Annotated in this window: 57 protein-coding genes and 1 tRNA gene (2 of these 58 cut by a window edge); 31 read left to right on the top strand and 27 right to left on the bottom strand. The window is 58.2% G+C overall.

Annotated features, from left to right (window positions below; translation table 11 throughout):
- The 3 genes from xylR to E7738_RS14380 all read left to right on the top strand — a co-directional run.
- Window positions 1-1,116: the 3' portion of a D-xylose utilization transcriptional activator XylR gene (xylR, locus tag E7738_RS14390; RefSeq protein WP_021506871.1), read on the top strand. The gene continues 63 nt to the left of window position 1, outside the view; only the last 1,116 of its 1,179 coding nucleotides appear in the window; its start codon lies beyond the left edge, outside the window; it ends in the stop codon at window positions 1,114-1,116.
- A gap of 60 nt (window positions 1,117-1,176) precedes the next feature.
- Window positions 1,177-1,271 (top strand) — tRNA-Sec (locus E7738_RS14385).
- A 20-nt stretch (window positions 1,272-1,291) separates the two neighbouring features.
- Window positions 1,292-2,140, top strand: a complete 849-nt coding sequence (locus E7738_RS14380) for an AraC family transcriptional regulator (RefSeq protein ID WP_394515736.1) — start codon at window positions 1,292-1,294, stop codon at window positions 2,138-2,140.
- Here E7738_RS14380 and E7738_RS14375 read toward each other — a convergent pair.
- Entirely contained in the window at window positions 2,097-2,495 is a 399-nt protein-coding gene (locus E7738_RS14375) for a helix-turn-helix domain-containing protein (RefSeq protein ID WP_021506873.1), read from the bottom strand. The genes E7738_RS14380 and E7738_RS14375 overlap by 44 nt on opposite strands.
- 233 nt (window positions 2,496-2,728) lie before the next feature.
- Here E7738_RS14375 and E7738_RS14370 point away from each other — a divergent pair, with 233 nt between their 5' ends.
- A complete protein-coding gene (locus tag E7738_RS14370) occupies window positions 2,729-3,106 on the top strand; it encodes a hypothetical protein (protein ID WP_021506874.1) in 378 nt (125 codons plus the stop codon).
- A gap of 12 nt (window positions 3,107-3,118) precedes the next feature.
- Here the strand turns inward: E7738_RS14370 and E7738_RS14365 are convergent, their stop codons facing one another.
- Window positions 3,119-3,583, bottom strand: a complete 465-nt coding sequence (locus E7738_RS14365) for an RrF2 family transcriptional regulator (RefSeq protein WP_021506875.1) — start codon at window positions 3,581-3,583, stop codon at window positions 3,119-3,121.
- A 399-nt stretch (window positions 3,584-3,982) separates the two neighbouring features.
- On the opposite strand from E7738_RS14365, the gene E7738_RS14360 reads away from it, so the two are divergent.
- Entirely contained in the window at window positions 3,983-4,615 is a 633-nt protein-coding gene (locus tag E7738_RS14360; protein WP_021506876.1) for a response regulator, read from the top strand.
- Window positions 4,616-4,830: 215 nt separating this feature from the next.
- Here the strand turns inward: E7738_RS14360 and E7738_RS14355 are convergent, their stop codons facing one another.
- Window positions 4,831-5,574, bottom strand: coding sequence for an alpha/beta hydrolase (locus E7738_RS14355; protein WP_309785754.1), 744 nt, complete (start codon window positions 5,572-5,574; stop codon window positions 4,831-4,833).
- Window positions 5,575-6,064: 490 nt separating this feature from the next.
- Between E7738_RS14355 and E7738_RS14350 the strand changes: the two genes are divergently transcribed.
- Window positions 6,065-7,141 carry an EpsG family protein gene (locus E7738_RS14350; RefSeq protein WP_394515735.1) on the top strand — a complete coding sequence of 359 codons (1,077 nt, stop codon included), beginning with the start codon at window positions 6,065-6,067 and terminating at the stop codon, window positions 7,139-7,141.
- A gap of 26 nt (window positions 7,142-7,167) precedes the next feature.
- On the opposite strand, the gene E7738_RS14345 is transcribed toward E7738_RS14350, so the two are convergent.
- Window positions 7,168-7,497, bottom strand: coding sequence for a hypothetical protein (locus E7738_RS14345; RefSeq protein WP_166712405.1), 330 nt, complete (start codon window positions 7,495-7,497; stop codon window positions 7,168-7,170).
- Here E7738_RS14345 and E7738_RS14340 point away from each other — a divergent pair.
- Window positions 7,387-8,424 carry an acyltransferase family protein gene (locus E7738_RS14340; RefSeq protein WP_021506880.1) on the top strand — a complete coding sequence of 346 codons (1,038 nt, stop codon included), beginning with the start codon at window positions 7,387-7,389 and terminating at the stop codon, window positions 8,422-8,424. The genes E7738_RS14345 and E7738_RS14340 overlap by 111 nt on opposite strands.
- Window positions 8,425-8,472: 48 nt before the next feature.
- On the opposite strand, the gene E7738_RS14335 is transcribed toward E7738_RS14340, so the two are convergent.
- From E7738_RS14335 to E7738_RS14310, 6 genes are all read right to left on the bottom strand, one after another.
- Complete coding sequence (locus tag E7738_RS14335) at window positions 8,473-9,465, bottom strand: LacI family DNA-binding transcriptional regulator (protein WP_058775602.1); 993 nt, start codon at window positions 9,463-9,465, stop codon at window positions 8,473-8,475.
- A gap of 79 nt (window positions 9,466-9,544) precedes the next feature.
- The gene (locus E7738_RS14330) at window positions 9,545-10,675 is read right to left on the bottom strand and encodes an ROK family protein (protein WP_021506882.1); all 1,131 of its coding nucleotides are present in this window, start codon (window positions 10,673-10,675) and stop codon (window positions 9,545-9,547) included.
- 99 nt (window positions 10,676-10,774) lie between these two features.
- A complete protein-coding gene (dnaC, locus tag E7738_RS14325; protein ID WP_021506883.1) occupies window positions 10,775-11,515 on the bottom strand; it encodes a DNA replication protein DnaC in 741 nt (246 codons plus the stop codon).
- Window positions 11,515-12,051, bottom strand: a complete 537-nt coding sequence (gene dnaT, locus E7738_RS14320) for a primosomal protein DnaT (protein WP_021506884.1) — start codon at window positions 12,049-12,051, stop codon at window positions 11,515-11,517. The genes dnaC and dnaT overlap by 1 nt, the downstream gene beginning before the upstream one ends.
- 101 nt (window positions 12,052-12,152) lie before the next feature.
- Window positions 12,153-12,830: a hypothetical protein gene (locus tag E7738_RS14315; RefSeq protein ID WP_336701236.1), complete on the bottom strand. Its 678-nt coding sequence runs from the start codon at window positions 12,828-12,830 to the stop codon at window positions 12,153-12,155.
- A gap of 78 nt (window positions 12,831-12,908) precedes the next feature.
- Window positions 12,909-13,598, bottom strand: coding sequence for an autotransporter (locus E7738_RS14310; protein WP_336701235.1), 690 nt, complete (start codon window positions 13,596-13,598; stop codon window positions 12,909-12,911).
- Window positions 13,599-13,785: 187 nt separating this feature from the next.
- Between E7738_RS14310 and E7738_RS14305 the strand changes: the two genes are divergently transcribed.
- From E7738_RS14305 to E7738_RS14265, 9 genes are all read left to right on the top strand, one after another.
- Complete coding sequence (locus tag E7738_RS14305; RefSeq protein WP_058781878.1) at window positions 13,786-14,346, top strand: DNA-3-methyladenine glycosylase I; 561 nt, start codon at window positions 13,786-13,788, stop codon at window positions 14,344-14,346.
- Window positions 14,347-14,455: 109 nt separating this feature from the next.
- Complete coding sequence (locus tag E7738_RS14300; RefSeq protein ID WP_021506888.1) at window positions 14,456-15,118, top strand: OmpA family lipoprotein; 663 nt, start codon at window positions 14,456-14,458, stop codon at window positions 15,116-15,118.
- A gap of 157 nt (window positions 15,119-15,275) precedes the next feature.
- The gene (locus E7738_RS14295; protein ID WP_104189516.1) at window positions 15,276-16,280 is read left to right on the top strand and encodes a LacI family DNA-binding transcriptional regulator; all 1,005 of its coding nucleotides are present in this window, start codon (window positions 15,276-15,278) and stop codon (window positions 16,278-16,280) included.
- 58 nt (window positions 16,281-16,338) lie between these two features.
- Complete coding sequence (locus E7738_RS14290) at window positions 16,339-17,364, top strand: LacI family DNA-binding transcriptional regulator (protein ID WP_058758181.1); 1,026 nt, start codon at window positions 16,339-16,341, stop codon at window positions 17,362-17,364.
- A 158-nt stretch (window positions 17,365-17,522) separates the two neighbouring features.
- Window positions 17,523-18,272: a sugar phosphate isomerase/epimerase family protein gene (locus E7738_RS14285; RefSeq protein ID WP_394515734.1), complete on the top strand. Its 750-nt coding sequence runs from the start codon at window positions 17,523-17,525 to the stop codon at window positions 18,270-18,272.
- A 10-nt stretch (window positions 18,273-18,282) separates the two neighbouring features.
- Window positions 18,283-19,230, top strand: a complete 948-nt coding sequence (locus E7738_RS14280) for a sugar kinase (RefSeq protein WP_394515733.1) — start codon at window positions 18,283-18,285, stop codon at window positions 19,228-19,230.
- 128 nt (window positions 19,231-19,358) lie between these two features.
- Window positions 19,359-20,642, top strand: a complete 1,284-nt coding sequence (locus E7738_RS14275; RefSeq protein WP_021506893.1) for an MFS transporter — start codon at window positions 19,359-19,361, stop codon at window positions 20,640-20,642.
- A gap of 66 nt (window positions 20,643-20,708) precedes the next feature.
- Window positions 20,709-21,683, top strand: a complete 975-nt coding sequence (ghrB, locus tag E7738_RS14270; RefSeq protein WP_058758185.1) for a glyoxylate/hydroxypyruvate reductase GhrB — start codon at window positions 20,709-20,711, stop codon at window positions 21,681-21,683.
- An 80-nt stretch (window positions 21,684-21,763) separates the two neighbouring features.
- Entirely contained in the window at window positions 21,764-23,011 is a 1,248-nt protein-coding gene (locus E7738_RS14265; RefSeq protein ID WP_058758186.1) for a valine--pyruvate transaminase, read from the top strand.
- Here E7738_RS14265 and E7738_RS14260 read toward each other — a convergent pair.
- Window positions 23,008-24,453: an aminotransferase-like domain-containing protein gene (locus E7738_RS14260; RefSeq protein WP_394515732.1), complete on the bottom strand. Its 1,446-nt coding sequence runs from the start codon at window positions 24,451-24,453 to the stop codon at window positions 23,008-23,010. The genes E7738_RS14265 and E7738_RS14260 overlap by 4 nt on opposite strands.
- Window positions 24,454-24,624: 171 nt before the next feature.
- Here E7738_RS14260 and E7738_RS14255 point away from each other — a divergent pair, with 171 nt between their 5' ends.
- Genes E7738_RS14255 through E7738_RS14230 form a run of 6 tightly spaced genes read left to right on the top strand, consistent with a single transcriptional unit; the run spans window position 24,625 to window position 30,343 of the window.
- Entirely contained in the window at window positions 24,625-26,091 is a 1,467-nt protein-coding gene (locus tag E7738_RS14255; protein WP_059010250.1) for a hypothetical protein, read from the top strand.
- A 17-nt stretch (window positions 26,092-26,108) separates the two neighbouring features.
- Window positions 26,109-27,386 (top strand): ATP-grasp domain-containing protein, encoded by a 1,278-nt coding sequence (locus tag E7738_RS14250; protein ID WP_394515731.1) that lies wholly within the window; start codon window positions 26,109-26,111, stop codon window positions 27,384-27,386.
- Complete coding sequence (locus E7738_RS14245) at window positions 27,374-28,084, top strand: class II glutamine amidotransferase (protein WP_058758189.1); 711 nt, start codon at window positions 27,374-27,376, stop codon at window positions 28,082-28,084. The genes E7738_RS14250 and E7738_RS14245 overlap by 13 nt, the downstream gene beginning before the upstream one ends.
- A 4-nt stretch (window positions 28,085-28,088) precedes the next feature.
- Window positions 28,089-28,889 carry a 2OG-Fe(II)-dependent halogenase WelO5 family protein gene (locus E7738_RS14240; protein ID WP_104094314.1) on the top strand — a complete coding sequence of 267 codons (801 nt, stop codon included), beginning with the start codon at window positions 28,089-28,091 and terminating at the stop codon, window positions 28,887-28,889.
- A 26-nt stretch (window positions 28,890-28,915) separates the two neighbouring features.
- Window positions 28,916-29,416: a YbaK/EbsC family protein gene (locus E7738_RS14235; RefSeq protein ID WP_394515730.1), complete on the top strand. Its 501-nt coding sequence runs from the start codon at window positions 28,916-28,918 to the stop codon at window positions 29,414-29,416.
- 21 nt (window positions 29,417-29,437) lie between these two features.
- Window positions 29,438-30,343, top strand: coding sequence for an EamA family transporter (locus tag E7738_RS14230; protein WP_021506902.1), 906 nt, complete (start codon window positions 29,438-29,440; stop codon window positions 30,341-30,343).
- A 58-nt stretch (window positions 30,344-30,401) separates the two neighbouring features.
- On the opposite strand, the gene ibpA is transcribed toward E7738_RS14230, so the two are convergent.
- Window positions 30,402-30,818 (bottom strand): small heat shock chaperone IbpA, encoded by a 417-nt coding sequence (gene ibpA / locus E7738_RS14225; protein WP_010617843.1) that lies wholly within the window; start codon window positions 30,816-30,818, stop codon window positions 30,402-30,404.
- Window positions 30,819-31,103: 285 nt separating this feature from the next.
- Here ibpA and E7738_RS14220 point away from each other — a divergent pair, with 285 nt between their 5' ends.
- Entirely contained in the window at window positions 31,104-31,463 is a 360-nt protein-coding gene (locus tag E7738_RS14220; RefSeq protein WP_040679624.1) for a YceK/YidQ family lipoprotein, read from the top strand.
- Here the strand turns inward: E7738_RS14220 and E7738_RS14215 are convergent.
- The 11 genes from E7738_RS14215 to dnaA form a co-directional block, all read right to left on the bottom strand.
- Entirely contained in the window at window positions 31,441-32,703 is a 1,263-nt protein-coding gene (locus tag E7738_RS14215; RefSeq protein WP_394515729.1) for a DUF3748 domain-containing protein, read from the bottom strand. The genes E7738_RS14220 and E7738_RS14215 overlap by 23 nt on opposite strands.
- Before the next feature lie 106 nt (window positions 32,704-32,809).
- Entirely contained in the window at window positions 32,810-34,102 is a 1,293-nt protein-coding gene (locus tag E7738_RS14210; protein ID WP_394515728.1) for an MFS transporter, read from the bottom strand.
- A gap of 244 nt (window positions 34,103-34,346) precedes the next feature.
- The gene (gene dgoD / locus E7738_RS14205; protein WP_141496834.1) at window positions 34,347-35,495 is read right to left on the bottom strand and encodes a galactonate dehydratase; all 1,149 of its coding nucleotides are present in this window, start codon (window positions 35,493-35,495) and stop codon (window positions 34,347-34,349) included.
- The gene (locus tag E7738_RS14200; protein ID WP_215786887.1) at window positions 35,492-36,109 is read right to left on the bottom strand and encodes a 2-dehydro-3-deoxy-6-phosphogalactonate aldolase; all 618 of its coding nucleotides are present in this window, start codon (window positions 36,107-36,109) and stop codon (window positions 35,492-35,494) included. Before E7738_RS14200 ends, dgoD begins: the two co-directional genes overlap by 4 nt.
- Window positions 36,093-36,971, bottom strand: a complete 879-nt coding sequence (locus E7738_RS14195) for a 2-dehydro-3-deoxygalactonokinase (protein ID WP_394515727.1) — start codon at window positions 36,969-36,971, stop codon at window positions 36,093-36,095. Before E7738_RS14195 ends, E7738_RS14200 begins: the two co-directional genes overlap by 17 nt.
- A complete protein-coding gene (locus tag E7738_RS14190) occupies window positions 36,968-37,666 on the bottom strand; it encodes a FadR/GntR family transcriptional regulator (RefSeq protein WP_058770730.1) in 699 nt (232 codons plus the stop codon). Before E7738_RS14190 ends, E7738_RS14195 begins: the two co-directional genes overlap by 4 nt.
- Window positions 37,667-37,882: 216 nt before the next feature.
- Complete coding sequence (gene yidA, locus E7738_RS14185) at window positions 37,883-38,692, bottom strand: sugar-phosphatase (protein WP_132466918.1); 810 nt, start codon at window positions 38,690-38,692, stop codon at window positions 37,883-37,885.
- Window positions 38,693-38,866: 174 nt separating this feature from the next.
- A complete protein-coding gene (gene gyrB / locus E7738_RS14180; RefSeq protein ID WP_058758200.1) occupies window positions 38,867-41,275 on the bottom strand; it encodes a DNA topoisomerase (ATP-hydrolyzing) subunit B in 2,409 nt (802 codons plus the stop codon).
- A gap of 17 nt (window positions 41,276-41,292) precedes the next feature.
- Window positions 41,293-42,378 (bottom strand): DNA replication/repair protein RecF, encoded by a 1,086-nt coding sequence (gene recF / locus E7738_RS14175; RefSeq protein WP_058758201.1) that lies wholly within the window; start codon window positions 42,376-42,378, stop codon window positions 41,293-41,295.
- A gap of 179 nt (window positions 42,379-42,557) precedes the next feature.
- Window positions 42,558-43,658 carry a DNA polymerase III subunit beta gene (gene dnaN, locus E7738_RS14170; RefSeq protein WP_010617831.1) on the bottom strand — a complete coding sequence of 367 codons (1,101 nt, stop codon included), beginning with the start codon at window positions 43,656-43,658 and terminating at the stop codon, window positions 42,558-42,560.
- Window positions 43,659-43,663: 5 nt separating this feature from the next.
- Window positions 43,664-45,067 (bottom strand): chromosomal replication initiator protein DnaA, encoded by a 1,404-nt coding sequence (dnaA, locus tag E7738_RS14165; RefSeq protein WP_031279599.1) that lies wholly within the window; start codon window positions 45,065-45,067, stop codon window positions 43,664-43,666.
- Between the two features lie 601 nt (window positions 45,068-45,668).
- Here dnaA and rpmH point away from each other — a divergent pair.
- The 6 genes from rpmH (at window position 45,669) to E7738_RS14135 (ending at window position 50,316) form a co-directional block, all read left to right on the top strand.
- Complete coding sequence (gene rpmH / locus E7738_RS14160; RefSeq protein ID WP_000831330.1) at window positions 45,669-45,809, top strand: 50S ribosomal protein L34; 141 nt, start codon at window positions 45,669-45,671, stop codon at window positions 45,807-45,809.
- Window positions 45,810-45,824: 15 nt separating this feature from the next.
- A complete protein-coding gene (gene rnpA / locus E7738_RS14155; protein WP_040679622.1) occupies window positions 45,825-46,184 on the top strand; it encodes a ribonuclease P protein component in 360 nt (119 codons plus the stop codon).
- Window positions 46,148-46,405, top strand: a complete 258-nt coding sequence (yidD, locus tag E7738_RS14150; protein WP_071813586.1) for a membrane protein insertion efficiency factor YidD — start codon at window positions 46,148-46,150, stop codon at window positions 46,403-46,405. The genes rnpA and yidD overlap by 37 nt, the downstream gene beginning before the upstream one ends.
- 2 nt (window positions 46,406-46,407) lie before the next feature.
- Window positions 46,408-48,054: a membrane protein insertase YidC gene (gene yidC, locus E7738_RS14145; protein ID WP_021506916.1), complete on the top strand. Its 1,647-nt coding sequence runs from the start codon at window positions 46,408-46,410 to the stop codon at window positions 48,052-48,054.
- An 80-nt stretch (window positions 48,055-48,134) separates the two neighbouring features.
- The gene (gene mnmE, locus E7738_RS14140) at window positions 48,135-49,499 is read left to right on the top strand and encodes a tRNA uridine-5-carboxymethylaminomethyl(34) synthesis GTPase MnmE (protein WP_262256723.1); all 1,365 of its coding nucleotides are present in this window, start codon (window positions 48,135-48,137) and stop codon (window positions 49,497-49,499) included.
- A 226-nt stretch (window positions 49,500-49,725) separates the two neighbouring features.
- A complete protein-coding gene (locus E7738_RS14135; RefSeq protein ID WP_021506918.1) occupies window positions 49,726-50,316 on the top strand; it encodes a malonic semialdehyde reductase in 591 nt (196 codons plus the stop codon).
- Window positions 50,317-50,357: 41 nt separating this feature from the next.
- On the opposite strand, the gene E7738_RS14130 is transcribed toward E7738_RS14135, so the two are convergent.
- Window positions 50,358-50,867: a flavin reductase family protein gene (locus tag E7738_RS14130; RefSeq protein ID WP_031279601.1), complete on the bottom strand. Its 510-nt coding sequence runs from the start codon at window positions 50,865-50,867 to the stop codon at window positions 50,358-50,360.
- Between the two features lie 293 nt (window positions 50,868-51,160).
- Between E7738_RS14130 and E7738_RS14125 the strand changes: the two genes are divergently transcribed.
- Window positions 51,161-51,925: a 4'-phosphopantetheinyl transferase family protein gene (locus E7738_RS14125; RefSeq protein ID WP_058758203.1), complete on the top strand. Its 765-nt coding sequence runs from the start codon at window positions 51,161-51,163 to the stop codon at window positions 51,923-51,925.
- Between the two features lie 27 nt (window positions 51,926-51,952).
- Here E7738_RS14125 and E7738_RS14120 read toward each other — a convergent pair whose 3' ends face one another.
- Window positions 51,953-53,266 (bottom strand): NCS2 family permease, encoded by a 1,314-nt coding sequence (locus E7738_RS14120; RefSeq protein WP_058770726.1) that lies wholly within the window; start codon window positions 53,264-53,266, stop codon window positions 51,953-51,955.
- A 151-nt stretch (window positions 53,267-53,417) separates the two neighbouring features.
- Here E7738_RS14120 and yieH point away from each other — a divergent pair, with 151 nt between their 5' ends.
- Window positions 53,418-54,080, top strand: a complete 663-nt coding sequence (gene yieH, locus E7738_RS14115) for a 6-phosphogluconate phosphatase (protein WP_021506922.1) — start codon at window positions 53,418-53,420, stop codon at window positions 54,078-54,080.
- 149 nt (window positions 54,081-54,229) lie between these two features.
- Here the strand turns inward: yieH and E7738_RS14110 are convergent, their stop codons facing one another.
- Together E7738_RS14110 and phoU are read right to left on the bottom strand one after the other, a co-directional pair.
- A complete protein-coding gene (locus tag E7738_RS14110) occupies window positions 54,230-55,468 on the bottom strand; it encodes an MFS transporter (RefSeq protein ID WP_058775621.1) in 1,239 nt (412 codons plus the stop codon).
- Window positions 55,469-55,587: 119 nt separating this feature from the next.
- Window positions 55,588-55,906, bottom strand: the end of a protein-coding gene (gene phoU / locus E7738_RS14105) for a phosphate signaling complex protein PhoU (RefSeq protein ID WP_021506924.1). 416 nt of this gene lie beyond the right edge of the window; 319 of the gene's 735 nt are visible here — the last part of the coding sequence; the start codon falls outside the window, past its right edge; it ends in the stop codon at window positions 55,588-55,590.

The raw sequence follows: 55,906 nt of genomic DNA, 5'->3' as shown, positions 1-55,906 counted from the left end.
GTGGTGGAAGGGGTCGGCGAGTATCTGCAGGCTTCGCAAACCGACTGGGATATCTTCATTGAAGAGGATTTCCGCTGCCGCATCGACAATATCCGCGAATGGCTGGGCGACGGCGTCATTGCGGATTACGACGACAGCTCAATCGAGAGCCTGCTCAGCAATGTGCCGGTGCCGATTGTCGGCGTTGGTGGCTCTTATCACCGGCAGCAGGATTATCCGCCGGTGCACTACATCGCCACCGACAACGCTGCGCTGGTGGAGAGTGCCTTTCTGCACCTGAAAGAGAAAGGCATTCATCGCTTTGCGTTTTACGGCCTGCCCGCCGCCAGCGGCAAACGCTGGGCGCAGGAGCGCGAGCAGGCGTTTCGCCAGCTGGTGATGCGCGAGCGCTATCAGGGCGTGGTGTATCAGGGGATGGAAACCGCGCCGGAAAACTGGCAGCACGCGCAAAACCGCCTCGCCGACTGGCTGCAAACGCTACCGCCGCAGACCGGCATTATCGCGGTGACCGACGCGCGTGCGCGTCATTTGCTGCAGGCCTGTGAACACCTGAAAATTCCGGTGCCGGAGAAGCTCAGCGTAATCGGTATCGATAACGAAGAGCTGACGCGCTATCTGTCCCGCGTGGCGCTCTCTTCGGTAGCCCAGGGCACGCGCCAGATGGGTTATCAGGCCGCCAAGCTGTTGCATCGCCTGCTCGATCGGCAAACGCTGCCGCTGCAACGCATTCTGGTGCCGCCGGTAAAAGTCATTGCCCGCCGCTCTACCGATTTTCGCTCGCTGCGCGATCCGGCGGTGATTCAGGCGATGCATTACATCCGCTTTAACGCCTGTAAAGGCATCAAGGTCGAACAGGTGCTGGATGCGATTGGCATGTCGCGCTCCAATCTGGAAAAGCGTTTTCGCGATGAGACCGGCGATACCATTCACGCCATGATTCACCGCGAAAAGCTGGAAAAAGCGCGTGAACTGCTGGCCTGCTCTTCATTGAATATTAATGAAATTTCGCAGATGTGCGGCTATCCTTCCCTGCAGTACTTCTATTCGGTGTTTAAAAAAAGCTACGCCACTACGCCAAAGGAGTATCGGCAGCATCACGGCGAGAAGGTGCAATAACGCCCCGCTGCGATCAAGATTTTGCCGCCAATTGCCGCTATACTGCGCGGCATCTTCAAAGGAAGATCGTCGTCTCCGGTGAGGCGGCCGGATTTCAAATCCGGTTGGGGCCGCCAGCGGTCCCGGGCAGGTTCGACTCCTGTGATCTTCCGCCACTCACCACTCAGGCCCAGCCATGCTCATCCATCCATCCGACAACCTTCCGTTCTCTGGCGATCCGCGTAAGGAAGAGCTGCGCCAGCGGCTGATGCGACCGGATGCGCCCAAAGTCATTGCCGTGTCACTGTCGAAGGAGCTGGATCGCGAGCGACGCACGCATCGTCATGCCGCCGGTCAGCTGTTTTGTCTGCGCCAGGGATTGATGACGGTGAAAACCTCGTCGGGCATTTTTGCTAATCCGCCGCGGCTGGTCGGCTGGATTCCGCCGTGGTTTGACCATGCCCTTGTCGGGCCGGGGCGCGTGCTGGGCTGGACGGTACTGATTGACGAAGCGCTGGCCGCGCCGCTGCCGGATCGTCCGGTCTTGCTCTCCTGTCCGACCGTGCTGGAACCGCTGGCAGAACGGCTGGCGGTGCTGGAGCCTGAACTGTGGAGCAGCGCGCGCTATGCCCGGTTGGGTCAGGTGTTTCTTGATGAACTGTACGAATCCACGCCGCAGGAACTCACGCTGCCGTTGCCGGAAGAGCCGCGACTGCGGCAGATTGCACGCCTGCTGATGGACGATCCGACAGATACCCGCACCGGACCGGAGCTGGCGCAGTGGGCTGGTCTGAGCGCGCGCAGCCTGAGTCGCCACTGGTCCAGCGCGGTTGGCATGAGCCTGAGTAAATATCGTCAGGTATCGCGCCTGCTGAAATCGCTGGAAGGGCTGGCGGCAGGCCACAGCGTGCAGCAGGTTGCCTGGCAGGTGGGTTTCGACAGCGTCAGCAGCTATATCAGCGCGTTTCGCGCCGCCTTCGGCTCAACGCCAGGCAAATACTTTACGACGCCAGCCGACTCTGCGAATGCAGCATCAGCAGGCTAGCCGGACCGTCAATCGGTGGCAGGCTGTGCCGGTATTTGCGGCGAAACGCGCCCGGCGGCAGGTCAAACATGCGCCGAAAGGTGCGGCAGTAGGTTTGCTGTGAATCGAAGCCAAACTGCAGCGCAATCTGCATCAGCGACGTATTACTGCTGAGCAGGGTGATGACGGAAGCCGTTAGCTTACGTTCACGGATATAGGCTCCCAGCGCCACGCCAGTGTAGCTGCGGAACAGCCGCTGCAAATGCCACTGCGAATAACCGGCCCGCTGTGCGACCGTCTCCAGCATGAGCTTTTGTTCGATATTCGCCTCTATCCACATCATCAGCTGATGCATAAAGGCTGCGTGAATATCCATCCTCTCCTCCTGATGCCGTGGTGCGACTCAATCTGCGACATTGTAAAAACAGGACGACTGGCTGTGTTTGCGTATAAAGCCAATAAATAGCGATAACTCGCCAATTTACTTGTCACTACTCCGGCGGGGATAACACGCTGTTGCGCCAGTACACATCATGTAATATTGTAAGTTACATGATAAATAAGCAGCCGTTCTTTCCGCTGCGCGGATCGTCACAAAGGAGAAAATCTATGCATGCCTTTTTACTCTCTGACACGGGTGTGTGCCTGGCGATTGCGCTGGCCTCAGCCAGCATCGCGATGACCATGACGCAGACCGAACTGTTTGCCGGTTTGCGCGCCTGGACCGCACGCAAACACGCCTTGCTCGGTCATCTGTTTCACTGTTTCTATTGCCTGAGCCATTGGGTGGTGTTTGCCGCGATGCTGATTTATCACCCAACGCTGCTGAACAGCGGTTGGCCGCTGGTCGACTGGATCATGACAGCCTTCATTACGCTGACGCTGACCACGTTTGTCAGCGGTATGATGTTTAAAGTGTTTCAGGCCGCCGTCACCACGCATGTGATGAAGCATGACGCGCAGATCAAATTGCAGAAGCAGGATTAACGGCCGCGCGGGTTAGTCGCTGCAGCGCGGAAAGGTGTGCGGATCCAGCCCGAGGCTGGCCATTTTTTGCAGGTAATCTTCGGCGATGTCCGCCACGGTAATCTGGCTAAAGCGCTGCAGCAGTAACGCTTCGGCTTCACCCAGCGCCTGGTCGAGCCGGGCGTCTACCGCATGTTCCACCAGGCAGGGCGAAGGATCGGCCGCCGGGCCAATGCTGAACAGCGCCGGTGAGCCGATGGCCTGGTACACATCCAGCAGCGTGATATCGCGCAGGTCCGCGCGCAGCTCCCAGCCGCCGCCGTGCCCCTTTTCCGACACCAGATACCCCTTTTCACGCAGCCCTGACATCATGCGACGCACCACCACCGGGTTGGTGCCGAGCATTTTTGCCATGGCATCGGAAGTAGCGCGTTTAACGTGACGATCAAGATGAATGAGCGCGTGCAGCGAGCGGGACAGGCGGTTATCGCGTGGCATGGACGTTTCCTCTGAAATTCCCGCTACTGTAGCAAACCATGCTGGCGGCAACAATTTATCCCGGCTGAGGGTTGATGGCGCCCTGACCAGGCATCCGCGTTAATCAGGCTGCCAAATGGGAAAAGGCAGACCGCCACAGTAAAAGAAATTACGGTGAAAAGGCGATTGGGCATCAGTTAATTAATTAATGAACTGAGTGAAAGAAAGGGAATATTTATTTCCCACCAGGAAAGATAACTCCTCCAGGCGGAATAACCATTTCCCTTTTATAATTAATTTAATCTTGTAGGACATAGACTACAAACAATTATTTTATTGTTCTTGATCATACGCAATATATATAATTCAACGAGCGGCTAAAGTTTGACCTGTCATTCACTCATCAGGAAAAGGTTAACTATGGCTCAGGTCGTTGTGGTTGATGACCATCCGATCGCGCGGATGGCCGTTCGTTATTTGCTGGAACAAAATGGACATACGGTGCTGGCCGAAAGCGCCGATGGCCGGGAAGCGGTAACGCTGATTCAGCAGCAGCAGCCGGATATCGTCATCATTGATATCGACCTGCCGTCGCTGGACGGAATTGAAGTGGTTAAGTCGTTGCGCGATCAGAGTTTTCCAGGAAAAATCATTGTTATCTCCGGGAAAAATGAAAACGTGTATGCTGTGCAGAGCCTGCGCAGCGGTGCCAATGGCTTTGTCAGTAAAAAAACCGATATGCCAGAGATCGCCAGTGCTATTCAGGCGACACAACGTGGTTATGGTTATTTCCCGCTGGGCGGTTTTATGCAGCAAATGGAGCAGGAAAGCACGCAGGCGGAGAAAAAAATGATTGAATCATTGTCACCACAGGAGTTTCAGGTTTTTCATCACATCATTAAGGGCCTGAATAATATGCGCATCGCAGCGCGGATGGGCGTCAGTAATAAAACCGTCAGCACTTATAAAAGCCGGTTAATGGATAAACTGCACTGCAAAACCATGAGTGATTTATTTGCTTTCGTGCATCGCAATCAAATGGAAGCCTCATAAATCGTCTGCAAAGAGTTATCGAGACACAGCCGTTTGACGTAGCGCTCACCCTCTCGCTCAGGCCGGTAACCATAACCGTGTGTTGATCGGTAAGTTGCCGTGCAGCAGTTATCATCAAATCCTTGCCAGGCTAACCGACGGTGAGCTGGCAGACACCGTATAACTGCCCAGGGAGGAATTCCGTTTCCTCTGCGGCATCTGCGTTACCGCGGCGCTTACCGCTTCACCAGGCTGCTTTGCCAGGCGTGGAACAGGGTGAGCCAGTTTTGCACTGGCAGATGTTGCTTCTGGCCGGTGCCAAAGCCATGACCGCCCTGCTGGAACAGGTGCAGCTCCACGTTAACCTTGTTCTGCCGCAGTGCGCTGAACATGCCCAGCGCGTTTTGCGGTGAGGCGGTACCGTCGTTCAGCGCCTGTACCAGAAAAGTCGGCGGCGTGTGTGCGCTGACGCGGTCTTCCTGCGAAAGCTGTGCCATTTGTTGGGCACTGAGATCTTTACCGTACAGCGCAGCGCGCGTGCCTGGGTGGGTCACGCCCTGTTTCAGCGACAGCACCGGATAGATGAGGGCGCTGAAATCCGGGCGCGCCGACACCTTATCCTGCGCATCGACGGCCTGATAGTTAGCTTCATCGGGAGTGTTGCTCAGATTAGCGGCGAGAAAGGCACCGGCGGAAAAGCCCATCACGCCAATGCGGTCAGGCGCTACCTGGTACTGCTGCGCATTGGCCCGAATCAGCCGCAGCGCTCGCTGGGTATCGGCAAAAGCCTGCTGGCGATACTGCGCTGAACCGTCGTGTGGCAGACGATAAATTAACACAAATGAAGCATAGCCCTGCTGGCTGAGCACATTGGCCACATCCAGCCCTTCAAGATCTTTCATAATATAAGAAAAACCCCCACCGGGAATGATTAGCACCGCCGCATGATTATTTTTTCCTGTTGCCGGAACATAAATCATTTGTGGCGCATCGACGTGGGTAACAGCCCGGTTATTAATGGCCGGGTTTTTACTAAAATTAATAAATTTATTATTTGCTGACACTTCATTTGGCCAGATCGGAATTTCCTTATTGGCAAACGCGGCCGGAAGATACAGTAAAAAAAACAGGCTAAATATCCGCAACCCTCTCATCGCACTGGCTCCAAATCCTGAATAAAAACAGCAACAAAAGTCAAACTGAACGGATAAAATCGCTCAGTGACGCTCCGGCTCCCCGCGAGATAATGAAAAAAACATACTCATCGAAAAATGTCTGTGGAAACGGTAGCAAATAAATATGGCAAAACCTATTCAATATAATATCGGACCAGGAAAAATTAGACTTTTCTCATGTTTACGTTAACAAGGCCGTATGTTATAAGTGAATTTTAAACTATAAGAATCTGTGACCATGGGAATTTACTGGATCATAAGTCTTAGCCTGACTTTCGTCGCTATTGTCGAAATCATGTTAAGTAAAAATGAAAACACAGCGCAAATCAGGACGTGGCTTTATTTTGTTGTCGTTGTAGTACTTTTTACTTTTGGCGGTATTCGTGGCCTGGGAACCGGCCTTGATGACTTCCAGTATCGCGACTTCTATGCCCAGTTTATCGATAAAATTATTATCGAAGGTTTCTGGCGTGCGGTCGTGGAATTCCGTTATGAACCAGCCATTTACGCCATTGCCGGTGCGACACGCATCTTTACCGCTAATCCGGACATTTTCATCTTTGTCTTCGCGGTCATCGCTGTTGGTGTCAACGCGCACTACTTCCGTAAGCTGACACCGTTGCCGCTGGTGGCCCTCGCCGTCTACTCTGCGCACCTGTTTATCAACAAAGACATGAACCAGATTCGCTTCGGTTTATGTTCGGCGTTTTTAATGGGCTTCGTCTGGCACATGTCGCGGCGCAGCAAGTCTGGCATGATCACCACCTTCATCCTGTCGTTTATCAGCCACGCCACCGCGATTGTCGCGCTGCTGATTCCGCTGGCGATGATTGTACGTAAAAACAAATACATCCCGATTGCCATCGTGGTCGCCAGTCTGCCGCTGGCGTTTCTCGGCAGTTCGGCGCTGATCGCCGCGCTCTCCAGCCACCTCGGTGCGCTGGGCGACAGGGCCATGGGCTATGCCGATGCCGATTCTCGCCAGGAACAGGGTATTCTGACCCTGTCGAACCTGAAGAATATCGGCTTCGTCTTTATCTTCAGCTACATGTTGCTGAGCGATAAAATTAAAAATTTCGACCCGGAAAAGTTTAATACCTATTACATTCTGGTGATCACTTTTGCCATCGGCAGTGGCCTGAGGATGGCGCTACAGGATTACGCTTCTGGTGGTCGTCTGGCGAACTATTTGCTGCAGGTTGAGCCGGTGCTTATTTCGCTGTGTATCTGGGAAACCCGGAAGCTGAAGAAGGTGCTTGCCGTGGCTGTCACCATTCTGATGGTGCTGTACTATCTCTACTACAACACCGTATCGAGCAAGCAGTCGATTGTCGGCTATGAGGTGTCACGCACCTTCCAGCTGTTCCGTTAGGTCCAGAAATAACGCTAGCCAACTGGTTAGCGTTTTTTCATTAATAAGCCCTTTCTCATCGTCATCCAGGGAAAATCCGAATATTTTACTGGTCCTGAACATTGCTTGCTTTTTATGTGGATTAAAATTCTAATAGATTGCATCTGCTCACGCAGAACACCTGTGATAAGAATATTCCGAAGCAACCATGCAAAGTCTTTCATGGCTTTTCCTGGCACGTCGTCACTCAATGAAAGAATGCTGACATGAACGAAAAAAACAATTTTGACATCGTACGACTTTCCCTCGCCTTTATCGTAATGCTGGTGCATTCCGCTGAGGTGACGAGAAACGCCGATATCCGTTTCCTGGCGCATTTTCTCAATAGTGATTTTGCCGTCAAAGGATTTTTCGCAATAAGTGGTTTTCTTATTGCAAAAAGTTACTTAAGAAGTAAATCGCTGACGTCCTATTTTATTAAGCGCGCGCAACGTATATTGCCGGCTTATATTTTCACCATCATCATGTGTTTTGTAATTGGCATGTGTCTTACCACCCTGCCGCTGATGGATTTCCTGAAAAATAAAGAAACCCTTAAATATCTGGTCGCCAACTTCTCGTTTCTTAACTTTATTCAGCCGTCGCTGCCGGGCGTGTTTACCGACAACCCCAATCAGCCGCTGGATGGTTCACTGTGGACCATCAAAGCCGAGCTGACACTCTACGTGCTGCTGCCCTTTATCGTGCCGTTACTGAAACGAAGCCCGCTGAAAGTGTGGAGCGTGATTTTTATTATCTCCTGCGCCTGGTACTTCTACTTCACCGCGCTGTACAGCGGGCCGAAAGCCGATACGCTGGCCAAGCAGTTTATTGCGCTGTCGTCCTACTTCTTCTTTGGCAGCCTGCTGGCGGTGCATCAGCCAACCTTTGACCGTCTGAAAGAGATCACCATTGTGTCGCTGGTGGTGTTCCTGCTGTTCAAGAGCACGGATTACGCGTTTATCGTTGAGCCGGTGGCGTTTTCGGCGGTAGTGATTCTGTTCTGCACCAGCCTGTGTAAAGAGATAAAAATCAGCCAGTACGGCGATCTCTCTTACGGCATGTACCTCTATCACTGGCCGATTATTCAGGTGCTGCAGCATTTCGGTGTGTTCGATGCCAACGCGTTTGCTGGCCTGGGGCTGACAATTGTGATGACGCTGGCGCTGGCTTACACCTCGTGGAATTTGCTGGAGAGCCGTTTCCTGAAACGCACCCATCACGCTCAGCCGTCGATTGTGCCGCCCACCGCTGCACGCGACTAAGCGTTAATCATGCAGGCGCACGTCGCGCCTGCACCAAAGCGCCACCGCTCAAATGGTGGCGCCCATCGACAGCTGATAATGCAAATCCACCTGTTCAATGGTGGGCTGCTGGTTAATTTTCTTCAGCACAATTTCCGTTGCCACTTTGCCCATCTCGAAGCGCGGTGTAATCACACTGGCCAGCCGCGGCGTTGTCGCCTGACCAATCTCCAGTCCGTGGAATCCGGCAATCGCCAGCGCCTGCGGCACAGCAATGCCTGCCGCCTGACACTCCTGCAGCACGCCGACCGCCAGATCATCGTTGGTACAGAGAATGGCATCCATCTGCGGATAGAGCTGGCGCGCCAGCGTCATCATGCCGGTGCCAATCGACACCGAAGAGACTTTGTTCGGTACGATGCGTCCGGCCGGCAATCCGGCTGCCGCCACGGCATCGCAATAGCCGGCATAGCGCTGCTGGTCACGGCGATCGGACATCGAGCCAAAATAAATCACCCGCTGTTTACCGCTGGCCAGCAGCATCGCGGTCATGTCGTAGCCGGCACGGTAATTATCAAAGCCGACGTTAATGCGCCCGCGCGTCTCGCTCAGTCCCATCACTTCGGCGACCGGAATGGTGGCCGCGTTGAGATACTTTTCCGCGCGCACGGTGTGCACCGACTCGGTCAGGATCAATCCCTGCACGTTAAAAGCCAGCACCGTGGCAATCTGCTCTTCTTCGCGCTGCGGATTGTAGTCGTAGTTGACCACCAGCGTCTGATAGCCGTGGGCGCTGGTGACCGATTCGATACCGGCCAGCAGATCGGCAAAGATTTGATTATTGAATGAGGGGATGAGTACGCCGATGCGCGGCGGTGGGTGCCGCGACGCCGCGGTGTTTTCCTGTTCGGCGACGTAGCCGATTTCGGCCATGACGCTGGCGATTTTCGCCGCCGTTTCCGCCCTGACCTTTTCCGGCGTGCGCAGATAGCGGCTCACCGTCATCTTGGTGACCCCTGCGAGAGTCGCAATATCGTCCAGAGTGATGCGCTGCGTTTTCATTGCGCGGTCCGCAAAGAGAGCCTGTCAATCAACGTATTATGCCCGCTGGCGAGTCAAAAAAGAAACGCTGCTCCGCCGGTCATACCGCTCGTTCATAGTGCTCAATCACCGCCAGCGCCAGACCGTTGGCCGGATCGATGCGCTGCGGCAGAAAGTGCAGCGCGGTATGGGCAAAGGTAAACGCCAGCGTGCCGGCCTGTGCCGCCTGCTGTACCGCCTGCACAAACGCCGGTTGCGCATTCCACGGGCCGTCAATGATGATGCTGGCCGGATTGACCAGCTGCATCACCTGGCTCAGCGCATGGCCGAGATAGCGGCCGGTCTGCGCCATCAGCTCATACACGATCTCTGGCTCGCTGTCGCCGGACTGCCAGCGTAAGCCGGGCTTACGCCGGGCCAGCTGCTGCTGGATCGCCGGCAGGCTGACCAGCGTCTCCAGACAACCCTGTCGCCCGCAGCTGCAGCGCGCGCCGTTGGGCTGCACGCTCAGATGGCCAATCTCACCAGCGGTCCAGCTGCTGCCGCTGAACACCTCACCGCGCTCCACCAGCGCGCCGCCCACGCCGTCGGCGATGCGCAGATAGAAGTGGCTTTGCGCTTTATTGAGCTCCAGCTGCTGCACCGCCAGCAGCGCGGCCGCTTTGACGTTATTCATGATGCGCAGCGGCAGCTCAACGCCGCGCCGCAGCGGCGTCAGCACATCGACATCCTGCCAGCCGAGCGGCGCAGAAAAGTGCACCCGCCCGCGCTGAGAATCAATGATGCCGGGAAAACCGATGGCCACGCCCAGCAGCGCCGGATGCGCCGCGCGCAGCGTCTGACACACTTCCGTCAGCTCGTGCAGCAGCCCGTCGGCATCGGCCGTTTCGGTGCGCCAGGTTTGCTCGGCCACCACGCGCGAAAAGTAGTCGCACACGCGCCAGTGAATCGCCTGGCGCTCCACCATGATGCCCGCGCTTTTCAGCTGACCCGCGCGCAGTTCGATCTCAATTTTGGGCCGACCGGCCGCAGCCACGCTGACCGGGCCAAGCTCGTGAATCAGCCCCTGCGCCAGCAGGTCATCGATAATCAGGGAAACGGTGTTTTTGCTCAGGTCGAGCGCCAGCGCCAGATCCTGGCGGGAAGTGATGCGGGTAGTACGCAGCTGCGTCATCACCCGCTTGAGGTTGTTCAGTCGAAGTACCGCTGGTCCTTTCCCGGCTGCTTTCATCGCACCCTCACCTGACAAAGAGTAATAGGTGTAAGTTTAGCAGCCCGCACCGGCGGTTAATCGCCGGTAAAACCGGGTTTTTACCGCTTCTGCCGCGTATCAGTACTCGTCACCGCGCACGCGGCTGCGGTAACTTTCCCAGTCAAAACGCACCCACAGGCTATTACCGAGGCGCATGCGATCCATCACCCGTTCGCCAAGCAGCGTGTTCATGCCGGCCGGATCGAGGTTGGAGAGCATGCCGGTCGGCCGCTTTGACGACGAACGGCGATCAACAATCTGATTGATGATCACTTTCTCGTAGCGCGATTCGCTCTGCATGCCGATCTCATCGATCACCAGCAGATCGACATGGCTGAGATCCTGCAGCAGCCGCTCTTCGGTCAGGTCGCTGCCGCCGCTGAAGGTGCCTTTCATGCTCGACATCAGATCGGCCACCGTGACAATCAGCACGCTTTTGCCGCGCAGAATCAGATCGTTACCAATCGCCGCCGCCAGATGGTTTTTACCGGTGCCAGGACGGCCGGAGAAGACAAAGCTGGCGATGCTGTTCTCAAACCCGGCGGCGTATTCACGCGCCAGACTGAGCGCCTTGCGCTGGCCGTCATTTTCGACGCGGTAGTTGTCGAACGAGCAGTTCATGTGCAACTCACGAATGCCGGAGCGGCCCATGATGCGCTGCATCTTCATGGCGCGGTTTTCGCGCACAATCGCTTCTGAGCGCAGCCGGCCCTGCTCCTGATTCCACGCCAGCAGCTCGGCGCCGTTTTTAAACTTTGGCTGCACATCCGCGGGCATAATTTTTTTCAGGCGACTGAAAAGATCGTTCGGCGTTTTCATTACTCACCTCGGAATCCATCGGGAATATCATAATCAGTATTGCTGATCTGGGTGATATCGCGCTTAGGCTGACCGCCGTTGGCGGCGCGGTTCATCTGCACGCTGCGCGCCAGTTTCTGCTGCCACTGTACATGGTGAAACAGCCGGCCCTCTGCCTGCCAGTAGGCGACGAAAGCCGCCAGCTCTGCGGCGGTCACCGGCTCGCTCAGTGCCACGCCCCAGATCGCCGCCTGGCGCTGGAAGTCGCTGTCCGGCTGCCAGCCCGGATACATGGCGAACTTGCCCACCGGCACGGCGATCGGCGCGGCGTCGCTGTGAAACAGGCTGTCGTCCAGCGTGACATCATTCGGCTGCTGCGCCGCCGCTTCCAGCGCCAGCAGGTGCGCGAGGCGCTGCGGCGTGATCGCGTAAAACGCCGGAACATTGTTGTGCAGCACCGCCAGCGTGCCGTTATCGGCCTGCTGCAGCGTGGTGAGGGGATCGTGGCAAAAGCCGTCCAGCCCCACCAGCGTTGAAGATAAGATTTTGACTGACATGAAGAAACCTGACGTTGACTCACCCGGTGCACCGGCGACCCGGTACTAAGCGGTCAGTGTACCTGTTTTAGCACCGGGGATCGCCATAAAACCGCGCGGATTTAGCGCGAAGCGAAGTGCGGTTCAGCCGCCTCAATGCTGACCACGCGACGGCTGGCGTGGGCCGTTGCCAGCGCCGGGCGGGTTTGCCACAGATAGCGCAGCGATGCCACCAGACACAGGCTGTAGCCAAACAGCTCGCTGCCCTCTTCCGCCATGTTCTTCACCACGCGATTATAGCCATCCAGCATCAGTTGCTGCCACAGCTCATGCATGCCAAACAGCCGCGAGAACACCAGCACCGCCAGCAGCCCGGCGGCCATCATTTGCCAGCTGCGATGCAGCAGCAGTGCCGCGAGGCCCGGCAGGATTTGCCGCGGCTGACGCAGCGCCATCGCCAGCGAGGCCGCGGTAGTTGCCAGCGCAAACCATAGCCATGCGCCGTGCTGCACCACGTCGAACAGAAAATCCATTTCACGAATCAGCATGCAGCTGAAGAAGCCACCGACCAGAATCAGCGCGCTGCGCTGCTGCGGTCGCTGCCAGGCGGCGAAGAAGAACAGTGCGGCAATGGCCGCCAGCATCAGCTCCTGTGTCGCTTCGGTGAAAGAGGTTTCGTGCAGTGCATCGTTCATCCAGTTGACGTCGATGTAGACCATCGCCATACAGAAGACCAGCACCAATCCACTGATGATAAAGGCCGCCAGTTCGCGGCTAATAAGAATAATGTTTTCGCGCATTGTGATACCAAATCAGAAAATAATTAGCGCGCTTATTATATTTCCGCTGGCTGGCACCACTTCTCATTTCATGCCGCTTCAGAAGCTGGCGCTGACGCCGAGGTTGTAAATGAACTGTTCGCCACTGCTGACCGCACCGGTCTGGGCGAAGGAGGCGAACGCCGCCATGTTCTGGCCGAGCGGCAGACGGGCACCGACGCTGACATCCATCCAGTTCGTTTCCCGGTTCATCTCTTCCGGCCGATCGCGTGGCGCGGCCGTGCCGTCGAAGCTGAGCTGATGGCTGTAACTCACCTGTGCCCACGGCGATATCCAGCCAAAACTGGAATCCACGCGCCAGCCCAGTGAAGCGATGTGTTCGGCGTTGTTACGATCGACCGGCGCGCAGGCGGCGCAGCTCAGGGTGGAATCATCGACGGCAAACTGCGCCACCGGACCGGTGCGCAGGCGGTCATTCATCGGCAGGTTCCAGCCTGCCGAGTAGCGGTTCACCAGCGGCGAGTTACCGACGCTGGCCGTTTCGCTGTGCAGCGCCATGCCACCGCCGGGCGGATTGAGCGCGGCATCAAGCAGATCGCTCTCGCGGTTTTCTGTCAACATCAGATGATTACTGGAAATTTTTTCGGCAAGTATCGCATTGTAATCCGGCGCGCTGCTCTCGCTGGCCTGATCCCAGGCGTGCGCCGGCAGGGCCGCCACCAGTAGCCACCCACCGCTAAAGGCCAGCGCAAGGAGACGCAGGCCGGTCCGCTGACTGTTCTGCCACATGAAAGACTCCTGACGAGCCGGAAGGGATCGGGTTGGCCTTGAAATTGATGATGATCCTGAAGCGTTCACCCGGTTGCAGCGCGAACGTCCATGACGTTATTATCGGCACCCATTGATTAACTATTAATCGATTCTTTCAAACGTCAAGCGACTGACCGCTTTTTCCTCATGCTTAGGGAGTGATGCAATGCAGCGATGTGGCTGGGTAACACAGGATGCGCTTTATCTGGCGTACCACGACACGGAATGGGGCGTGCCGCAGACCGATAAGCGCGCCTTATTTGAGATGCTGTGTCTGGAGGGGCAACAGGCTGGCCTGTCATGGATCACCGTGCTGAAAAAGCGCGAGAACTACCGCCAGGCGTTTCATGATTTTGATCCGCAGGCGGTGGCGCTGATGGATGAGGCCGATCTGCTGCGCCTGCTGCAGAACAGCGGTTTGATCCGCCATCGCGGCAAGCTTGAAGCCATCATCAATAATGCCAAAGCGCTGCTGGCGCTGGAGGCCACCGGCGAAGACTTTTCCCGCTTTATCTGGTCATTTGTCGATAACCAGCCGATTTTGCACCGTTACGCGGATTATAAACTGGCGCCAACCACCTCCGAACCGGCCATTGCGCTGTCTAAAGCGCTTAAGAAGCGTGGTTTTAAATTCGTCGGGCCTACAACCTGCCACTCTTTTTTACAGGCCTGCGGGCTGATCAACGATCATCAAACCAGCTGTTTCTGCCATCCCGATAATCTTTAAGGCAAAAGTTTACAAATTAAGACTGCGCCTCACGAATTTCCCCATCATTGAACGGCATAATAGTGCCGTTTTGGGGCGTTTTCCCCGTTTCCGTATGAGGGACTTTTTCATGAAAAAGCGTGTACTGGCGCTGGCCTTGTTAATGAGCGGCAGCGTGGCGCTGTCGGGTTGTACCACCAATCCTTATACCGGCGAATCGCAGGCCGGGAAATCGGGCATCGGCGCGGGTCTGGGCGCGGTGCTGGGCGCTGGCGTGGGCGTGCTCTCTTCGTCGAAGAAAGATCGCGGTAAAGGTGCGCTGATTGGCGCAGCGTCCGGTGCGGCACTGGGCGGCGGCGTCGGCTATTACATGGATGTGCAGGAAGCCAAACTGCGCGACAAGATGCGCGGTACCGGCGTCAGCGTAACGCGTCAGGGCGATAACATCGTGCTGAACATGCCGAACAACGTGACCTTTGACTCGAGCAGCGCCAACCTGAAACCGGCCGGCGCGAATACGCTGACCGGCGTGGCGATGGTGCTGAAAGAGTATCCGAAAACCGCCGTCAACGTGGTCGGCTTTACCGACAGCACCGGCACGCGCGCGCTGAACATGCGCCTTTCGCAGCAGCGAGCAGAAAGCGTTGCCAGCGCGCTGATCGTGCAGGGCGTGGCGCAGAACCGCCTGCGCACCCAGGGCATGGGCCCGGATAACCCGGTCGCCAGCAACAGCACCGAAGCCGGTAAAGCACAAAACCGTCGCGTCGAAATTACCCTGAGTCCGCTGGGCTAAGGCACAGGCCGGTCTGCCGCTGCAGGCCGGCTTTTGACGCGTTTTTACGCGCTTATTGACGCGCAAAGCAGCAGATAACGCGTAAACGTCGCCGGACGATAGAGCCAGCGATGACTTTATGCTAGCGTGATCAAAATTTGATCAGTGGAAAGCCATCATGTCACTCAAAGCTATCGCCTCCGCCCTTGGCCTCTCTGTGACCACCGTGAGCCGCGCGCTGAATGGGTTTGATGATGTCGCCGCTGCTACCCGCAAACGCATCGAAGAGGAAGCCGACCGGCGCGGTTATCGCCCGAATGCCGCCGCGCGTCGCCTGAAGACCGGCCGTGCCAATGCGGTCGGGCTGGTGTTTCCAGTCAGCAATGCCTCACTCAACGACAGCTACTACAGTGAAATGCTGCTGACGCTCGATCAGCGCCTTGCTCTGCACGAGATCGATCTGCTATTGCTCCCCGACAAACCGCAGGATCAGCAGCGCAATTTGCTGCGCATGCTGCGCAGCGGCGTGCTGGACGCGCTGATTGTCACCCATACCACGCCGCAGGATGTGCGATTGCAGCGCCTGCAGCAGAAGGGTTTTCGCTTTCTTACGCTGGGGCGCAGTCAGCTGCCGCAGCCTTACGCCTGGTTTGATTATGATAACCATGCCGGAACGCTACTGGCGGCGCAGCACTGCCAGCAGCAGGGCTATACGCGCATCGCTTATCTCGGTGGTAACGAGCCCAGCACCTACATTCTTGACCGCCGGCAGGGGTTTATCGACGCGCTGCCCGCCACGCCCTGCGCGCAGCAGGCTGGCTGGATGGCCGCGCTGCCGCCCTCGCGCCGCGCGGGCTATCAGCAAACCCGTGCCTGGCTGGCGCACGTTATCCAGCCTGACGCCATCATTACCGACTGCAGCCCGCTCGGCGAAGGCGCAGCGATTGCCCTGCAGCAGGCCGGGCGTCTGAGCGGCGCGCAGGCGATTCCCCTGTACGTGTACGATGGTTTGCCGCACGACTCCATTATCACGCAACCGGTCAACGCGATTCTGCAATCATCACAGCAGCGGATTGGCGAACGCGTCGCCGAAATGGTGCTGCAGCTGCTGGAGGGCGCGCCGCCCGCGCAGTTACAGACGCTGTGGCAGCCAATGCTGCGCCTCACTTCTGACGCACAGTGATTGCGCGGGTGCCGCGCTGTGATAGTCTTCGCCTGATGCAATTAATCAGGTGTATGTGATGAAAACCAGGCCGCCACGAGCCACAATCAGTGACGTTGCCCGCACGGCAAAAACCGGTAAAACCAGCGTTTCCCGCTATCTGAATGGCGAAGTACATCTGCTTTCGCCGGATCTGAAAGCCCGTATCGAACAGGCGATTGCCGACCTCAACTACCGCCCCAGCCAGATGGCGCGCGGACTCAAACGCGGCCGCACCCGGCTGATAGGCCTGATCATTGCCGATATCACCAATCCCTACTCGGTGGATGTGCTGAGCGGCATTGAAGCCGCCTGCCGCGCGCGCGGCTTCACGCTGCTGATGTGTAACACCAACAACGAAGTGGATCTCGAACAGCACTACCTGCAGCTGCTCAGCAGCTATCAGGTGGAAGGCATCGTGGTCAACGCGGTTGGGATGCACGAAGAGGTGCTCAACCGTCTGCAGCAGTCGATGCTGCCGATGGTGCTGATTGACCGCAAAATTCCCGACTTCGCCTGCGACGTGGTCGGGCTCAACAACCCGGAGGCCGCCCGCATCGCCACCCGGCATCTGCTGGATAACGGCTATGAAGCGCTGCTGTTTCTCAGTGAACCGCTCGGCAGCGTCAATACCCGCCGCGAACGTCTCGCCGCCTTCTTTGATACCATCAGCGGCGCGCCACAGGTGGTGGCAGAGAATGCCGAAGTGGTGTTGCATCAGCCGGCACAGCTGGAACAGGTGCTGCAGGCGTTTCATCAGCGCCATCCGGGCAAACGCTGCGCGGTGATGGCCGCCAACGGTGCGCTGACGCTACAGGTGGCGCGGGCGTTACAGCGCCTGACGCTGCGCTGGGGCGAGAGCATTGGCCTGCTGGGCTTCGACGAACTGGAGTGGGCGGCGCTGGCCGGCGTCGGCATCACCACGCTGAAGCAGCCCACCTGGCAGATCGGCTATGCCGCGCTGGAGCAGGTGATCGCGCGTATCGAAGGCAGCGAACAGCCGATTCGCGAGCAGGTTTTCTCCGGCGAACTGATTGTGCGCGGCTCCAGCCAGCCGCTGCGCTAATCCCGCTTTTCACGGCTCACTTCGTGAGCAGGATCATAATTCCGCACTCTGCCACTTTCCTTTGGAACCGGTTCCATTAAGCTTTTTACAGCACATTAACGTGCTGTCCGGCGCATAACGGTGCGGCGGGCAGTACAGCGAGACAGGCTGGAGGAAAGATGTCGAAAGCGGAAATTATTGTGGTCACGGCCGCCTACGGCGCGCACAAGGTGGCAGAACTGGGCGGCCAGGCAGCGCTGCTGCCGCTGATTAAAGCGGCCGGTGCCGATGGCGTCGAGATCCGCCGCGAGCTGTTCAGCGACGACGAATTGTGCCAGCTGCATACGCTTAGCGACGCGCTGCGTCAGCATCAGCTCAGCGTCAGCTATTCAGTGCCGGAAGCGCTGTGGCAGGCGGACGGTGCGCTCAATCCACGTCTGGCGCAGTTCCTGCAGGAAGCTGAGTTGCTGGGCGCTCAGCGCCTCAAGCTGGCACTGGGTCACTATGTCTCGCTGGCCGATCGCCAGCTGGTCGAGGTGCTGGCCGGCTCGCGCGTCACGCTGGTAATCGAAAACGATCAGACGCCGGACAGTAAGCTGACGCCGATGCTGCACTTCTTCCATCACGTCTGCGATGCCGCGCTGCCGCTGGATATGACTTTCGACATGGGCAACTGGCGCTGGACCGGCGAAGACGCCCTGCAGGCAGCGGCGCAGCTCAGTCGCTACGTGAGCTACATTCATGTTAAGGCGGCGGTGCCGCACGGTGACAGCTTCCGCGCCATTGCGCTGGATGACGCCGACGACAGCTGGCGCACGCTGCTGCAGGCGCTGCCGGCCGATGCACCGCGCGGTATTGAGTTCCCATTAGCCGGCGCAGATTTACTGGCGGTGACCCGCCACTACGTCGATCTGCTGCGCGCGGTGTAAGGAGTTGAGCATGACACACACCTCTCAGCTGGATGTCGTCACCATTGGTGAAGCGATGGCGATGTTTATCGCCGGGCAAACCGGCGATCTCGCCGCAGCCGATCAGTTCACGAAGCGCATTGCCGGTGCCGAACTTAATGTGGCGATTGGTCTGGCGCGCCTCGGTTTGCAGGTGGGCTGGGTCAGCCGCGTCGGCGACGACAGCTTCGGCCGTTTTACCCTGCAGCAGCTGGCGAAAGAGCACGTTGACCACCGCTGCGTGACCATTGATAACCGCTATCGCACCGGTTTTCAGCTCAAAGCGCGCGTGGACGACGGCTCCGATCCGGAAGTGGAGTATTTCCGTAAAGGCTCCGCCGCCAGCCACCTGTCACCGGATGATTTCGACGAAAGCTACTTCGGCAGCGCGCGCCATCTGCATCTGAGCGGCGTGGCCGCCGCGCTTTCCGATAGCTCGCTGGCGCTGGCTAAACACGCGGCGAAAGAGATGCGCGCCCGCGGCAAAACCATCTCCTTTGATCCTAATCTGCGTCCGGTGCTGTGGCGCAGTGAAGAAGAGATGCGTAAGCAGCTGAATTTGCTGGCAGAATACGCCGACTGGGTGCTGCCAGGTGAAAAAGAGGGGCTGATTCTGACCGGCTACCGTCAGCCTGAAGCGATCGCGGATTTCTACCTCGATAAAGGGGTGCGGGCGGTGGTGATCAAAACCGGCAGCGACGGCGCCTGGTATAAAACCGCCGCGGGCGAACAGGGCCAGATTGCGCCGATCCACGTGGATAATGTGGTGGATACCGTCGGCGCGGGCGATGGCTTTGCGGTCGGGCTGATCAGCGCGCTGCTGGAAGGGAAATCGCTGCCGCAGGCGATTCTGCGCGGTAACAAAATTGGTTCGCTGGCGATTCAGGTTGCCGGTGACAGCGAAGGTCTGCCGACGCGCGCAGCGCTCGGCGATTATTAAAACCAGGTCGCCATCAATGGCGACCCAACGTAGGGTGCGCATTCATGCGCACCGAAAAAAACTGTCTCTACACCCTAATTTCGAGACGCATCCACAGAATGCGCCCGCCTCAACCAGAGGAGTCACCCATGAAATCGCAGACAATCGCGCCAAAACGCTGGTGGTATATCATGCCCATCGTGTTTATCACCTACAGTCTGGCGTATCTGGACCGGGCGAACTTTAGCTTCGCCTCTGCCGCAGGGATAAATGAGGATCTCGGTATCACCAAAGGCATGTCATCGCTGCTCGGTGCCCTGTTCTTCCTTGGCTACTTCTTCTTTCAGATCCCCGGCGCGGTCTATGCCGAGCGCCGCAGCGTAAAAAAACTGATTTTCTGGTGTCTGATTCTGTGGGGCGGCTGCGCCTCGCTGACCGGTATCGTCAGCAATATTCCGATGCTGGCCGCCATCCGCTTTGTCCTCGGCGTGGTGGAAGCGGCGGTAATGCCGGCGATGCTGATCTACATCAGCAACTGGTTTACCAAATCCGAGCGCTCCCGCGCTAATACCTTCCTGATCCTCGGCAACCCGGTGACGGTGCTGTGGATGTCAGTGGTGTCCGGCTACCTGATTAACTCCTTTGGCTGGCGCGAGATGTTCATCATCGAGGGCTTCCCGGCGGTGATCTGGGCGATTGCCTGGTGGTTTATGGTGCAGGATAAACCGGCCCAGGCCAAATGGATGAGCGACGAGGAGAAAGCGGCGCTGCAGGCGCAGTTGCAGAAGGAGCAGGAGAACATTAAAGCGGTGCGCAACTACAGCGAAGCCTTCCGCAACCGCAACGTTATCCTGCTGTGCCTGCAATATTTTGCCTGGAGCATCGGCGTGTACGGTTTCGTGCTGTGGCTGCCGTCGATTCTGCGTAACGGCACGCAGATGGGCATGGTCGAAGCGGGCTGGCTGTCGGCGGTACCGTATCTGGTGGCGACCATCGCCATGCTGGTGGTGTCGTGGGCGTCGGACAAGACGCAAAACCGTAAGCTGTTTGTCTGGCCGCTGCTGCTGATTGGCGCACTGGCGTTCCTCGGCTCGTGGATGGTGGGCTCCAGCAACTTCTGGCTGTCGTATGCGCTGCTGGTGATTGCCGGCGGGGCCATGTACGCCCCGTATGGCCCGTTCTTCGCCATCATTCCGGAGATGCTGCCGCGCAATGTTTCCGGCGGTGCCATGGCGCTGATTAACAGTATGGGCGCACTGGGTTCCTTCATCGGTTCATGGATCGTAGGCTATCTTAATGGGGCGACCGGCAGTCCTGCCGCCTCCTATGTCTTTATGGGTGCTGCGCTACTGGCGTCGGTGTGGCTGACGCTGATTGTTAAACCGGCGGCCAACAAAACGCCGCCGCCGATTCACGGGGCGAAGCACGCCTGAAAGCGTAAGCGATGACTTTTCCGGGCGACTCAGGTCGCCCGTCACACGTTCTACAGGGAGCAAATAATGAAACCTGCTGTGATTCTGTATAAGAGCCTGCCCGATGACCTGCGTGCCAAGCTGGACCAGCACTTCAGCGTCACGGAAGTGAAAGATGTCTCGCCGGAGACGGTGAAACAGCATGCGGCGCAGTTCGCCGCAGCGCAGGGTCTGCTGGGCTCCGGCGGCAAAGTGAATGATGAGCTGCTGGCCAGTATGCCGGCACTGCGTGCCTGTTCTACCGTCTCCGTCGGCTATGACAACTTTGACGTTGATGCGCTCAACCAGCGCAACGTTCTGCTGATGCACACGCCCACCGTACTGACCGAAACCGTGGCCGATACCATGATGGCGCTGGTGCTGAGTACCGCGCGTCGCGTCACCGAGCTGGATAAGTGGGTCAAAGCCGGTGAGTGGAAAAAGAGTATCGACGCTGAACACTTCGGTATTGACGTACACCACAAGACGCTGGGCATTCTCGGCATGGGCCGTATTGGTCTGGCACTGGCGCAGCGCGCGCACTTTGGCTTTGGTATGAACATTCTGTATAACGCCCGCCGCCAGCATGAAGAGGCGGAAACCCGCTTTGGCGCGCGCGCCTGCGATCTGGAAACGCTGCTGAAAGAGAGCGATTTTGTCTGCATCAGCCTGCCGCTGACCGAGCAGACGCACCATATGATCGGTGCGGAACAGCTGAAACTGATGAAGCCGAGCGCGATTCTGATCAACGCCGGACGCGGTCCGGTGGTCGATGAGCAGGCGCTGACCGCCGCACTGAAAGACGGCACTATTCACGCCGCCGGACTGGATGTGTTTGAAGTCGAGCCGGTGCCGGCCGATGCGGAAATCCTCACGCTGCCGAACGTGGTCGCACTGCCGCACATCGGCTCCGCCACGCATGAAACGCGCTACGGCATGGCGCGCGATGCGGTCGACAACCTGATCGCCGCACTGAGCGGTAAAGTGGAGAAAAACTGCGTTAATCCGCAGGTCCAGGCTTGATCGCACGGCTTTAGCCATTGCGCCTGCCGGTTGCGGGCGCTATGGTGGTCTTCCCCCTGATAACAATGTTTTTACCTCCTATGGCTTTTTCTCAGTTCGGCGACAAATTTACGCAACATTCCGGCATCTCTCGTCTGATGGAAGATATGGGCGAAGGGCTGCGCACGCCTGGCACGATCATGCTGGGCGGCGGTAATCCGGCGCAGATTCCGGCCATCAATGATTATTTCAGTCAGCTGCTACTGCAGATGCATCAGGACGGCAAGCTGAACGAAGCGCTGTGCAACTACGACGGCCCGCGCGGCAAAGCGCTGCTGCTGGAGGCGCTGGCCACGCTGCTGCGCGAGGAGCTCGGCTGGCCGGTAACGCCACAAAATATCGCGCTCACCAACGGCAGCCAGAGCGCGTTCTTTTACCTGTTTAATCTGTTCGCCGGCCGCCGCGCCGACGGCAGCAAAAAGCGCGTGCTGTTCCCGCTGGCGCCGGAATACCTCGGCTATGCCGATGCCGGGCTGGAGGAGGATCTGTTCATCTCCGCCAAACCCAATATTGAACTGCTGCCGGAAGGCCAGTTCAAATACCACGTCGATTTCGACCATCTGCCGCTGAATGATGAGACTGGCCTGATTTGCGTGTCGCGTCCGACCAATCCAACCGGCAACGTCATCACCGATGACGAACTGCTGCAGCTGGATGCGCTGGCACAGCAGCACGGCGTCCCGCTGCTGATCGATAACGCCTACGGCGTGCCGTTCCCCGGCATCATCTTCAGTGAGGCACGTCCGCTGTGGAACCCCAACACCATTCTGTGCATGAGTCTGTCGAAGCTGGGCCTGCCGGGCGCACGTTGCGGGATTATCGTTGCCGATGAGAGCACGATCGGTGCCATTGGTAACATGAACGGTATTATCAGCCTGGCGCCAGGCAGCATCGGTCCGGCGATTGCCACCGAGATGATTGTGCGTGGCGATCTGCTGCGCCTGTCGCAGGAAGTGATTAAACCGTTCTATCAGGTCAAGGTTAGCGAAACTATCGCGATTATTCGCCGCTATATCAGCGAAGATCGCTGCCTGATCCACAAACCGGAAGGCGCTATCTTCCTGTGGTTGTGGTTCCGCGACCTGCCGATCAGCACCGAAGCGCTGTATCAGCGCCTGAAAGCGCGCGGCGTGCTGATGGTGCCGGGCCACTTCTTCTTCCCGGGGCTGGAACAGGCCTGGCCGCACACCCATCAGTGCATGCGCATGAATTACGTACCGGACAGCGACAAGATTGAGCGTGCGGTACAGATTCTGGCGGAAGAGCTGGATAACGCCTGGAATGCTTAATCCGCGCTTAACGACAGCTGGCACCACTGCGCCAGCTGCTGAATTGCCTGTTCGACTTCGGCATTCCAGCCAAAACCGGCGTTGAGCCGGAAGCAGTGATCGTAGCGGTGATCGGTGGCGAAGATGTGCCCAGGCGCGATGCCGATGCCCGCGTTGCGCGCCTTGAGAAACAGCGCGCGCACGTTCAGCGCCTGTTGCGGCATCTCCACCCACAGCACGTAACCGCCCTCCGGATCCGACACACGCGTGCCCGCCGGGAAGTAGCGCAGCACCGCCTGGCGCATATGGTGAATCTGATTTTTCAGCTCGCGCCGCAGCTTGCGCAGGTGCGCATCGTAACCGCCACTGCGCAGCAGTTCGGCAATCGCCGCCTGCGACAGCACCGACGTGCCCATGCTGGTGGTGTACTTCAGCGAGGCGATTTTGCGCATGTACTTGGTGCTGTGCACCCAGCCAATACGGATGCCGGGCGCCACGGTTTTGGAAAAGCCGCTGCACAGGATGGCATTGGGGCTGAAGGCGCGCATCGGAAACGGCCGGCGCTCGCCGAAAGCCGTATCGCCAAAGATATCGTCCTCAATGATCACCACATCATTCTCATCGGCCTGGCGCGCGATATACGCCTTGTGCTCGTTGGGAATACTTTTGCCCAGCGGATTATTGATGTTGTTGATGGTGAGATAGGCCTGCACCGCTTTACGCCGGAACAGCCCGGTGAGTTTCGCGACGTTGACGTAACCCTCCGGCCCGGCTTCCACTTCAATGACGCGCAGGTTGAGGTTGTGCAGCATCTGTAGCAGCACGAAGTAGCACGGCGACTCCACCGCCACGATATCGCCCGGCCGCGTGGTGGCGCGCAGCGCCAGCGAAATCGCCTCAATGCAGCCGTTGGTGACCAGGATGTCATCAGCGCTGATATTGCAGCCATAATCCACCGCGCGCCGGGCAATTTCCGCCTTGAGCGGCGCATAGCCGGTGCCTTTCACCGTATTACCGAGCAGCGCCGGTTTGCTGTAACCCATCTGCCGCATCAGCAAACCAATTTTTTTCACCGGATAGAGTGAGATGTCGCCGTTGGCCAGATCGAGCCGCACGCGGCAGTCCGATCCCAGCATCGCCAGGTGCAGTTCGGTTTGCTCATCCAGCGGCGCTACTTCGCGCGGCTGCTCGCTGAATACCGCCGGCACTTTTTTCTCTGAGGGACGCGGTGCGACAAAAAAGCCGGACTTCGGCCGTGCCACCGCGTAGTGCTCATCCTCCAGCGTGCGTAATGTTTTCAGCGCAGTGGTCATGCTGACGCGATACTGCGTCGCCAGCGTGCGCACCGACGGCAAACGGCTGTCGGGCGGCAGCGATCCGCTGTGAATGGCCTGTTTTATCTGCTCAGCGATCTGACGGTAACGACTGCTCTGACTCTCCTGTTCCTGCGTTTCACCCGCCATCTGTTCCACCCCATATCGTGCTGATCTGTGCGTATTCATCAGATTACATTCAAAGTACTTTAGGCTGCATCTGTTAATTCAGCTTCACGCAGCACCTTCGTGGCCCGTTTTCCAGCCCGTTGTCGCCCGCACGGCAGCGGCGATTTTATTAGCCAAAGGATGAAGTGAAAAATGAATAATCTGTCCGCGATGATGAGTGAAATTGAAGAATACCTGACGCCCGCGATTCTCGATTCCGCCCAGCACTGTGCTCAGCGACTGCTCGCCGCCCTGCCCGATCCCGACCATCCCGAACGTAACCGCGTGCTGCTGGCCTATGGCGGCGGCAAAGACAGCAGCTATATGGTGGCCTACGTACGTTACATTCAGGGGTTAATCTGGCAACAGCGCAACAGCACGTTTCAGCTGCGCATCAGCACTAACCGCCATGCCGCCATGAACGACAGCGTGATGGAAAACATCGACCGCGTCTATCGTGCGCTGCGTATCCATGACGACGCGTTCACCGAGTGCCTGGTGACCGACGGGCTGCAGATTCGTCCCTTCGATCGCCATTTGCCGATGCCACAGAGCGTGCGTCAGCAGAACCGCGACGATGTGCTGATGAATGGTCACCGCTTCCGTGCCGACGCGCGCTCCACCTTCTGCAACGCCTGCAACCTGAGCATGGTGAATTCGTTTGGCCTGGCGGCGCATTACGATGGCGGCGTCGATGTGATCATCACCGGCGATTCGCCGCAGGAACAGACCGCTTACCTTGCGTGGGCGCGCCACCTGTCAAAACTGTTTGATGCGCCGATGGCCGATAAGTCGCGCGGCTTCAGCGGCTTTCTGCACACGCTGGACGGCGTGGCGGCGCGCTACTTCGCCGACATTTACGGCGCTGACCAGGTCACGCCGGCACATCGCATTACCTGGCAGCTGGCGCGCGACCCGCTGTTCTTCAACATCTATCAGGACACCGCTTATGAGGCTGGCGCGCACTGGGCGCTGCTGACCGAATTCATGCATTTCCGCTTCGATGAGCTGATGTTCAGCTTCTCCGAATCGGACTGCGGCAACCCGACGTTAATGGCACATATTCGCGGTCTGCGTGCGGAGACGCTGTTACAGCGCAGCTACGCCGAAGGCATTCGCGAATATGTGCGCTTTGCGCTCGGCCTGATGGTGCAGAAGGACTTTCCGCCGCAGCTGATCGATGAGATGGCCGCGCGCTATCAGGATGATGCCGCGATTGCCCGTGCACGCCAGCGCGCCGCGCAGTTCGCACTCGACGCTTTCGGCCTTAGTGAAACCCAGCTGGTATGCATGATCTATTCACCGTTTATCGCCGCCGGCCAGCAGCTGAAAGCCTGGCTGCTGCAGCTGCCGGCCGCTCCGGAAGAAGCCGCGGTGCGCGCCTTGCTGAGCGGAGAGAGCGAGGATGTGGCGCTGGCGCAGCAGCTCACGCAGCTGTCGGGCCTCAGCGTGGCGCAGATGCGGCACTGCTGGCGCAGCGCGGCGGTGAGTTCGCTGCTGGACGGCGCGCGCGGCGATGCGCTGTCGCGCGTGTTGCGTTTCGACCCGCACAAAGCGGTGATTCAGGTTAACAACGGTGCGTTACAGGACATCGTTACTGAAGTGATTTCCGGGCGTTAACCCGGTAAGGCGACGCGATGAGAAAGATTTTTCTGCAGATTGGTGCCACGCGCGACGGGCAAAATCCCTACTGCGCGGTGGCAAAACGCGAAGGCTATTTTACCGTACTGGCCGAAATGGGGGATTTTGTCGACTATCAATCGCTCAGCATCGCCCTGCCGTTCGATCTGATTGTGCGTCTCGATCGCCCGGAAAATCCGTGGGATGTCCTCAATGCCTGTCTGCACGCTGGTCTGCTGGAGCATCCACAGGTGGTGCTGGCCGGTTTTGAGGCCTACAACGCCAGCGCTGGCCGGGTGCGTGAACTGCTGGCCGGCCCGGATGCCGGTCCGGGCTTCATCCCGCCGGATAAATACGCACAGCGCATGGCGCTGCGCAAAGCCTGGCCGCGTTTTCCGCAGCCGGAGTTTCGCTTCTTTGCCTCACCGCTCAGCATTGGCGACGCGCGGGATGCGCTGCTCTACCCCTGCGTGATCAAACCGGTCGACGGCGGCGGCGGGCTGGGCATCTGGCTGGTGGAAGAGGCCAGCCAGCTGGATGCGGTGATTGCCCGGCTGCTCGACACCATGAACTATGGCGGACGCGGCTTTACCGGCTTTATCGTCGAAAGCTGGCTGGCCGGTGACGAATATTCGCTGCAGGGCGTGGTGGAGAATGGACACGCGGTGGCGCTGACCTGCTGCCAGAAGGTGATTGAGCAGCATACCGAGGCCGACGGCTGTATCAGCTTTTACGAATCCGGCCATGTGGCGATGGCGGCGCAGCAGCTGCCCGCCGCCTTCACCAGCCTGATGAGTTTCTGCTGTGAAACCTTCGGCTACCGGCGCGGCGCTTTCCACATTGATTTCATTATGGTGAACGGCGAGCCGCACTTTCTCGAAATGGGCTTTCGCCTGTCCGGCATGGGCGTGGTGAACCTGGTGGAAGAGGTCACCGGCATCAACTGGGCCGAGGTGGCCTTTCAGGTTGAAGCCGGACGCGGCCTGCCTGAACTGCACTTCGCTTCAACGTCACAGGCCGTCGGCCGGCTGCGGTTGCGCCAGCGGCTGCAGTATGACGCCGCCGGGCGCTGGATTGCCGAGCACCAGCGCGGCCAGCTGCTGCCGCCGCTCAACTTACCGGCGCTGGAGGTCTCGCCGCGCTCATCGCTGTACGCCGATCTGACGCGCCACGCCGGGATTCTCGCCACGCTGCGTCTGCCTGCCGCCAGCCGCGACGAAATTCTGGCGGTGTTTCACGCCCTTCTTGCTGTTCCCGCTTTGACCTCACGGAGAGATTTACTATGTGCAGAATGATTCTGGCACACGGCCAGTTTGACGCCGCTGCGGTACTGGACGCCGCACGCGCCATGAGCTGCGGTGAAACCGCCGCGCACGATGGCCCGATTAAACAACATCCCAACGGCTGGGGCTGTCTGTGGCTGGAGCACGGTCAGATCCGTACGCTGCATGGCACCGGCACCTTTGCCGAAGCACTGCCAGGCATTGACGTCACGCGCATGCAGCACAGCCGCTTTCTGGCGGTGCACGTGCGTCACGCCACGCTCAGCAAAAACCAGGGCATTGCGTTCTCCCATCCGCTGCGGCGCACCAGCGGCACCACCCAGTGGTACATGATGCACAACGGCTTTTTGCCGACCGTCTATGCGCAGCTCGGCATGGCGCAGTCGCGCTTTGATTCCGCTGAATATCTGGAATATATCGTCGACCGTGTGACGCCCGCCGATTTCACCCGCGACTATCTGCGCGAAAAAATGGCCCGGGTGGCGCCAGGTGGCAGCGCGGCGAACGCCATTTTCGTCACCCGCGAGAAGGCCTGGGCATGGCAATGGCATCCTGATGACACGCCTTACCCCGACTATTTCACCCTGCATCGTTGTCAGCAGAACAACAGCACCTTTATCTCCTCTGAACCTGTTTCAACACTGGGCACGGCGTCAGCATGGCACCGTATGAGCAACCATGAACTTCATGAAATTCCTTTTGGAGAGTGAACCCATGGCCATTTTCAATCAGATTCGCGTCATTAACCCCAACATGTTCGTCGAAAGCACCTGGCTGGATGACATCGTCACCGCGCGCGTGCCGCTGCTGGTGCTGCGCAATTTCCTCACGCCAGAGGTGCGCAACGCGGTGGTGGCTGATCTGCAGCAGTGCCGCGAGCAGGTACGGGTTTCTCACTATCCAAATGGCGCGCTGACCACGCTCGGCCCGTATCTGGCGAAGCACACCGCCGCGCCGGAAAACTATTTCACCGAACTGCGCGACATCCAGCCGGCGCTGCCGGCCTCGCTGCACGACCTGCGCGCGCAGATTTACCACTGGGTGCAGCATGCGCTGCGCCTTGAGAGTCTGCAAACCGCCACCGAACCGGCACTGGGTGATTACGCCGGCTCGATTGTGCGTTTCCACGCTGACGGCGTCGCTAATCCGCTGCATAACGACAACATCGTGCGCGATGCCGCTGGCAGCGGTCTGGCGGTGACGCACATTCTGCATCAGCTGAGCTGCGTGGTGTGCCTGCAGGAGTGCAACGCCGGTGGCGCGCTGCGCATCTTCAATAAGAAATGGCAGCCGGAAGACGAGCGCTTTAAAACGCCCGGCGAACTGGGCTACCAGAGCGGCGTCATCGCCGGCAGCGAGACCTGTGAGTTCGCGCCGCGCAGTGGCGATATCTATCTGTTTAATCCCGCGTTTTATCATGAAATCGATCGCGTTGAAGGCGACACGCGCATCACCATGGGCTTTTTCTTTGGCCTGACCGACAAAAAAATGAAGCACGCCATTGCCTGGAGTTAATCCCGGCCTTAGACGAGGAAGACAGTATGACAACCTATGACAAAGTGATTGCGCTGCTGGATGTGCAGCAGGCCCGCTACCGCGTGGTGGAGCATGAGGCCATCGGCCAGACCGAGGTGATCAGCGCTATCCGCGGAAACGATCTCCAGCAGGCGGCCAAAGCCATGGTGCTGGAAGTCACCATGCCGGACGGCGCCGCGCCGCGCTATCTGCTGGCGATCGTACCCGGCGACTGCAAAATCAACTTCAAGCACGCCGCGCGTGCCATTGGCGGTAAGAAGTCGACGTTTGCCACCCCTGAGCAGGCACAAGCGCTGACGCAGTGTGTGATGGGCGCGGTGCCGCCGTTTAGTTTTGATGACCGACTGGCGCTGCGCGTGGATGCGCGACTGCGTGATGTCGGGACGCTGTGGTTTAACGCCGGTGCGCTGGACCGCTCGGTTGCTTTGGATGTGGATGATTATTTTCGACTGATCGGCGACGACTGCGGTGCAGAGATCGCCACACCGGTGACGGCAACCGCCTGATTGCCGCGCTGAGGAATGCGTATGTCAGTGAAAGATATGTTGTTAGCCCTGTGCGTCGTGGTGGCGTGGGGCGTAAATTTTGTGGTGATTAAGCTGGGTTTGCAGGGCATGCCGCCCTTTTTGCTGGCGGGACTGCGGTTTACGCTGGTGGCGTTTCCGGCGATCTTTTTCGTGCGTCGTCCGGCAATTCCGCTGCGCTGGCTGGTGGTGTATGGCATGACCATCAGCTTTGGTCAGTTCGCGTTTCTGTTCCTCGCCATCAAGCTTGGCATGCCAGCCGGGCTGGCTTCGCTGGTGCTGCAGGCGCAGGCATTTTTCACCCTGCTGCTCGGCGCGCTGCTGCTGGCCGAGAAGCTGCGCTGGAACCACATCGCCGGCATTCTGGTCGCCACGCTCGGCATGTTTATGCTGGCAACCGCCGGTATGGAGGGCCAGACAACCGCGGGCATCACGCTGACCACCATGATGCTGACGCTGGCGGCGGCGCTGTCGTGGGGGCTGGGCAATATCACTAACAAGATTATCCTGCGCAACCGCAAGGTGCCGGTGATGTCGCTGGTGGTGTGGAGCGCGCTGGTGCCGATTGCGCCGTTCTTTGCCTGTTCGTGGTGGTTCGAGGGCGAATCCGCCATTGTCACCAGCCTGCTGGATATTTCGCTGCAGACGGTGCTGGCACTGCTCTATCTGGCGTTTTTCGCCACCATCATTGGCTACGCCATCTGGGGCAATCTGCTCAGCCGCTACGAAACCTGGCGCGTGGCGCCGCTGTCGCTGCTGGTGCCGGTGGTCGGTATTCTCAGCGCCGCGCTGATCCTCGGTGAAACTCTGTCGGCGCAGGAGATTCTCGGCGCGTCGGTGATCATTCTCGGGCTGCTGGTGAATGTGTTCGGCGGTATGGTGAGCCAGCGCCTGCTGGTACGTACCTGATGATGCAGCCATAAAAAAACGCCGCGTTGCAGCGGCGTTTTTCTTTACTTCGTTAGCCTTATTTCAGGATTTCAATCCGGCGTGGTTTCGCCTCTTCCGGGACGATGCGTTCCAGATCGATACTCAGCAGGCCCAGTTCGAGACGCGCATCGCGCACCACGATGTGATCGGCCAGCTGGAATTTGCGTTCGAAGTTACGTTCTGCGATGCCCTGGTACAGGTATTTACGTTCCTGCTGCTCTTCAGGGTGGGCGCCGCGTACCACCAGCATGTTGTCATGAGCGGTGATATCCAGTTCGCTCTGCGCAAAGCCAGCGACGGCAATGGTGATGCGATAGTGGTTTTCGTCTACCAGCTCGACGTTGTACGGAGGGTAGCCGCCGTTAGCCTGGTTTTGGTTGGACTCAAGCAGGTTAAACAGACGGTCGAAACCAATAGCAGAACGATAAAGCGGAGAGAGATCAAAGTTACGCATAATAAGACTCCTGATAATCAGCAAGTTTTGGCAACCTTCCACCATGGACAGGTTGTCCGGCCCGTCGGTGTCCCTGTCGGCGACCGCGTCGTGACCGTAGCTTAAAGATGGGTGCGCTCAGGTCGCTTTCAAGGGTCAATGCGCTTTTTTTTGCAGCAATTCTGACGATATGGCATACACTCAGGGGACGCCTCGCCTGACGGGAAGGACATAACCACAGAGTTATGCGGATGTCAGGTGACACACTCCAGCCAGGGCCATGCCATGACTGTAGGGATGATGATGATGAAAATGATGAAACGCTTTCCACTCACCGGCCTGCTGGTCTGCTGCGCCTGTGCCACATCAGGCTGCTCCAGCGTGATGTCGCATACCGGTGCCAGCCAGGGTTACTACCCCGGCACGCGCGCCAGCGCAGAGATGCTGACCGATGACAATACCAGCTGGGCGATTAAACCGCTGGCGCTGATCGATCTGCCCTTCTCGGCGGTGATGGATACGCTGCTGCTGCCGTGGGATTACTTCCGCGCCGACGACGATAAAACCAAAGATTCGCCGCGCGAACGCGTGCTGCAGAGCGAGAAGATGGCTGGCACCCAGGCCAGCCTGGCCACCGCGGCGGCTATGCCGGCGGAATCGCACTGACGCAGAACAGCTGTCGCCAGCCGTCAACCTCGCGCATGTAGGCGATCTGCTTCCCGTCCGGCGACCACACCACCGCGTCGCCGCCCGGCGGTTGCGCGCTGCGCGCGGTAAGGCGCGTACACTGTCCGCTGGCTATCTCACACCGCATCACGCTGTTATCACAGATAAAGGCGATGGCCGTACCGTCCGGCTGCCAGCTGAAAGCAGACTGAATGCTGCTGCGCAGTGAGGTGATCTGACGCGCCGCGCCACCGTTGGGTGAGACCGTCCACAGCTGCACAATGCCCTGCTCGTCAGCCTGCAAAAAGGCGATCGCGCTGCCATCCGGCGCAGCGCGCAACCAGTGGCGCGGCTGCAGCGCCAGCCCTTTACTGTACGTGATGCGCCGCTGCTGCACGCCAGCCGGCGGTGCCGGCAGTTGCTCTGCCGTGCCCTGCAGCGGCGCATTGCCGGCTCTGGCATAGTCCGCCAGCGCCTCAGGCAGATCGACCACAAACACTTCCGGCACTTTTTCACCACTGGCATTGCGCGTATCGCCGATAAAGGCGATGGCCCAGCGCTGCCAGCTGCCGTCCGCTTTCTGATAGCCGCGCGCGCCAATCCAGCACTCTTCATAGGCGCGGTCAATCTGATCGCTGCCCGGTTGTGGATCGCGCCGGGTGTGGCTCACCAGCACACAGTAGTGGCTGCCGTCATATTCGCGCGGATGCTGCTTCGGCGGGCACACCGGATGCAGCGGCACCGCCACGCCGACGTTGCGCAGGTCTTCACGCACATCGCGCTCATGCATCACGTGATCGTTATAGGTAAAGCTCAGCCGCGAGCCATCCGGACTGAACACATGCACGTGCGAGCCACCACGCAGCGCACCCGGCGTATAGGGCGCGGTGATATCGCAGGCGTCGAGGTTCTCTGCGATGCCCTGCTGAACAATCACGCCGCGCCGGTGATGAAAGTCATAATGCCAGTGCGCATCGGGATGCTCCGGCCCATGAATACAGACATAGCGCGGCGGCAGATCCGGACTCACGGTCACCACGCCGACGTGCGCGCCATCGCGCGCCTGATACAGCACCTCGACCGCGCCGCTGTGCACGTTGACGCGCTCAATGGTCAGGCTGGTAAACGAGGCGCCGGACGGCCGCACATCAAATGCCAGCCACTGGCTGTCGGCGGTCCAGACGTTGATATTGGTCAGCTGATGATGGCGCTGAGTAAAGGTGAGTTGTTTTTCTGACATGGGGCAACCTCAGATGTAACCGTTGCCGGACAAATTACGTGATGCCGTTCAGTTAAGCAAAAGCTGAGCAGCTAATGCGGGTGCGCAGGCATGCGCACCCGGAAGCTTAGCCCACGCGCTGCACATCCCCCACCAGCAGGATGTAAGAGAGCGCGCCAATCAGCGCAACGACGGAGATGTACACCAGCGCGGGCGCAAAGCGGTAATCCTGCGCCAGATACCCCACCACCAGCGGTACCGTGATGCCACCGAGGCCGCCGATAAAGTTAAACATGCCGCCGGTCAGGCCGATCAGGCGTACCGGCGCCAGCGACGAGACCAGCGACCAGGTGATGGACGCGAACCCGTTACCGAAAAAGGCCAGCGCCATCAGCACCATAATCCACAGCGGATCGTTGGTGTAGTTTGCGCCCATAATGCAGGTGGAGATCAGCAGGCCGCAGATGATCGGCGTCTTGCGGGCAAAACCGAGCGAGCGACCACTGCGCACCAGACGATCGGCCACCATCCCGGAGAGGATCACGCCAACAAAGGCGGCGAGAAACGGCACGGTTGTCATAAAGCCGGCCGTCAGCGCGGCAATATGTTTCTCCTGCGTCAGGTAGTTGGGGAACCAGGTAAGGAAAAACCACAGCGTTGAGGTCACTGCAAACTGGCCGAGATACACGCCGCACAGCTTGCGATGAAACACCAGTTTCCAGTCGGCCGCGGTGAGTTTAACGCGTGCTTTTTTCTCGCCGGGTGCATCGCCGTCGACCATCGCGCCACCGGCACGAATGTAATCCAGCTCGGCCTGATTGATGCCTTTGCTCTGGCTCGGCGCCTGATAAACCTTCATCCACACCAGCGACCAGACAATGCCAATCCCGCCGGTGATGATAAACACCCAGTGCCAGCTCAGCAGTTCCTGAATCCAGATCAGCAGCGGCGTGAGAAACGCCAGGCCGACAAACTGACCGGAGGTGTAAAAACCGACGGCCGAAGCGCGCTCCTGTTCCGGGAACCAGCTGGTAACCAGGCGGTTATTGGTCGGGAAAGCCGGCGCTTCAAAAATACCGGTAATGGCGCGCAGACCTATCAGCGATAATAAGCCGCTGGCGAATCCCTGCAATAATGTCGCCACCGACCAGCCGAGAATAGCGATAAAATAGGTCAGGCGTGAACCTACGCGATCGAGAAACCAGCCGCCGGGAATCTGACACAGCGTATATAACCAGGCAAACGCCGAAAAGACATAGCCCATTTCCGCTTTGCTGATGCCAAATTCCTGCTGAATATGCGCCGAGGCCACGGCTAAATTAGCGCGATCGACATAACAAATGACCACCGTAATAAAAATCATCAGCAGCGTAATATAACGGCGACGCGTAGGTTTCGCCTGAACAGCAGAGAGATCCATGGTGTTTCTCCGTCAGATGTCAGCTGACGGACGTGCCGAAACACGCCGCAGCCAACGTAGGGTAAGGTTATCGAAGATAAAAGCCGCAGCAGCGGTAAACTGGCAGCGCGGTGAAAACAGGTTGAGCGCTGCCCTGTGCCTTATATATTCAGCACATGGTTTAAATAGTCAGATGTTTAATCGCCTGATAATCGGCGCTGTTATAAATCGGTAAACGCAGCGACCGGGCGCAATACCACGGTTATTACCACTCTGCTACCGAACCATCCGGGAAGCGCCATAATGGGTTACGCCAGTCTGGCGCATTTTTACTGCGCGCAATCACCAGCTCTTCATTAATTTCCACACCGAGGCCGGGTTTATTTAATGGATAGAAATGGCCGTCATCCATTTTAAAATCATCTTTATTGATCACGTAATCGAGCAGTTCAGCGCCCTGATTATAGTGAATGCCCATGCTCTGCTCCTGGAACACCGCATTACGCGACACGAAATCGACATGCAGACAGGCAGCCAGCGCAATTGGCCCCAGCGGACAGTGCGGAGCCAGCGCCACGTCATAGGACTCGGCCATCGCCGCGATTTTGTAGCATTCGGTGATACCGCCGGCGTGCGACAGATCCGGCTGCAGAATCGCCAGCCCACCGGCTTCCAGCACGCGCTTGAACTCGAAGCGGGAGAACATGCGTTCGCCTGCGGCAATCGGCAGATGCGTCTGCGCCGCCAGGCGCGGATAGTATTCTGCCTGCTCGGCCAGCACCGGTTCTTCAATAAACAGCGGACGATACGGCTCCAGCTCTTTGATCAGCACTTTGGCCATCGGCGCGCTGACGCGACCGTGGAAATCGAGGCCAAACTCAATGTCATTGCCAAAGGCTTCGCGGATCTGCGCTACGGTGTTAACAGCGGTATCGACCTGACGAGAATTGTCGATGATGCCCATCTCTTCACAGCCGTTGAGTTTGAAGGTGTCAAAGCCGATACCACGTAATTTCTTAATGCCATCAATCACTTCAGCCGGACGATCGCCGCCTACCCAGCTATAGGCTTTGATGCTGTCACGCACCAGACCGCCCAGCAGCTGATACACCGGCACGCCCAGCGCTTTGCCTTTAATATCCCACAGCGCCTGATCGATACCGGCAATGGCGCTCATTAAAATCGGGCCGCCGCGATAAAAACCGCCGCGATACATCACCTGCCACAGATCGTTAATCCGCGCCGGATCCTGCCCAATCAGATACTCCGACAGCTCATGCACCGCCGCTTCGACGCTGCGTGCGCGCCCTTCAATCACCGGCTCGCCCCAGCCGATGATGCCTTCGTCGGTTTCGATTTTCAGGAACATCCAGCGCGGCGGCAGGCGATAAGTGGTCAGTTTCGTAATTTTCATCGTACAGCGTCCTTATAGGCAGCAATAAATGCGCGGGCCTTCTCCACGGTGCGCGACAGCGGCTGACCGGCGCGATAGAGATCGCTGCCCAGGCCAGCCCCGACGCAACCGGCGGCGATAAATTCATGCAGGTTTTCCGGCGTGACGCCGCCCACGGCAAAGACCGGCACCTCCGGCGGCAGCACCGCTTTCAGCGCTTTGATGTAGCCCGGACCAAAAGCCGACGACGGGAAAATTTTCAGCGCCTGCGCCCCAGCCTGCAGCGCGGTGAAGGCTTCGCTGGCGGTGGCACAACCTGCGGCAACCAGCATGCCGTGCGCCACGGCCTGGCGAATCACCGCAGCATCGGTATTGGGAGTCACCACCAGCTTGCTGTTGAGCGCCGCCAGCTGATCGACCTGCGTCGCCTGCAGCACGGTGCCGGCACCGATCAGCGCTTTATCGCCGAAGGTTTGCACCATCGCGCCGATACTATTCGCCCACTCTGGCGAGTTGAGCGGAATTTCAATCGCATCGAAACCGGCGTCGATTAACGCCGCGACGTGCGCTTCAGCTTCATCCGGCGTGATGCCACGCAGAATGGCGATCAGCGGAAGTTTAGTGGGCCAGGACATGCGCAATACTCCTTATTCCGTGCTGGAAAGCGCGATCGCCCTCCAGCGTGACTGAATCTGTTCCGATAAAGGCCAGCGCCTGCTGATAACGCTGTGCCAGCGCGCTGCCGGCGATAATGACAATCGGCTGGCGGCTATGCGTTAACTGCTGCGTGATCTGCGCCACTTCATGGCCGATTAACAGGCCAGAGAGAAAATCACTGATATGGCGCCGATCGCGCGCGCCGAGCACGTGGGCGGCACGCACTTCAAACAGGCGCGCCAGAATTGAGCGGTCGTGGCTGCCAATCTGCAAACCGTCCCGGAACGCGTCCGGACTGGCTTCCTGCACGGGTAAACCGGCACCAATCAGCGACTGCTTCAGCAATAAATGGTGCAGCTCGCCGGTCATCACAGTGCGAAAATCAATGACGCGATCCTGTTCCATCTGCACCCACTTGGCGTGCGTGCCCGGCATGACATACAGCGGCGCGGGCTGCAGCGTGACCGCGCCGAGCAGCTGGGTTTCTTCACCGCGCATTACGTTGTAGTTGTCGTCACGTTCTACGCTAAGTCCCGGCACAATCCACGCTTTTCCTTCCACGCAGGTCAGGCGATCGCTTAATGCATTGAGCGCCACCGGACAGGCGAGATAAGGCACTGCCAGCCAGCCGGCGTTGCTGCCCACCATACCGGCCATGATCACCGGGACTTCGGCCACCGGCCAGCCGTCGGTAATGGTGGCAAACACCTGAGCAGGCGTGCGGTCGCCGAGGCGCGTCACGCCCGCTTCCGAACGGCGCTCATCGACGCATTCACCGGCGCGGTAATACCAGGCGCGCAGGTTGGTGGAGCCCCAGTCAATGGCGATATAACGGGTCACAAAATCTCCTTGAGTCGGGCGGTTGAGCTGGCAATCATCGCCTTCGCCGCCTGTTCCGCCGCATCGCCATCCTGGTGGCGAATGGCATCGAACAGCGCTTTATGTTCGGCTAACGTGCGCGGCATGTTGCCGGAGTCCGCCATGTAGGTTTGCGCAAACACCGCTTTTTGCAGCTGGCTGATCGCCACATTGAGCTGCTGCAGCACCGGGTTATGCACCGAGGCCATCACCGCTTCGTGATAGCGGATATCTGCGTCGTTAAAGGCATCACGGTTGAGGTGGTTGGCCACCATCTCGTTGTAGGCCAGCTCAATCGCCGCCAGATCGGTCGACGTTGCCCGCTCGGCCGACCAGCGCGCAATCTGCGGTTCCACCAGCACGCGCACCTCGTTCATGGCCGCGATCAGACGCGGATCGTGATCGTGCGCCAGCGCCCACTGCAGTACATCGCTGTCGAGATAGTTCCACTGGTTACGTGAAGTGACAAACGCGCCGCGGTAGCGCTTCATCTCCATCAGGCGTTTAGCCATCAGGGAGCGATACACTTCGCGGATAATGTTGCGCGAGGTTGAAAATCGCTCGCACAGCTCCGCTTCCGCCGGCAGCGCAGCGCCCGGCACATATTTTCCGGCAACAATCTCTTCACCCAGCGTCTGGATGATGCGCTCTGTTTTACTCAGTGGTTCCTGCGTCATAGTGTTCGATTCCATGAAAGGCGTGAGAAATCAGATTACTGCTTTCGTAGTGCAAAGCCCAATCCCTGACGCATCCTGTAGCGGCGATTGTAGTACCATATACACTGTTTGTACTACAATATGGATCACAAAACAGACAACCCATCGGCACACTGACAGTAAAAAATTCAGCAGAGAAGTGACGGGCAGCAGAACGCCGCCCGCATCAGAGGAGGGTTACAGCACTAGCTCTTCTATGGCGTGCGCGACACCATCTTCCATATTGGTCTTCGTCACGAACTGCGCAATCTGCTTCACGGAATCAATCGCATTGCCCATCGCCACGCCGGTGCCGGCGTATTCAATCATCGCCAGATCGTTTTCCTGATCGCCAATCGCCATCACTTCTGACGGCTGCAGGCCGAGTTTCTCCGCCAGCATTTTTACGCCGTAGCCTTTGTTGACCAGCGGATTAAGGATTTCGAGATAGTAAGGTGCACTTTTCAGAATGGTATAACTGTCGCGGGCGCGCGCTGGTAAGGCGGTGATGGCTTTATCCAGCAGCTCCGGTTTGTCGATCATCATCAGTTTCGGGAAGCGCGTCGCCGGGTCCATCTCTTCTACGGCGCGATAGCGCACCGGAATGCCGGTCAGGCTGGCTTCATGGATGGTGTATTCGCTGATGTCTTTATTTGGCGTGTAGAGGAAGGATTTGTCGAACGCCTGAAAATGTACCCCAAGGTCGCGCGCCAGCTGTTCCAGGTAGAGATAGTCATCAAAGCCAAGCGTCTTCTCGGCCACCACCTCACCGCTGTCCGCGCTGTGCGCCAGTGCGCCGTTGTTGCTGATGCAATACTGCCCCGGCTGACGCAGATCCAGCTCCATCAGGTAGCGCTCCACACCAACAAACGGACGTCCGGTGGCCAGCACGATCGACACACCTTTATCCCGCGCCCGGCCAATCGCCGCTTTGACGCCCGCCGTGATTTCGTGCTGCGGATTCAGCAGCGTGCCGTCCATATCGATCGCAATCAGTTTTATCGCCATAACGTCCTCGGTTAATTCAGGGTCTGGCTTTAATGCTAGCGCGATTCAGCTCACATTGACCAGTTAATCGGCAGCGGAAGATGCGTTGCGAACAAAGAGGTTGGTGCTCAGGAGGGAATTAATAACGGTGATTAAAACAAAAAACCCTTCCCGTTTGGGAAGGGTTTTGCGATATCAGATATCGATGTTGGCGGCTTTCAGCGCGTTCTCTTCGATGAAGGCGCGGCGCGGTTCAACCGCATCGCCCATCAGCGTGGTGAACAGCTGGTCGGCGGCGATGGCGTCTTTGATGGTGACGCGCAGCATGCGGCGGCTGTCCGGATCCATGGTGGTTTCCCACAGCTGATCCGGGTTCATCTCGCCCAGACCTTTATAGCGCTGCACTGACAGACCGCGGCGCGACTCTTTCACCAGCCAGTCAATCGCCTGCTCGAAGCTGGCAACCGGCTGACGGCGCTCGCCACGCTCAATGTAGGCATCCTCTTCAATCAGACCACGCAGGTGCGCGCCGAGTGCACAGATTTTGCGGTATTCCGCGCCGTCAATGAACTCGCTGTCCAGCGGATAATCGGTATCAACACCGTGAGTACGCACGCGCAGCACCGGCTCAAAGCGCTGCTGTTCGCGGTTTTCCCGCACCTGTGCCACATAGCTGCTGCCATGCGCTTCGCGCTCGTTCAGGTAAGCCACCAGGCTCTCCAGCCATGCGGTCACTGCCGTCTGATCGCTGAGATCGCTCAGGGTCGGATGATAAACCAGCGCGCGCAGCAGCGCAGACGGGAAGCGGCGCTCCATACGCTTGATCATCTTCTGGGTGCTGTTGTATTCCGCCACCAGGCTTTCCAGCGGCTCGCCGCCCAGCGCCGGTGCGCTGGCGTTGGTGTGCAGCGTTGCACCGTCCAGCGCGATGGCAATCTGATACTGATCCATCGCGTCGTCATCTTTAATGTACTGCTCCTGCTTGCCCTTCTTCACCTTGTACAGCGGTGGCTGCGCGATGTAGACGTGGCCACGCTCGATGATTTCCGGCATCTGGCGATAGAAGAAGGTCAGCAGCAGCGTACGGATGTGCGAACCATCGACGTCCGCATCGGTCATGATGATGATGCTGTGATAGCGCAACTTGTCCGGGTTGTACTCATCGCGGCCGATACCGCAGCCCAGTGCGGTGATCAGCGTGGCAACTTCCTGTGAAGAGAGCATTTTGTCGAAACGCGCTTTCTCCACGTTAAGGATTTTACCTTTCAGCGGCAGAATCGCCTGGTTCTTACGGTTACGTCCCTGCTTGGCAGAACCGCCTGCAGAGTCACCCTCCACCAGGTAGATTTCAGACAGCGCCGGATCGCGCTCCTGACAGTCCGCCAGCTTGCCCGGCAGGCCCGCCAGGTCCAGCGCGCCTTTACGGCGGGTCATTTCACGTGCACGACGTGCGGCTTCACGCGCACGCGCGGCATCGATAATTTTGCCGACCACGATTTTGGCGTCAGACGGATTTTCCAGCAGGTATTCGCTCAGCAGTTCGTTCATCTGCTGTTCCACCGCCGATTTCACCTCGGAAGAGACCAGCTTGTCTTTGGTCTGAGAGGAGAATTTCGGATCCGGCACCTTGACCGAAACCACTGCCACCAGCCCTTCACGCGCGTCGTCACCGGTAGCGCTGACTTTGGCTTTTTTGCTGTAACCTTCTTTATCCATGTAGGCGTTGAGCGTACGCGTCATCGCCGCGCGGAAACCGGCAAGGTGCGTTCCGCCGTCGCGCTGCGGAATATTGTTGGTGAAGCAGTAGATGTTTTCCTGGAAACCGTCGTTCCACTGCAGTGCAACTTCAACGCCGATACCGTCTTTTTCGGTGGAGAAGTAGAACACATTCGGGTGAATCGGGTTCTTGTTGCGGTTGAGATATTCAACGAACGCTTTGATACCACCTTCATAGTGGTAGTGATCGTTTTTATCGTCGCGCTTGTCTTCCAGGCGAATCGACACGCCGGAGTTAAGGAATGACAGCTCGCGCAGACGCTTCGCCAGGATTTCATATTCAAAATCGGTGACGTTAGTGAACGTATCGTGGCTCGGCCAGAAACGCACGCGCGTACCGGTAGCGTCGGTATCGCCGGTCACCGCCAGCGGCGCCTGCGGCACACCGTGCACGTAGGTTTGCTGATGCACTTTGCCGTCGCGACGAATGGTCAGTTCCAGCTTCTGCGACAGGGCGTTCACCACCGATACGCCGACGCCGTGCAGACCACCGGAAACTTTATAAGAGTTGTCATCAAACTTACCGCCGGCATGCAGTACGGTCATGATCACTTCGGCAGCAGAGACGCCCTCTTCCGGGTGGATACCGGTCGGAATACCACGGCCGTCATCCTGTACGGAGACAGAGTTGTCGGCATGGATGGTGACCACGATATCACTACAGTGGCCGGCGAGCGCTTCGTCGATGGCGTTATCCACGACCTCGAATACCATGTGATGCAGACCGGTGCCGTCATCCGTATCGCCGATGTACATACCCGGGCGTTTGCGTACCGCATCAAGCCCTTTCAGGACTTTGATACTTGAGGAGTCATAAGAATTCGACATCAACGTTTCTCGCTCATTTAATCTTCAGGTTGAACCGCTATTTTACCCTGTTCCACGCGGAACATCTTGCCCTTTTCGTCACTCATATCGATTACATGCTCGACACCAATGGCGCTGACAAACACCTGAGCCTGCGTGGCTTTCAGGCGTTCCGCCAGCAGGCGACGACGGGTGTCATCCAGCTCGGAGGCGAAGTCGTCAATCAGGTATAAACAGCGACGTCCGCTGCTGCGCGTCAGGTACTCGCCCTGCGCTAACCGCAACGCACACATCAGCAGCTTTAACTGACCGCGTGAGAGTAAATCTTCCACCGGCGTGCCTTCAGCACGAATCCGAAAATCGGCTTTGTGCGGACCGCTGGCGGTGTAGGTGAGCGCACGATCGCGCTCGAAGTTGCGCTCCAGCAGCTCGCCGAAGTCGCTCTCTTTGTCCCAGCCGCGCTGGAAGGAGAAGCTCAGTGCAAACTCCGGTAAAAACTGGCTGCAGGTGGCAGTGATTTCGCTGGCAATGGCTGCGCTGTATTCCGCGCGCCAGGCGCTGATCTGTTCTGCCAGCGGCACCAGCTCCTGATCCCATGGCCGGATCTGGCTGTAGCGCGCGACCTGGCGCAGCGCCGCGTTGCGCTGTTTCAGCAGGCGACGCAAATTGCTCCAGGCCAGAAAGAAACCGGGATAAGCATGAAAGCAGCCCCAGTCGATGTAGGCTCTACGGTATTTGGGGCCGCCGTTGAGCAAAGTAAACCCCTCTGGCGTAATCAGCTGCATCGGCAGCAGCTGCGCCAGCTCGGCGACTTTGTGGCCGTCGCTGCCGTCGATGCGAACTTTGCTGTCGCCGGCGCGGTTTTTACTCAGGCCGACCGCCAGCTCGCGCTCGCTGCCTTCAATCCGCCCGTGCAACACAAACGCGTCCTGATCGTGACGAATTACGCGTCCGGCCTGCAAACTGCGGAATGCACGGCCGTGGCCCAGCGTATAAATCGCCTCCAGCACGCTGGTTTTACCGCTGCCGTTGGCGCCCACAAGAAAATTAAAGCCCGGCGCCAGCGTGAGATCGGCCTGCTCGATATTACGAAAATCTTTAATCAGGAGGCGGGTTAAAGCCATGAACGAATCCAGCTGCGCATTAAGAAGTGGTGTTCACCTAACCCTGCAATCGAGGGCGTTAACGGCGAAGCTAGTTTGCGCACGGCCAGCGCACAGACCCTGGGAGCATACTGAAGTATGTGACCAGCGGCGAGCACTGCCCGGGTGCAAAATAGCGAGTAAGTTAGCCCGCCAGACGATCACAGGCGCATGGGCATAACGACGTAGGCCGCAGCCGGACTGGCTACATCTTCAATCTGCACGCTGGAAACCGAATCGGTCAGCAGCAGACGCACGTTTTCGCACTTCAGCGCGTTCAGCACATCCAGCACGTAGCTGACGTTAAAACCAATCTCCAGCTCGGTGCCGCTGTACGACACGTCCAGCATCTCTTCTGCTTCTTCCTGCTCCGGGTTATTGGCGGTGATGCGCAGCTGATTTTCGGTGATATAGATGCGAACGCCGCGGAACTTCTCGTTCGACAGGATTGCCGCGCGGGCAAAAGCCTGTTTCAGCAGATCACAGCCCGCTTCCAGTGCTTTGTCTGGATTCTTCGGCAACACGCGGCGATAATCCGGGAAACGGCCATCAACCAGCTTCGACGTAAAGATAAAGTCGCCGACATGCGCGCGAATGTTGCTACTGCCAATCTGCACCTGCAGCGGCGTTTCACCGCCGTCCAGCAGACGGACCAGCTCAATCACACCTTTACGCGGTACGATCACCGAATGGTTCGGCAGCGCCTGTCCGACAGGCATCGAACAGACCGCCAGGCGATGGCCGTCAGTGGCAACGGTGCGCAGCTCTTCGCCTTCGGTCTCAAACAGCATGCCGTTGAGATAGTAACGCACATCCTGATGCGCCATTGAGAACTGCGTGGCTTCAATCAGGCGTTTAAGCGTGGCCTGCGGCAACGTGAATTCCACTTCGCTCTGCCAGTCGTCGAGATTCGGGAAGTCGCTGGCTGGCAGCGTCGACAGCGAAAAGCGGCTGCGGCCGGAGCGCACCAGCATGCGGTCACCTTCCAGCGTCAGACTGATCTCTGCGCCTTCAGGCAGACCACGGCAGATATCAAGAAACTTACGCGCCGGCACGGTCGTCGCGCCCGGTTCGTGCGGCTGGGTCAGCGCCACGCGCGCCACCATCTCCATCTCAAGATCGGTACCGGTCAGCAGCAGCGTGCCTTCATTCACCTGCAGCAGTAAATTTCCGAGGATCGGCAGCGTCGGGCGTCCGCCAAGCGGGCCACTCACCTGTTGCAGTGGCTTCAGCAACTGCTCACGTTCAACAATAAATTTCATATGCGTCAGGAAGATAATGTTCGAATGAGGTTAGAGAAATCTTCTTTGATGTCGTGGCTCTCTTCACGCAGCTGCTCGATTTTACGGCAGGCATGAAGCACGGTGGTATGGTCACGGCCACCAAACGCATCGCCAATTTCCGGCAGGCTGTGGTTGGTGAGCTCTTTGGCCATCGCCATCGCCATTTGACGCGGACGCGCCACCGAGCGCGAACGGCGCTTCGACAGCAAATCCGCCACTTTAATTTTGTAGTACTCGGCCACCGTCTTCTGAATGTTGTCGATGGTCACCAGCTTTTCCTGCAGCGCCAGCAGGTCGCGCAGCGCTTCGCGCACAAAATCGATGGTGATGGCCCGCCCGGTAAAGTTGGCATTGGCAATCACGCGATTCAGTGCCCCTTCCAGCTCACGCACGTTAGAGCGCAGACGCTTGGCAATAAAGAAGGCCACTTCGCCCGGCAGACGGATGTCGTTTTCGTCCGCCTTTTTCATCAGGATCGCGACTCGCGTCTCCAGCTCAGGCGGCTCGATCGCCACGGTTAATCCCCAGCCAAAGCGTGATTTCAGACGATCTTCCACCCCGTTGATCTCTTTCGGGTAACGATCCGAGGTCAGGATGATCTGCTGATTACCTTCCAGCAGCGCGTTGAAGGTGTGGAAAAACTCTTCCTGCGAGCGCTCTTTATTGGCAAAGAACTGAATATCATCGATCAGCAGCGCGTCCACCGAACGGTAGTAGCGCTTAAACTCCTCGATGGCGTTGTTCTGCAGCGCTTTCACCATATCCTGCACGAAGCGTTCAGAGTGCATATAAACCACTTTGGCATTCGGCTTGCGCGCGATGATGCCGTTGCCCACCGCGTGCAGCAGGTGCGTTTTGCCGAGGCCGGTGCCGCCATACAGGAACAGCGGGTTGTAAGCGCCGCCAGGATTATCCGCCACCTGACGTGCCGCCGCGCGCGCCAGCTGGTTGGATTTACCCTCAACGAAGTTGTCGAAGTTGTGGCGGTTATTCACGTTCGAGCGGTAGGTCACATCAGCCGGTGCCGGAACCGAATCCCAGCTCGGGCGCAGCGGCTGTGCCGGTGCCGGACGATTCTCAGCCGGTGCGGGCGCGCTGACGCTACTGGCCATAGCGGGTTGCGTAGCAGCAACCGGCGCAACCGGGCGCGTGCCGACCTCAAAACGCAGCAGCGGCACATTCGCACCGCAGAATTCATTCAGCAGCCCATTGATACTATTGAGATATTTATCCCGAACCCAGTCGAGTACAAACCGATTTGGTGCATACAAGGCCAGCGTATTGTCGTTCAATTCAGCCTGCAGCGGACGAATCCACATGCTGAATTCGGTGGCAGGAAGCTCATCCTGCAAACGGGCAAGACACTGTTGCCAAAGCGTAAGTGACACGGCGGACTCCACTCGTACAAAATCGATAAGAATTTCAGGCGCTAATAATAGAAACTGTCTTTTTTGACACAGGCGGTCAGAAAGCGCCTGCGACCGCTATCCGCGGTAGTCATCCCCGGCGATCGCAAGGAGGATCGTCAGCGGAAGGGCGGATCATAGCGCAAAGCGCCTCAGAGATCTTCCCTTTCTACACAGTTTTGATCCATTTTATCCACAGGGTGTCCAGGCATGCATCAGTTTACGCCGTCTGCGGAAAAAGCGAGCGGGGATCAGGCTGAAAGCGAGAAATTTTCCACCGCGCTCGCATTTTTGCCGTCACGATCGGCGCGGCGATCGCAAGAAGATCCTGGACGATCCTTGCGCTTTCCTTTATAGCCCGTATAATTCCCCACCCGGCATTGGCGCGTGAAGCTTTGATGCCCGGAATTAGCGGGCTGTATCAGAGTTTTCAGGTCTCGCGCCCAGCGAAGTAAATTGACTCCGGACTGTACAATTATTACAATCCCGCCTCTTTATTAAAGACACATTGAGGCGTCGGTCGTTTTACTGGCCCGAAAACGCGTCACCCAGTGAAATTTTTCAAGTTTAGGTAGAAATCGCCATGAAACGCACTTTTCAACCGTCCGTACTGAAGCGCAACCGTTCTCACGGCTTCCGTGCTCGTATGGCTACTAAAAATGGTCGTCAGGTTCTGGCACGTCGTCGTGCTAAAGGCCGTGCTCGTCTGACCGTTTCTAAGTAATAAAAGCTAACCCTCGTGGTTAAGCTCGCATTTCCCAGGGAGTTACGTTTGTTAACTCCCGCTCATTTCACTTTCGTCTTCCAGCAACCTCTTCGGGCTGGCACGCCGCAAATCACCATCCTCGGCCGCCTTAATTCGCTGGGGCATCCCCGCATCGGTCTTACCGTCGCCAAGAAGCACGTGAAACGCGCCCATGAACGCAACCGGATCAAGCGATTGACCCGCGAAAGCTTTCGTTTGCGTCAACACGAGCTGCCGCCGATGGATTTTGTCATCGTGGCGAAAAAAGGGATTGCTGACCTCGATAACCGTGCACTGACGGAAGCGTTGGAGAAATTATGGCGTCGTCACTGTCGCCTGGCGCGCGGCTCCTGATCGCCCTGATACGCGTTTATCAACGCGCCATCAGCCCACTGCTGGGACCTCATTGCCGGTTCCATCCCACCTGCTCGCAGTATGGGGTGGAAGCTGTACGCCGCTTCGGCATGTTAAAAGGCAGTTGGTTGACGATTAAACGCGTATTAAAATGCCACCCTTTGAACCCGGGTGGCGACGATCCGGTGCCGCCAAAAACCTTTGATACCAGAGAACATTAACGATGGATTCGCAACGCAATCTCTTTCTCATCGCTTTTCTGTTCGTGTCTTTTATGATCTGGCAAGCCTGGCAGACGGACCACGCTCCGCAGCCACAGCAGACCCAGACCACGCAGAACACAAGCAGCGCAGCGGGTGATGCCGCCTCTTCCGGCGTGCCGGCTAGCGGCCAGGGCAAAACGATCACCGTTAAGACTGATGTCCTGTCACTCAACATTAATACCCGCGGCGGTGATATCGAGCAGGCACAGCTGCTGACTTACCCGGACAAACTGGGTTCAGACGCACCGTTCCAGCTGCTGGAAACCACTCCGGCCTTCGTTTATCAGGCGCAGAGCGGCTTAACCGGCCGTAACGGTCCGGATAACCCGAACAACGGCGCACGTCCGCTGTATACCGCTTCCCAGGATCACTTCGAGATGGCCGATGGCCAGACCGAGCTGCGCGTGCCGCTGAGCTGGACCGGTGAGAACGGCGTGGTTTACACCAAAACCTTCGTGTTCAAACGTGGCGAATTCGCGGTTAACGTCGACTACAACATCAATAACGCCTCGCAGCAGCCGCTGGAAGTGGCGATGTTTGGTCAGCTGAAGCAGACGATTGATCTGCCGAAGCATCGCGATACCGGCAGCAATAACTTTGCGCTGCACACTTTCCGTGGTGCCGCTTACTCGACCAGCGATGCGAAGTATGAAAAATACAAATTCGATACCATCGCTGATAACGAGAACCTGAACACCACCACCAGCAACGGCTGGGTGGCGATGCTGCAGCAGTACTTTGCGACCGCATGGGTGCCGCGCACTCAGGGTAACAATACGCTGTACACCAGCAATCTCGGCAACGGTGTGGCGGCAATCGGCTATAAGTCGGCGCCTGTGACCATCGCCGCCGGCGCACAGCAGGATCTCGGTGCCACTCTGTGGGTGGGTCCGGAAATCCAGGACAAGATGGCCGCTATCGCGCCGCACCTCGATCTGACCGTCGATTACGGCTGGCTGTGGTTCATCTCTCAGCCGCTGTTTAAGCTGCTGAAATTCCTGCACAGCTTTATCGGTAACTGGGGCTTCTCCATTATCGTTATCACCTTCATCGTGCGTGGCATCATGTACCCGCTGACCAAAGCGCAGTACACCTCGATGGCCAAGATGCGTATGCTGCAGCCGAAGATTCAGGCCATGCGTGAGCGTCTGGGTGATGATAAGCAGAAGCAGAGCCAGGAGATGATGGCGCTGTATAAGGCGGAGAAAGTGAACCCGCTGGGCGGCTGTCTGCCACTGGTTATCCAGATGCCAATCTTCCTGGCGCTGTACTACATGCTGTCCGGTTCCGTTGAACTGCGTCATGCTCCGTTTGTACTGTGGATCCATGACCTGTCTGCGCAGGACCCGTACTACATTCTGCCGGTCATCATGGGTATCACCATGTTCTTCATTCAGAAGATGTCACCGACCACCGTGACCGATCCGATGCAGCAGAAGATCATGACTTACATGCCGGTTATCTTTACCGTGTTCTTCCTGTGGTTCCCGTCAGGTCTGGTGCTGTACTACATCGTCAGCAACCTGGTAACCATTCTCCAGCAGCAGCTGATTTATCGCGGGCTGGAAAAGCGTGGTTTACACAGCCGCGACAAGAAGAAAGCGTAACGCCCGGCAACGCTGAGCAGGACGCAACATCTCCAGGGGCGGCATTTATGCCGCCCTGTTTTTTTTGGAAGAAGGTACTTATGAGCCACAGTGACACTATTGTTGCCCAGGCGACGCCTCCCGGCCGTGGTGGCGTCGGTATTCTGCGTATTTCCGGTGCCAAAGCCGCTGAGGTGGCGCAGGCCGTGCTGGGCAAGCTGCCGAAGCCACGCTACGCCGACTATCTGCCCTTTAACGATGCTGATGGCAGCGTGCTGGATCAGGGTATCGCGCTGTGGTTCCCGGGTCCGAACTCCTTTACTGGTGAAGATGTGCTGGAGCTGCAGGGCCACGGCGGTCCGGTGATTCTCGATCTGCTGCTGAAGCGCATTGTGGCGCTGCCAGGTGTGCGTATTGCGCAGCCGGGCGAGTTCTCGGAACGCGCCTTTCTGAATGACAAACTCGACCTGGCGCAGGCAGAAGCGATTGCCGATCTGATTGATGCCAGCTCCGAGCAGGCCGCCCGCTCCGCCGTCAACTCGCTGCAGGGTGCTTTTTCACTGCGCGTTAATGCGTTAGTGGAAGCACTTACTCACCTGCGCATCTATGTGGAAGCGGCGATTGATTTTCCGGATGAGGAGATCGACTTCCTTTCCGACGGCAAAATCGAAGCGCAGCTGAATGCGGTGATCGGCGATCTCAATGGCGTGCGCGCCGAAGCGCGTCAGGGCAGCCTGCTGCGTGAAGGGATGAAGGTGGTGATTGCCGGTCGTCCCAACGCCGGAAAATCGAGCCTGCTCAACGCACTGGCCGGACGCGAAGCGGCGATTGTGACGGATATCGCCGGCACCACGCGTGACGTGCTGCGCGAGCACATCCACATCGACGGCATGCCGCTGCACATCATCGATACCGCCGGTTTGCGTGAAGCCAGCGACGAAGTGGAACGTATCGGCATTGAACGCGCCTGGCAGGAGATTGAGCAGGCGGATCGCGTCCTGTTCATGGTGGATGGCACCACCACTGACGCCACTGAAGCCGCCGCCATCTGGCCTGATTTTGTGGCGCGCTTACCGGCTGCGTTGCCGATTACCGTGGTACGTAATAAAGCGGACATGACCGGTGAAACGCTGGGCCTGACAGAAGTAAATGGCCACTCACTTATTCGCCTGTCGGCGCGCACTGGCGCTGGCGTCGATACGCTGCGCGAGCACCTGAAACAGAGCATGGGCTTCGCCGGCAATATGGAAGGCGGCTTCCTCGCGCGTCGCCGCCATCTGCAGGCGCTGGAGTTAGCAGCCACTCACTTACAGCAGGGCAAAGATCAGCTGCTGGGAGCCTGGGCGGGCGAACTGCTGGCCGAAGAGCTACGGCTGGCGCAGCAGGCGCTGAGCGAAATCACCGGCGAGTTTACCTCCGACGACCTGCTGGGCCGGATTTTCTCCAGCTTTTGTATTGGTAAATAGTCGCCGTCACAGGTCGCCATAAATGGCGCCCCTACAGGGGATTCATGCGATGCTGCAGGGTGCGCATTCAGGCGCACCGGGATCGCTACCAACATACATCTTTGTTATTTGGCGCGCCCTCGCCTTTGTCGTATAACGGTTGAGGGTCGCCGCGTAAACGCAGCGGCCACATCCATTATTCATGCTAAAAATTAGGCGCAGGTTGTTGCCTGAACAGGAGAGAAACATGAGTACACCGCTCGACAGCGTGGCGCTGAACGCGCTGTTTACTGAAGCCCGCACCCATAGCTACTGGCAGGATAAACCGATTTCGCAGGAGGTGCTGAAGCAGCTCTATGCGCTGACGGCGCTGGGACCGACCTCAGCCAACTGCTCGCCGGGCCGCTTTGTGTTCGTGACGTCTCAGGAAGGTAAAGAGAAGCTGAAACCGGCGCTCTCCTCAGGCAATGTGGATAAGACCATGGCGGCACCGGTGACGGTGATTGTGGCGTGGGATCCGACCTTTTATGAAGCACTGCCAAAACTGTTCCCGCATGGCGATGCTCGCAGCTGGTTTACCAGCAGCCCGGATTTGGCCAAAGAGACCGCGTTTCGCAACAGCAGCCTGCAGGCGGGCTATCTGATTCTGGCGGCCCGCTCGCTGGGACTGGATGCCGGCCCGATGTCCGGTTTTGATCCGGCTAAAGTTAACGCCGCGTTCTTCAGCGAAAATAACTGGCAGGTCAACTTATTGATCAACCTCGGCTATGGCGAAGCCAGCAAACTGCATCCGCGCCTGCCGCGTCTGAGCTTTGACGAAGCCAGCAAATTTGCCTGATACGTTAAGCAGCGCAGCCGCACGACGCGCTGCGCCATGACTTAGCCCAGCGAGTGAAAACCGCTGTTGAAGTAGACCATCGGCGCTGTCGCTTCGCCCGGCAGCGCAATACCCACGATACGCGCCAGCAGCACGCTGTGGGTGTTCCACTCCACCGTTTTTTCCAGCTGACAATCGAAGCTCACCAGGGCATCAGCCAGCACGGGCGCGCCCGTATTAAGGGTTTGCCATTCACCGCTCTGGAAACGCTCAGCACGGCGCGTCGGCGAGCTGAACTGCGCGCACAGGTCATCGTGCTGCTCGCGCAGAACGTTCACGGCAAAGTAGCCCGCCTGCAGAATGGCATCGTGGCTTGATGCGCTGCGGTTGACGCAGACCAGCAGGCTGGGCGGTTCCGCTGCCAGCGAGCTGACCGAGGTGGCGATCAGCCCGAACTTTTCTCCGCTGGATGAGGTGGTCACCAGCGAGACACCGGCAGTGAGACGGCGCATGCCGTGACGAAATTCATCCAGCGAGATCGATTCCTGGCGAGCAAGAGAGGTAACAGACATAACAACTCCGACGTGCATGGTTTGCGATGCGCACGATTGGCAGATAGGTGAATAATTTAAGCACTTCATTGTGCAGCTCTTTCCTGTCCAAATCCTACACCACATCCGCCGCTTCGGCACCCCATCCGATACCAATGTGCAAAAGCCTCATATTCAATTTCAGCTCATGGCAATGAGATTCGCCTCGTCCTTATCTGAATTTACTGGCTATCCAGCGTAAGCCGGATGCAAACCCATGAGAAAATTCTTACAATAGCCCTGATGATTATCCGACCATTTTCACGGAGCGACAGATGGCTAGTCATTTTGTTCGTTGGGTGGTTAACCCGCCCCTCACCCCAGAGACCATGCGGGTTCCACAGGATGTGATGACCAGCGCCGGGCACCTGCCTGATAAGCGCCGCGGCCGCTTTCTTGCCGCACGCGCGCTGCTGGCCCAGCTGATGCTGCGCGTCTATGGTATTCGTGACCTGCCACCGTTGATCGCCAGCAGCAGCGGTCGTCCCTGCTTTGCCGATCCTAATTTGCCTGACTTCAGTATCTCCTATGCCGGTAATATGGTCGGCGTGCTGCTGGCAGAAGAAGGCGGGCGCGCTGGCCTGGATATGGAAATCGTTCGGGCGCATAGCCGTCAGGCACAGGATGCCCTGACGCAGGGGCTGTCATCGGGTGAAAAGGCGTGGATTAACGCACAGCAGGATTTTATGGAAGCGGTGACGCAGATCTGGACGCTACGCCAGAGCATCCTCAAACTGACCGGCGAAGCAGATAGCGGTATTGATGCGCTGCGGCTGCATCCGGCGGCCGGCCGGCTGCGATCCAGCGTCTATCCCGATATTCAGGCGGTGTGTGATGCCGAGCCGACGCTGGTGTGGTCCTGCGCGCTGTCGCCCGGCACTGAGCGTTTACGGCTGTGGGAGATTGATGCGCAGCAGCAGTGGCAGTCGCTGCGCGATGTGGAGATGAGCAAACCCAACATCGGTCCGCGCACCCTGCGCCTCACCAGCCTGCCCGGCGAGCGTGTCGCCAGTCAGCCGGAAGTCAGGCATCCCGGATAATCAGGCCGCACCCGCGGCCTGTTGCGTTTAGTGCGCGTCGATAAAAGCGATTTTCAGCACAAATAGCAGCGCCACCACCACCACGCACGGGCTGATTTCACGCCAGCGTCCGGTACCGAGTTTCATCACGCAGTAAGAGATAAAACCGAGCGCAATACCTTCGGTGATCGAGAAGCTGAACGGCATCATCGCCGCCGTGACAAACGCCGGCACCGCTTCGGTGAGATCGTCCCAGCGCACGCGCGCCAGCGAAGCCGTCATCAGTACGCCGACATAAATCAGCGCGCCGGCCGCCGCATAGGCGGGCACCATAGCAGCCAGCGGCGACAGGAACATCACCAGCAGGAACAGGATGCCGGTCACTACCGCCATCAGGCCGGTACGGCCACCAATCGCCACGCCGGATGAGCTTTCGATGTACGCCGTCACCGAAGAGGTGCCGATCAGCGAACCGGTGACGGAGCTGATGCTATCCACGTACAGCGCCTGTTTCATGCGCGGAAAAGTACCTTTCTCATCGGTCAGGCCCGCTTTATCAGTTACGCCAATCAGCGTACCGGACGAGTCAAACAGATTGACCAGCATGAAGGCGAAGATCACGCCCGCCATGCTCACGTTGAACGCGCCTTTGATATCGACCTGGCCGACCACCGAAGTGATGGCCGGCGGCGCGGCGAACAGCCCGGTAAACTTCACGTCGCCCAGCAGCAGACCGATCGCGGTGGTCACTACGATAGAGACCAGCACCGCCGCGTGGATGTTGCGCGACGCCAGAATCGCAATGATAAAGAAGCCGAGCGCGCCGAGCAGCACGTTGTGCGAGGCCAGGTTGCCGACGGTCACGATGGTGTCCGCGTTGGGCACAATAATACCGGCGTTTTTCAGCCCCATCATGGCGATGAACAGACCGATACCGGCGGTGATGCCCACGCGCAGGCTGAGCGGAATATTGGCGATCATCCAGTAGCGTACGCGCAGCAGCGTCAGGATCAGCAGCCCCAGCGCGCCCCAGAAGATTGCGCCCATGCCAACCTGCCACGAGTAGCCCATCGCACCCACCACCACAAAGGCAAAGAAGGCGTTGAGGCCCATGGCCGGTGCCAGCGCCACCGGCAGATTGGCCACCAGCCCCATCAGGATGCTGCCGAACGCAGCAATCACGCAGGTGGTGACAAACACCGCCTGGGTGTCCATGCCTGCGGCACCAAGAATCTGCGGGTTAACGAAGACGATATACACCATCGTCAGGAAAGTGGTGAAACCGGCAATCACTTCAGTGCGCGCGGTGGTTCCGTGTTCCTGCAGCCTGAAAATACGCTGCAAAAGGCCCTGCTCGTTCATTTCGCTGTTCCGATGAAAAATTTATCGCCGCGTATCCTATAGACTTTAGCGCCGCAAAACACTGATTTTTCGCAACCGGTTGCCTGGGGTCGCTTTCTGCGCTGAGTGCGCTAGAGTGACAGCTTATTGTTTACTAAAAGGATGAGGTGCGATGTCAGTTGAATGTATCTTTTTTGATTGCGATGGCACGCTGGTCGACAGCGAAGTGATCTGCACGCAGTCCTACGTCAACACCTTTGCCCGTTACGGTATCGAACTCTCGCTGCAGCAGATGTTTGAGCAGTACAAAGGGGTGAAGCTTTACGACATCATCCGCGATGTGACGGCACAGCATCAGGTGACACTGCCGCTAGCTGAGGTGGAGAGTGCCTACCGCGCGGAAGTGGCGCGCCTGTTTGATCTTGATCTGCAGCCGATTGCCGGCGCCAGAGCGCTGGTGGAGCGCGTGAAGGTGCCGATGTGCGTGGTGTCGAACGGTACGGTGAAGAAAATGGAGCATTCGCTGGGGCTGACCGGCATGCTGCCGTATCTGAGCGGACGCCTGTACAGCGGCTATGACATTAATCACTGGAAGCCGGATCCGGAGCTGATGTACCACGCGGCGGAACAGATGCAGGTGCCGATTGAAAAGTGCATTCTGGTGGATGATTCAGAGGCTGGCGCGCGGGCTGGCATCGCCGCTGGCATACCGGTGTTTTACTACTGTGCCGATGCACACAATCCGGTGATTGATCACCCGCTGGTGACGCGTTTTGACGATATGGCGCAGCTGCCAGCGCTGTGGCGTGCACGTGGCTGGGATGTGGTCAGGTAAGTGCGCGCAGCCCCCTCATCCCAGCCTTCTCCCGCCAGCGGGAGAAGGGGCCGATCGAGCGGGTGTTAAGGTGAAGCACAGGTTTGTAAAACCGCACTGAACGGTTCCCTCTCCCGTTTGCGGGAGAGGGTTAGGGTGAGGGGAAAAAATCACCCAATCGCGCCCAGCGAATCCTCATTGCCCTGGCTTTTTGGCAGCAGGAACAGCGTAGCGACAATATCCAGCAGGTAAATCAGCGCCAGCAGCGTAATCGCAGCGGTGAAAGAAATATGCGTGGCCAGCATGCCGATCACCAGCGGACCGAAACCGCCGACGCCGCGGCCGAGGTTGAACAACACATTCTGCGCGGTGGCGCGCGCCTGCGGTGGGAAAGTGTCCGAGATCAGCGCGCCGTAGCCGCCAATCATGCCGTTAACAAACATCCCCATGATGGCACCGGTAAACAGCATCACCGTCGGGTCGCGCAGCTGGGCGTAAACCACCACCATCGCCACGGCACCAAACTGGTACAGCAGGAAAATCTTCCAGCGCGCAAAGCGGTCCGCCAGCACGCCGAACAGCCAGATGCCGAACGTCATGCCCACCACCGTAACGGCCGTCCACAGGCCGGATTTGGTCAGGCTGAAGCCGAAGCTGGAAGAGAGATAACTTGGCATCCAGATCATCAGGCCGTAATAGCCAAAATTCTGCACCGAACAAAGAATCAGAATGCCGAGGCTGGCTTTGCTGGTGGCGCGATCGGCAAACAGCAGTTTAATGCGCGCGGAAAAGGAGAGATGCGGGGCTTTTTCCACATGGCGGGTGAAGGCTTCCGGCTCGCCCATGCTGCGGCGAATCACAAACGACACCAGCGCCGGCAGCAGGCCAACCAGGAACATACCGCGCCAGCCAATCACGCTCAGCAGCGGCGGCGTGATAAAGGCCGCCAGCAATACGCCGAGCTGCCAGCCGATACCGACCCACGCCGAGGCGCGGTTACGCTTCTCCTTCGGCCAGGCTTCGGCAATCAGCGCCATGCCGATGCCAAACTCACCGCCCAGCCCCATGCCGGCCAGCGTACGATACGCCAGCAGATCCCAGTAGCCCTGCGCAACAGCGCACAGCCCGGTGAACAGCGAGAACATCAGGATGGTGACGGTCAGAATGCGGATGCGGCCATAGCGATCGCTCAGATGACCAAACACAATGCCGCCGACCACCGCGCCGATCAGCGTCCAGGTTACCAGCGAGCCGGCCTGCGACGCATCCAGCGCCAGCGACACGCTGATCGCCGGCAGCATAAAGCCCAGAATCAGCAGATCAAATCCATCCATGGCATAGCCGCTGACGGCAGCCACCATCGCTTTCGCCGGCGTAACGGCGGTTTTGTTGTTATTTGCAGAGGACATAAAACAGCACCTGGCAGAAAAATGTGCGCCAAGTATAAAGAGAGCGGCAGGTTGAGAACAGGCAGAAATCAAGCGCACTGCCTGTCAGCCTCAGCGCTAACAGGCAGTCATCACGTCAATCAGGAGGGTTTATTGCTGCCGTCGTCGCCCGACAGCAGTTCATCCAGCTTGTCACCGCCAACGTGACGGAAATCCTGACCTTTCACGAAATAGAAGATAATTTCGCAGATGTTCTGGCAGCGGTCACCGATACGCTCGATGGCACGCGCGCAGAACAGCGCGGTGAGCACGCTGGGAATGGTGCGCGGATCTTCCATCATGTAGGTCATCAGCTGGCGCACAATGCCTTCGTACTCTTTATCCACCTTTTTGTCTTCGCGGTAGATCTTAATGGCTTCGTTGAGATCCATGCGCGCGAAGGCATCCAGCACGTCGTGC

It is taken from the genome of Pantoea sp. SGAir0430 (assembly GCF_043549295.1).
This window is presented reverse-complemented; position numbering and strand designations above follow the sequence as displayed.

Excerpts from the sequence above, each read along its gene's own strand:
- E7738_RS14380 (WP_394515736.1), top strand. The coding sequence starts at position 1,292 with ATGCTCATCCATCCATCCGACAACCTTCCGTTCTCTGGCGATCCGCGT.
- E7738_RS14375 (WP_021506873.1), bottom strand. The coding sequence starts at position 2,495 with ATGGATATTCACGCAGCCTTTATGCATCAGCTGATGATGTGGATAGAG.
- E7738_RS14370 (WP_021506874.1), top strand. The coding sequence starts at position 2,729 with ATGCATGCCTTTTTACTCTCTGACACGGGTGTGTGCCTGGCGATTGCG.
- E7738_RS14365 (WP_021506875.1), bottom strand. The coding sequence starts at position 3,583 with ATGCCACGCGATAACCGCCTGTCCCGCTCGCTGCACGCGCTCATTCAT.
- E7738_RS14360 (WP_021506876.1), top strand. The coding sequence starts at position 3,983 with ATGGCTCAGGTCGTTGTGGTTGATGACCATCCGATCGCGCGGATGGCC.
- E7738_RS14355 (WP_309785754.1), bottom strand. The coding sequence starts at position 5,574 with ATGATTTATGTTCCGGCAACAGGAAAAAATAATCATGCGGCGGTGCTA.
- E7738_RS14350 (WP_394515735.1), top strand. The coding sequence starts at position 6,065 with ATGTTAAGTAAAAATGAAAACACAGCGCAAATCAGGACGTGGCTTTAT.
- E7738_RS14340 (WP_021506880.1), top strand. The coding sequence starts at position 7,387 with ATGAACGAAAAAAACAATTTTGACATCGTACGACTTTCCCTCGCCTTT.
- E7738_RS14345 (WP_166712405.1), bottom strand. The coding sequence starts at position 7,497 with ATGCGCCAGGAAACGGATATCGGCGTTTCTCGTCACCTCAGCGGAATG.
- E7738_RS14335 (WP_058775602.1), bottom strand. The coding sequence starts at position 9,465 with ATGAAAACGCAGCGCATCACTCTGGACGATATTGCGACTCTCGCAGGG.
- E7738_RS14330 (WP_021506882.1), bottom strand. The coding sequence starts at position 10,675 with ATGAAAGCAGCCGGGAAAGGACCAGCGGTACTTCGACTGAACAACCTC.
- dnaC (WP_021506883.1), bottom strand. The coding sequence starts at position 11,515 with ATGAAAACGCCGAACGATCTTTTCAGTCGCCTGAAAAAAATTATGCCC.
- dnaT (WP_021506884.1), bottom strand. The coding sequence starts at position 12,051 with ATGTCAGTCAAAATCTTATCTTCAACGCTGGTGGGGCTGGACGGCTTT.
- E7738_RS14315 (WP_336701236.1), bottom strand. The coding sequence starts at position 12,830 with ATGCGCGAAAACATTATTCTTATTAGCCGCGAACTGGCGGCCTTTATC.
- E7738_RS14310 (WP_336701235.1), bottom strand. The coding sequence starts at position 13,598 with ATGTGGCAGAACAGTCAGCGGACCGGCCTGCGTCTCCTTGCGCTGGCC.
- E7738_RS14305 (WP_058781878.1), top strand. The coding sequence starts at position 13,786 with ATGCAGCGATGTGGCTGGGTAACACAGGATGCGCTTTATCTGGCGTAC.
- E7738_RS14300 (WP_021506888.1), top strand. The coding sequence starts at position 14,456 with ATGAAAAAGCGTGTACTGGCGCTGGCCTTGTTAATGAGCGGCAGCGTG.
- E7738_RS14295 (WP_104189516.1), top strand. The coding sequence starts at position 15,276 with ATGTCACTCAAAGCTATCGCCTCCGCCCTTGGCCTCTCTGTGACCACC.
- E7738_RS14290 (WP_058758181.1), top strand. The coding sequence starts at position 16,339 with ATGAAAACCAGGCCGCCACGAGCCACAATCAGTGACGTTGCCCGCACG.
- E7738_RS14285 (WP_394515734.1), top strand. The coding sequence starts at position 17,523 with ATGTCGAAAGCGGAAATTATTGTGGTCACGGCCGCCTACGGCGCGCAC.
- E7738_RS14280 (WP_394515733.1), top strand. The coding sequence starts at position 18,283 with ATGACACACACCTCTCAGCTGGATGTCGTCACCATTGGTGAAGCGATG.
- E7738_RS14275 (WP_021506893.1), top strand. The coding sequence starts at position 19,359 with ATGAAATCGCAGACAATCGCGCCAAAACGCTGGTGGTATATCATGCCC.
- ghrB (WP_058758185.1), top strand. The coding sequence starts at position 20,709 with ATGAAACCTGCTGTGATTCTGTATAAGAGCCTGCCCGATGACCTGCGT.
- E7738_RS14265 (WP_058758186.1), top strand. The coding sequence starts at position 21,764 with ATGGCTTTTTCTCAGTTCGGCGACAAATTTACGCAACATTCCGGCATC.
- E7738_RS14260 (WP_394515732.1), bottom strand. The coding sequence starts at position 24,453 with ATGGCGGGTGAAACGCAGGAACAGGAGAGTCAGAGCAGTCGTTACCGT.
- E7738_RS14255 (WP_059010250.1), top strand. The coding sequence starts at position 24,625 with ATGAATAATCTGTCCGCGATGATGAGTGAAATTGAAGAATACCTGACG.
- E7738_RS14250 (WP_394515731.1), top strand. The coding sequence starts at position 26,109 with ATGAGAAAGATTTTTCTGCAGATTGGTGCCACGCGCGACGGGCAAAAT.
- E7738_RS14245 (WP_058758189.1), top strand. The coding sequence starts at position 27,374 with ATGTGCAGAATGATTCTGGCACACGGCCAGTTTGACGCCGCTGCGGTA.
- E7738_RS14240 (WP_104094314.1), top strand. The coding sequence starts at position 28,089 with ATGGCCATTTTCAATCAGATTCGCGTCATTAACCCCAACATGTTCGTC.
- E7738_RS14235 (WP_394515730.1), top strand. The coding sequence starts at position 28,916 with ATGACAACCTATGACAAAGTGATTGCGCTGCTGGATGTGCAGCAGGCC.
- E7738_RS14230 (WP_021506902.1), top strand. The coding sequence starts at position 29,438 with ATGTCAGTGAAAGATATGTTGTTAGCCCTGTGCGTCGTGGTGGCGTGG.
- ibpA (WP_010617843.1), bottom strand. The coding sequence starts at position 30,818 with ATGCGTAACTTTGATCTCTCTCCGCTTTATCGTTCTGCTATTGGTTTC.
- E7738_RS14220 (WP_040679624.1), top strand. The coding sequence starts at position 31,104 with ATGAAAATGATGAAACGCTTTCCACTCACCGGCCTGCTGGTCTGCTGC.
- E7738_RS14215 (WP_394515729.1), bottom strand. The coding sequence starts at position 32,703 with ATGTCAGAAAAACAACTCACCTTTACTCAGCGCCATCATCAGCTGACC.
- E7738_RS14210 (WP_394515728.1), bottom strand. The coding sequence starts at position 34,102 with ATGGATCTCTCTGCTGTTCAGGCGAAACCTACGCGTCGCCGTTATATT.
- dgoD (WP_141496834.1), bottom strand. The coding sequence starts at position 35,495 with ATGAAAATTACGAAACTGACCACTTATCGCCTGCCGCCGCGCTGGATG.
- E7738_RS14200 (WP_215786887.1), bottom strand. The coding sequence starts at position 36,109 with ATGTCCTGGCCCACTAAACTTCCGCTGATCGCCATTCTGCGTGGCATC.
- E7738_RS14190 (WP_058770730.1), bottom strand. The coding sequence starts at position 37,666 with ATGACGCAGGAACCACTGAGTAAAACAGAGCGCATCATCCAGACGCTG.
- yidA (WP_132466918.1), bottom strand. The coding sequence starts at position 38,692 with ATGGCGATAAAACTGATTGCGATCGATATGGACGGCACGCTGCTGAAT.
- gyrB (WP_058758200.1), bottom strand. The coding sequence starts at position 41,275 with ATGTCGAATTCTTATGACTCCTCAAGTATCAAAGTCCTGAAAGGGCTT.
- recF (WP_058758201.1), bottom strand. The coding sequence starts at position 42,378 with ATGGCTTTAACCCGCCTCCTGATTAAAGATTTTCGTAATATCGAGCAG.
- dnaN (WP_010617831.1), bottom strand. The coding sequence starts at position 43,658 with ATGAAATTTATTGTTGAACGTGAGCAGTTGCTGAAGCCACTGCAACAG.
- rpmH (WP_000831330.1), top strand. The coding sequence starts at position 45,669 with ATGAAACGCACTTTTCAACCGTCCGTACTGAAGCGCAACCGTTCTCAC.
- yidD (WP_071813586.1), top strand. The coding sequence starts at position 46,148 with ATGGCGTCGTCACTGTCGCCTGGCGCGCGGCTCCTGATCGCCCTGATA.
- yidC (WP_021506916.1), top strand. The coding sequence starts at position 46,408 with ATGGATTCGCAACGCAATCTCTTTCTCATCGCTTTTCTGTTCGTGTCT.
- mnmE (WP_262256723.1), top strand. The coding sequence starts at position 48,135 with ATGAGCCACAGTGACACTATTGTTGCCCAGGCGACGCCTCCCGGCCGT.
- E7738_RS14135 (WP_021506918.1), top strand. The coding sequence starts at position 49,726 with ATGAGTACACCGCTCGACAGCGTGGCGCTGAACGCGCTGTTTACTGAA.
- E7738_RS14130 (WP_031279601.1), bottom strand. The coding sequence starts at position 50,867 with ATGTCTGTTACCTCTCTTGCTCGCCAGGAATCGATCTCGCTGGATGAA.
- E7738_RS14125 (WP_058758203.1), top strand. The coding sequence starts at position 51,161 with ATGGCTAGTCATTTTGTTCGTTGGGTGGTTAACCCGCCCCTCACCCCA.
- E7738_RS14120 (WP_058770726.1), bottom strand. The coding sequence starts at position 53,266 with ATGAACGAGCAGGGCCTTTTGCAGCGTATTTTCAGGCTGCAGGAACAC.
- yieH (WP_021506922.1), top strand. The coding sequence starts at position 53,418 with ATGTCAGTTGAATGTATCTTTTTTGATTGCGATGGCACGCTGGTCGAC.
- E7738_RS14110 (WP_058775621.1), bottom strand. The coding sequence starts at position 55,468 with ATGTCCTCTGCAAATAACAACAAAACCGCCGTTACGCCGGCGAAAGCG.